The organism is Brevundimonas phoenicis, assembly GCF_047237745.1.
Taxonomy (GTDB): Bacteria; Pseudomonadota; Alphaproteobacteria; order Caulobacterales; family Caulobacteraceae; genus Brevundimonas.
Genome location: NZ_JBDFLN010000001.1, coordinates 3152474 through 3208578 on the forward strand (window position 1 = coordinate 3152474; position 56105 = coordinate 3208578).

General features: G+C 63.1%; 54 protein-coding genes and 1 tRNA gene (2 of these 55 running past the window's edge). 31 read left to right on the plus strand and 24 right to left on the minus strand.

The features are described from left to right. Positions 1-25, plus strand: partial view of an alpha/beta fold hydrolase gene (locus tag ABC419_RS15805; RefSeq protein WP_412876827.1) — the end only. Its footprint begins 749 nt before the window's first position; the window shows 25 of its 774 coding nt (coding positions 750-774); its start codon lies off the left edge, out of view; it ends in the stop codon at positions 23-25. A 192-nt stretch (positions 26-217) separates the two neighbouring features. Here ABC419_RS15805 and ABC419_RS15810 read toward each other — a convergent pair whose 3' ends face one another. The 4 genes from ABC419_RS15810 to ABC419_RS15825 form a co-directional block, all read right to left on the minus strand. After that, the gene (locus tag ABC419_RS15810) at positions 218-427 is read right to left on the minus strand and encodes a DUF2093 domain-containing protein (protein ID WP_269299865.1); all 210 of its coding nucleotides are present in this window, start codon (positions 425-427) and stop codon (positions 218-220) included. Then, the gene (locus tag ABC419_RS15815; RefSeq protein WP_412876826.1) at positions 424-1509 is read right to left on the minus strand and encodes a CobW family GTP-binding protein; all 1086 of its coding nucleotides are present in this window, start codon (positions 1507-1509) and stop codon (positions 424-426) included. Before ABC419_RS15815 ends, ABC419_RS15810 begins: the two co-directional genes overlap by 4 nt. 49 nt (positions 1510-1558) lie before the next feature. Next, positions 1559-2545 (minus strand): cation diffusion facilitator family transporter, encoded by a 987-nt coding sequence (locus tag ABC419_RS15820; protein ID WP_412876825.1) that lies wholly within the window; start codon positions 2543-2545, stop codon positions 1559-1561. An 86-nt stretch (positions 2546-2631) separates the two neighbouring features. Continuing rightward, complete coding sequence (locus ABC419_RS15825) at positions 2632-3291, minus strand: hypothetical protein (RefSeq protein ID WP_200167954.1); 660 nt, start codon at positions 3289-3291, stop codon at positions 2632-2634. Positions 3292-3589: 298 nt separating this feature from the next. Between ABC419_RS15825 and rplU the strand changes: the two genes are divergently transcribed. From rplU to ptsN, 11 genes are all read left to right on the plus strand, one after another. Beyond that, positions 3590-4078 carry a 50S ribosomal protein L21 gene (rplU, locus tag ABC419_RS15830; protein ID WP_087140381.1) on the plus strand — a complete coding sequence of 163 codons (489 nt, stop codon included), beginning with the start codon at positions 3590-3592 and terminating at the stop codon, positions 4076-4078. A gap of 96 nt (positions 4079-4174) precedes the next feature. Then, positions 4175-4459 (plus strand): 50S ribosomal protein L27, encoded by a 285-nt coding sequence (rpmA, locus tag ABC419_RS15835; RefSeq protein ID WP_125901019.1) that lies wholly within the window; start codon positions 4175-4177, stop codon positions 4457-4459. A 177-nt stretch (positions 4460-4636) separates the two neighbouring features. Continuing rightward, positions 4637-5170, plus strand: coding sequence for a GNAT family N-acetyltransferase (locus tag ABC419_RS15840; RefSeq protein ID WP_003163930.1), 534 nt, complete (start codon positions 4637-4639; stop codon positions 5168-5170). A gap of 124 nt (positions 5171-5294) precedes the next feature. Continuing rightward, a tRNA-Leu gene (locus tag ABC419_RS15845) sits at positions 5295-5381 on the plus strand. 162 nt (positions 5382-5543) lie between these two features. Further along, positions 5544-6158 (plus strand): ribonuclease D, encoded by a 615-nt coding sequence (locus ABC419_RS15850; RefSeq protein WP_412876824.1) that lies wholly within the window; start codon positions 5544-5546, stop codon positions 6156-6158. A gap of 19 nt (positions 6159-6177) precedes the next feature. Further along, positions 6178-6840, plus strand: coding sequence for an LPS export ABC transporter periplasmic protein LptC (gene lptC / locus ABC419_RS15855; protein ID WP_200167956.1), 663 nt, complete (start codon positions 6178-6180; stop codon positions 6838-6840). Next, complete coding sequence (locus ABC419_RS15860; RefSeq protein WP_200167957.1) at positions 6837-7331, plus strand: LptA/OstA family protein; 495 nt, start codon at positions 6837-6839, stop codon at positions 7329-7331. Before lptC ends, ABC419_RS15860 begins: the two co-directional genes overlap by 4 nt. A gap of 6 nt (positions 7332-7337) precedes the next feature. Continuing rightward, on the plus strand, positions 7338-8138 hold the full coding sequence (gene lptB / locus ABC419_RS15865; protein ID WP_200167958.1) for an LPS export ABC transporter ATP-binding protein: 801 nt from the start codon (positions 7338-7340) through the stop codon (positions 8136-8138). Between the two features lie 108 nt (positions 8139-8246). Beyond that, positions 8247-9755 carry an RNA polymerase factor sigma-54 gene (gene rpoN, locus ABC419_RS15870; RefSeq protein ID WP_412876823.1) on the plus strand — a complete coding sequence of 503 codons (1509 nt, stop codon included), beginning with the start codon at positions 8247-8249 and terminating at the stop codon, positions 9753-9755. Positions 9756-9831: 76 nt separating this feature from the next. Next, complete coding sequence (hpf, locus tag ABC419_RS15875; RefSeq protein ID WP_125901009.1) at positions 9832-10479, plus strand: ribosome hibernation-promoting factor, HPF/YfiA family; 648 nt, start codon at positions 9832-9834, stop codon at positions 10477-10479. Positions 10480-10558: 79 nt separating this feature from the next. Next, the gene (ptsN, locus tag ABC419_RS15880) at positions 10559-11023 is read left to right on the plus strand and encodes a PTS IIA-like nitrogen regulatory protein PtsN (protein WP_200167961.1); all 465 of its coding nucleotides are present in this window, start codon (positions 10559-10561) and stop codon (positions 11021-11023) included. Positions 11024-11061: 38 nt separating this feature from the next. Here the strand turns inward: ptsN and ABC419_RS15885 are convergent, their stop codons facing one another. Together ABC419_RS15885 and ABC419_RS15890 are read right to left on the minus strand one after the other, a co-directional pair. Further along, a complete protein-coding gene (locus ABC419_RS15885) occupies positions 11062-11316 on the minus strand; it encodes a DUF1150 family protein (RefSeq protein ID WP_125901007.1) in 255 nt (84 codons plus the stop codon). A 58-nt stretch (positions 11317-11374) separates the two neighbouring features. Continuing rightward, on the minus strand, positions 11375-11794 hold the full coding sequence (locus tag ABC419_RS15890; RefSeq protein ID WP_125901005.1) for an Hsp20 family protein: 420 nt from the start codon (positions 11792-11794) through the stop codon (positions 11375-11377). A gap of 203 nt (positions 11795-11997) precedes the next feature. Here ABC419_RS15890 and ABC419_RS15895 point away from each other — a divergent pair, with 203 nt between their 5' ends. Beyond that, positions 11998-12672: a YiaD family glycine zipper/OmpA-like lipoprotein gene (locus ABC419_RS15895; RefSeq protein ID WP_200167963.1), complete on the plus strand. Its 675-nt coding sequence runs from the start codon at positions 11998-12000 to the stop codon at positions 12670-12672. Between the two features lie 267 nt (positions 12673-12939). Here the strand turns inward: ABC419_RS15895 and ABC419_RS15900 are convergent, their stop codons facing one another. From ABC419_RS15900 to ABC419_RS15910, 3 genes are all read right to left on the minus strand, one after another. Beyond that, the gene (locus ABC419_RS15900) at positions 12940-14256 is read right to left on the minus strand and encodes a UDP-glucose dehydrogenase family protein (protein WP_412877996.1); all 1317 of its coding nucleotides are present in this window, start codon (positions 14254-14256) and stop codon (positions 12940-12942) included. A gap of 175 nt (positions 14257-14431) precedes the next feature. Then, the gene (locus ABC419_RS15905) at positions 14432-15595 is read right to left on the minus strand and encodes an OmpA family protein (RefSeq protein WP_412876822.1); all 1164 of its coding nucleotides are present in this window, start codon (positions 15593-15595) and stop codon (positions 14432-14434) included. A 150-nt stretch (positions 15596-15745) separates the two neighbouring features. After that, positions 15746-17869, minus strand: coding sequence for a sugar phosphate nucleotidyltransferase (locus ABC419_RS15910; RefSeq protein WP_412878266.1), 2124 nt, complete (start codon positions 17867-17869; stop codon positions 15746-15748). A 126-nt stretch (positions 17870-17995) separates the two neighbouring features. Between ABC419_RS15910 and argB the strand changes: the two genes are divergently transcribed. From argB to ABC419_RS15930, 4 genes are all read left to right on the plus strand, one after another. Then, complete coding sequence (gene argB / locus ABC419_RS15915; RefSeq protein ID WP_128720705.1) at positions 17996-18925, plus strand: acetylglutamate kinase; 930 nt, start codon at positions 17996-17998, stop codon at positions 18923-18925. Next, positions 18922-19635 (plus strand): pyrimidine 5'-nucleotidase, encoded by a 714-nt coding sequence (locus ABC419_RS15920; RefSeq protein WP_412876821.1) that lies wholly within the window; start codon positions 18922-18924, stop codon positions 19633-19635. The genes argB and ABC419_RS15920 overlap by 4 nt, the downstream gene beginning before the upstream one ends. Continuing rightward, complete coding sequence (gene dapD, locus ABC419_RS15925; protein WP_412876820.1) at positions 19632-20501, plus strand: 2,3,4,5-tetrahydropyridine-2,6-dicarboxylate N-succinyltransferase; 870 nt, start codon at positions 19632-19634, stop codon at positions 20499-20501. Before ABC419_RS15920 ends, dapD begins: the two co-directional genes overlap by 4 nt. Positions 20502-20837: 336 nt before the next feature. Next, positions 20838-22907, plus strand: a complete 2070-nt coding sequence (locus tag ABC419_RS15930) for a S8 family peptidase (RefSeq protein ID WP_412876819.1) — start codon at positions 20838-20840, stop codon at positions 22905-22907. 218 nt (positions 22908-23125) lie between these two features. On the opposite strand, the gene ABC419_RS15935 is transcribed toward ABC419_RS15930, so the two are convergent. Then, positions 23126-24298 carry an acetyl-CoA C-acetyltransferase gene (locus tag ABC419_RS15935; RefSeq protein WP_200168553.1) on the minus strand — a complete coding sequence of 391 codons (1173 nt, stop codon included), beginning with the start codon at positions 24296-24298 and terminating at the stop codon, positions 23126-23128. 159 nt (positions 24299-24457) lie between these two features. Here ABC419_RS15935 and trhA point away from each other — a divergent pair, with 159 nt between their 5' ends. From trhA to ABC419_RS15950, 3 genes are all read left to right on the plus strand, one after another. Beyond that, positions 24458-25159, plus strand: a complete 702-nt coding sequence (gene trhA / locus ABC419_RS15940; RefSeq protein WP_412878267.1) for a PAQR family membrane homeostasis protein TrhA — start codon at positions 24458-24460, stop codon at positions 25157-25159. A 121-nt stretch (positions 25160-25280) separates the two neighbouring features. Next, positions 25281-25862: a polyhydroxyalkanoate synthesis repressor PhaR gene (phaR, locus tag ABC419_RS15945; protein ID WP_200168587.1), complete on the plus strand. Its 582-nt coding sequence runs from the start codon at positions 25281-25283 to the stop codon at positions 25860-25862. A 7-nt stretch (positions 25863-25869) separates the two neighbouring features. Further along, positions 25870-26235 (plus strand): hypothetical protein, encoded by a 366-nt coding sequence (locus ABC419_RS15950; RefSeq protein ID WP_412876817.1) that lies wholly within the window; start codon positions 25870-25872, stop codon positions 26233-26235. 290 nt (positions 26236-26525) lie between these two features. Here ABC419_RS15950 and ABC419_RS15955 read toward each other — a convergent pair whose 3' ends face one another. After that, entirely contained in the window at positions 26526-27263 is a 738-nt protein-coding gene (locus ABC419_RS15955; RefSeq protein ID WP_087141108.1) for a glycosyltransferase family 2 protein, read from the minus strand. 104 nt (positions 27264-27367) lie between these two features. Here ABC419_RS15955 and ABC419_RS15960 point away from each other — a divergent pair, with 104 nt between their 5' ends. Genes ABC419_RS15960 through ABC419_RS15970 form a run of 3 tightly spaced genes read left to right on the plus strand, consistent with a single transcriptional unit; the run spans position 27368 to position 31364 of the window. Then, positions 27368-29074: a phospholipid carrier-dependent glycosyltransferase gene (locus tag ABC419_RS15960; protein ID WP_412876816.1), complete on the plus strand. Its 1707-nt coding sequence runs from the start codon at positions 27368-27370 to the stop codon at positions 29072-29074. Then, positions 29071-29994 (plus strand): hydroxymethylglutaryl-CoA lyase, encoded by a 924-nt coding sequence (locus ABC419_RS15965; RefSeq protein ID WP_412876815.1) that lies wholly within the window; start codon positions 29071-29073, stop codon positions 29992-29994. The genes ABC419_RS15960 and ABC419_RS15965 overlap by 4 nt, the downstream gene beginning before the upstream one ends. A gap of 53 nt (positions 29995-30047) precedes the next feature. Next, the gene (locus tag ABC419_RS15970; RefSeq protein ID WP_412876814.1) at positions 30048-31364 is read left to right on the plus strand and encodes a glycosyltransferase family 4 protein; all 1317 of its coding nucleotides are present in this window, start codon (positions 30048-30050) and stop codon (positions 31362-31364) included. On the opposite strand, the gene ABC419_RS15975 is transcribed toward ABC419_RS15970, so the two are convergent. Then, positions 31354-33099 carry a tetratricopeptide repeat protein gene (locus tag ABC419_RS15975; protein WP_412876813.1) on the minus strand — a complete coding sequence of 582 codons (1746 nt, stop codon included), beginning with the start codon at positions 33097-33099 and terminating at the stop codon, positions 31354-31356. The two genes, ABC419_RS15970 and ABC419_RS15975, sit on opposite strands and share 11 nt — an antisense overlap. Before the next feature lie 95 nt (positions 33100-33194). Between ABC419_RS15975 and rfbC (ABC419_RS15980) the strand changes: the two genes are divergently transcribed. Genes rfbC (ABC419_RS15980) through rfbA form a run of 4 tightly spaced genes read left to right on the plus strand, consistent with a single transcriptional unit; the run spans position 33195 to position 36610 of the window. Continuing rightward, positions 33195-33779, plus strand: a complete 585-nt coding sequence (gene rfbC / locus ABC419_RS15980) for a dTDP-4-dehydrorhamnose 3,5-epimerase (protein WP_412876812.1) — start codon at positions 33195-33197, stop codon at positions 33777-33779. An 11-nt stretch (positions 33780-33790) separates the two neighbouring features. Further along, entirely contained in the window at positions 33791-34849 is a 1059-nt protein-coding gene (gene rfbB / locus ABC419_RS15985) for a dTDP-glucose 4,6-dehydratase (RefSeq protein WP_412876811.1), read from the plus strand. Then, a complete protein-coding gene (gene rfbD, locus ABC419_RS15990; protein WP_412876810.1) occupies positions 34842-35744 on the plus strand; it encodes a dTDP-4-dehydrorhamnose reductase in 903 nt (300 codons plus the stop codon). The genes rfbB and rfbD overlap by 8 nt, the downstream gene beginning before the upstream one ends. After that, a complete protein-coding gene (gene rfbA, locus ABC419_RS15995; protein WP_412876809.1) occupies positions 35741-36610 on the plus strand; it encodes a glucose-1-phosphate thymidylyltransferase RfbA in 870 nt (289 codons plus the stop codon). The genes rfbD and rfbA overlap by 4 nt, the downstream gene beginning before the upstream one ends. Before the next feature lie 9 nt (positions 36611-36619). Here rfbA and ABC419_RS16000 read toward each other — a convergent pair whose 3' ends face one another. From ABC419_RS16000 to rfbF, 11 genes are all read right to left on the minus strand, one after another. Next, positions 36620-37252 carry a D-sedoheptulose-7-phosphate isomerase gene (locus ABC419_RS16000; protein WP_412876808.1) on the minus strand — a complete coding sequence of 211 codons (633 nt, stop codon included), beginning with the start codon at positions 37250-37252 and terminating at the stop codon, positions 36620-36622. Between the two features lie 85 nt (positions 37253-37337). Then, positions 37338-38153, minus strand: a complete 816-nt coding sequence (locus ABC419_RS16005) for a GHMP family kinase ATP-binding protein (RefSeq protein ID WP_412878268.1) — start codon at positions 38151-38153, stop codon at positions 37338-37340. 83 nt (positions 38154-38236) lie between these two features. Continuing rightward, the gene (locus tag ABC419_RS16010) at positions 38237-39580 is read right to left on the minus strand and encodes an HAD-IIIA family hydrolase (protein ID WP_412876806.1); all 1344 of its coding nucleotides are present in this window, start codon (positions 39578-39580) and stop codon (positions 38237-38239) included. After that, positions 39577-40542, minus strand: a complete 966-nt coding sequence (locus tag ABC419_RS16015; protein ID WP_412876805.1) for an NAD-dependent epimerase/dehydratase family protein — start codon at positions 40540-40542, stop codon at positions 39577-39579. The genes ABC419_RS16010 and ABC419_RS16015 overlap by 4 nt, the downstream gene beginning before the upstream one ends. A gap of 53 nt (positions 40543-40595) precedes the next feature. Beyond that, a complete protein-coding gene (locus tag ABC419_RS16020) occupies positions 40596-43334 on the minus strand; it encodes a rhamnan synthesis F family protein (protein WP_412876804.1) in 2739 nt (912 codons plus the stop codon). Positions 43335-43342: 8 nt separating this feature from the next. Continuing rightward, positions 43343-44404, minus strand: coding sequence for an NAD-dependent epimerase/dehydratase family protein (locus ABC419_RS16025; protein WP_412876803.1), 1062 nt, complete (start codon positions 44402-44404; stop codon positions 43343-43345). 126 nt (positions 44405-44530) lie between these two features. Continuing rightward, complete coding sequence (locus tag ABC419_RS16030; RefSeq protein WP_412876802.1) at positions 44531-45640, minus strand: NAD(P)/FAD-dependent oxidoreductase; 1110 nt, start codon at positions 45638-45640, stop codon at positions 44531-44533. 18 nt (positions 45641-45658) lie between these two features. Beyond that, positions 45659-46591: an NAD-dependent epimerase/dehydratase family protein gene (locus ABC419_RS16035; protein ID WP_412876801.1), complete on the minus strand. Its 933-nt coding sequence runs from the start codon at positions 46589-46591 to the stop codon at positions 45659-45661. Beyond that, positions 46588-47154 carry a dTDP-4-dehydrorhamnose 3,5-epimerase gene (gene rfbC, locus ABC419_RS16040; RefSeq protein WP_412876800.1) on the minus strand — a complete coding sequence of 189 codons (567 nt, stop codon included), beginning with the start codon at positions 47152-47154 and terminating at the stop codon, positions 46588-46590. Before rfbC (ABC419_RS16040) ends, ABC419_RS16035 begins: the two co-directional genes overlap by 4 nt. Before the next feature lie 9 nt (positions 47155-47163). Next, positions 47164-48216 (minus strand): NAD-dependent epimerase/dehydratase family protein, encoded by a 1053-nt coding sequence (locus ABC419_RS16045; protein WP_412876799.1) that lies wholly within the window; start codon positions 48214-48216, stop codon positions 47164-47166. Between the two features lie 34 nt (positions 48217-48250). Beyond that, positions 48251-49021, minus strand: coding sequence for a glucose-1-phosphate cytidylyltransferase (rfbF, locus tag ABC419_RS16050; protein WP_412876798.1), 771 nt, complete (start codon positions 49019-49021; stop codon positions 48251-48253). 225 nt (positions 49022-49246) lie between these two features. On the opposite strand from rfbF, the gene ABC419_RS16055 reads away from it, so the two are divergent. The 4 genes from ABC419_RS16055 to ABC419_RS16070 are packed head-to-tail and all read left to right on the plus strand — an operon-like array spanning position 49247 to position 55349. Next, on the plus strand, positions 49247-50032 hold the full coding sequence (locus ABC419_RS16055) for a hypothetical protein (RefSeq protein WP_412876797.1): 786 nt from the start codon (positions 49247-49249) through the stop codon (positions 50030-50032). A 22-nt stretch (positions 50033-50054) separates the two neighbouring features. Continuing rightward, the gene (locus ABC419_RS16060) at positions 50055-51140 is read left to right on the plus strand and encodes a GSCFA domain-containing protein (RefSeq protein ID WP_412876796.1); all 1086 of its coding nucleotides are present in this window, start codon (positions 50055-50057) and stop codon (positions 51138-51140) included. Positions 51141-51180: 40 nt separating this feature from the next. Continuing rightward, entirely contained in the window at positions 51181-54477 is a 3297-nt protein-coding gene (locus ABC419_RS16065; RefSeq protein WP_412876795.1) for a glycosyltransferase, read from the plus strand. Next, the gene (locus ABC419_RS16070) at positions 54474-55349 is read left to right on the plus strand and encodes a class I SAM-dependent methyltransferase (protein ID WP_412876794.1); all 876 of its coding nucleotides are present in this window, start codon (positions 54474-54476) and stop codon (positions 55347-55349) included. Before ABC419_RS16065 ends, ABC419_RS16070 begins: the two co-directional genes overlap by 4 nt. A 7-nt stretch (positions 55350-55356) precedes the next feature. Here ABC419_RS16070 and ABC419_RS16075 read toward each other — a convergent pair whose 3' ends face one another. Further along, on the minus strand, positions 55357-56105 hold the 3' portion of the coding sequence (locus ABC419_RS16075) for a hypothetical protein (protein ID WP_412876793.1). 115 nt of this gene lie beyond the right edge of the window; the window shows 749 of its 864 coding nt (coding positions 116-864); its start codon lies beyond the right edge, outside the window; it ends in the stop codon at positions 55357-55359.

Consider the following 56105-nt stretch of genomic DNA (forward strand, 5'->3'; position numbering starts at 1 on the left):
CGAGTGGCTGAAGACCCTCTCCTGATGGGAGAGGGCTTGAGCGCACGAGAGCGTCAGCGATTGGTATAGGCGAAAGGGTGAGGGTTCGGGGGCGAAGTCGGCCAAGGGCCGCCGCGCAACGGCTTACGCCGACTGACAGGACAAGCCCCTCACCCTTTCGGCTTGCGGATCGCCTCCGGCTCCCCGAGCCTCAAGCCCTCTCCCGCCGGGAGAGGGTTTACTTATGCGTTTCGACCCAGCGCTTCGTCATCAGCTCGCCGGACGCATAGGCTTCCTGAAGTTCGACGCTCCAGTAGTTGAGGGCCTCCAGCGGGATCGGCGCGCCCGAGACGGCGCAGCGGACGTGGTCGCCGTGCTGCACGATCTCGAACTCGGGCGTGCCGTAGATCAGCTTGGCTTCGGTGCGCGGGCGGGGCGGCGGGTTCATGCCGCGCAGGCCTCGAACCCGGCCTTCAGCGCGGCTTCGTCCAGATCCCGGCCGATGAAGACAGCGCGGCTCCAGCGGCGCTCCTTGTCGCCCCACGGCTTCTGAAGGTCGCCTTCGAGGATCATGTGGACGGCCTGGAAGACCAGGCGGCGGTCCTCGCCCTGAACGTCGATGATGCCCTTGGCGCGCAGGATGTTCTGGCCCTGCTCGCCCAGCAGCTTGTCCAGCCAGGCGGTGAATTTGGCGCCGTTCAGCGGGCGATCCAGCGTCAGGGAAATACCCTTGATATCGTCCTCGTGGGCGTGGCCGCGCGGGCCGTGGGCATGATCGTGATGCTCATGGCCGCAGTGCTCGTCATGAACGTGGTCATGCCCGTGATCGTGACCGCAATGCTCGTCGTGGACGTGGCCTTCGGCGCCGTGGGGCGGGTTCACGAAATCCGGCTTGACCTCGAGGATGCGGTCCAGGTCGAAGGCGTGCAGGCCCAGCACCTGATCCAGCGGCACGTTCGAACGCTCGGCGCGGACGACGGGGGCCAGGGGGTTCAGCGCGCGCAGGCGGGCCTCGACGTCAGCCAGAGCGGCCTCGTCCACCAGGTCGATCTTGTTCAGGATGATGCGGTCGGCGAAGGCGACCTGCTCGCGCGCCTCTTTGGAGTCGTCCAGACGCGCCATGACGTGTTTGGCGTCGACCAGGGCCGTGACGCTGTCCAGCTGGGTCTTGGCCTTGACCTCGTCGTCGACGAAGAAGGTCTGTGCCACCGGGCCGGGGTCGGCCAGGCCGGTCGTCTCGACGATGATGGCGTCGAAGGCGGGCTTGCCGGGGCGTTGGCGCTTCATCAGGCCGTTGACCACGCGGATCAGGTCGCCGCGCACCGTGCAGCAGACGCAGCCGTTGTTCATCTCGAACACGTCCTCGTCGGCGCCGACCACCAGGTCGTTGTCGATGCCGATCTCGCCGAACTCATTGACGATGACGGCGTAGCGCTTGCCGTGATCCTCGGTGAGGATGCGGTTCAGCAGGGTGGTCTTGCCGGCGCCGAGGTAGCCGGTGAGAACGGTCACGGGTGTCTTCTGGGTCATGGCTCGCTAGATGGCGGCTGAGGGCCGCCTTGGGAAGAGGCGAAACCGCTCAGCAGGTCGGACAATCCGGCAGGACGCCCGTTTCCAGCTGCAGCGTCGTGTGGCTGATGTCGAATCGGCCGCGCGCCAGGCTCTGCGCCTCGGCCAGCAGGGCGTCGCCGTCGGGGCGCTGGTGGACGATGTGGGCGGTCAGCGCCGCATCGGTCGTCGACAGACCCCAGACGTGCAGGTCGTGCACCGCCGTCACCCCCGGCAGGGCCAGGAAGGCGGCGCGAATCTCGCCCACGTCCAGCCCGTTGGGCGCGGCGTCCAGAGCCAGGTTCACCGAATCCTTCAGTAGGCCCCAGGTGCCGATCATGATGACGGCGACGATGATCAGGCTGACGATCCCGTCGATCAGCGACCAGCCGGTGAACAGGATGACGACGCCCGCGATCACCACGCCCAGCGACACGGCGGCGTCGGCCATCATGTGCAGATAGGCCCCGCGCACGTTCAGATCCTTGTGCTGATCCTTCATGAACAGCAGGGCCGTGCCCAGGTTGATGAAGAAGCCGATCCCGGCCACGACGATGATGACGCCCGAGGCCACCGGCGCGGGCTCGGCCAGACGACGCACCGCCTCGAAGGCGATGGCTCCGCAGGCGAAGATCAGCAGCAGGGCGTTGCCCAGGGCCGCCAGCACCGTCGCCTTGCCATAGCCGTAAGTGCGCTTGGGCCCCGCCGCGCGCCGCGCCAGCCAGGCCGCCCCGCCCGCCATGGCCAGACCCAGCACGTCCGACAGATTGTGGCCCGCATCGGCCATCAGGGCGGTGGAGTCGGCGATGAAGCCCGCCGTGAACTCGGCGACCACGAAGGCCAGGTTGACGATCAGGCCGACGGCGTAACGCCAGTCGCCCGTGTCGGTCGGGCCATGATGATGGTGCCCGCCGAAGCCATGGGAATGGCCATGGCCGTGCGAATGACCGTGGTCATGAGCGTGGGAGTGATCGTGATGATCGTGGCCGTCATGGCCGTGTGCGTGATCGTGCGCCATGTCCGCTCAGCTAGGTCTTCCCGCGCGGGAAGGTCAAGCCCCGCAGAAGATAAGTCTTTGAATGTAAATATATAACCTATCGAAACTCAGTGCTGGTGCGTCAGCACCAGGAAGCCGATCAGGATCAGCGCCCCGCCCAGGATGGCGCCTTCATAGCGCGCCCACCGCTCCAGCCTGAGGATAGAGTAGCCCGCCGTCGCCAGGGCGGCCAGCAAGGTCATGCCCAGCACGGTCCCCGCCGCGAAGGTCAGGGTCAGCAGGGCCAGGGCGCCCACGCCCTCGGTCGCCGAGGACAGATAGATGGGCAGCAGCACCTCGCCCGGCGTCACCGCCATCATCAGCACCAGACCCCAGAAAGCCGCCTTGTCCGAAACCGCGGGCTCGGTCAGTTCAGCCGCCGGTCCGCCCGCCGTGACGGGACGCTTCAGCGAGGCCCTGGCCAGGTAGAAGGCGCCGAACAGGAACAGCAGCGCCGCCGACAGGTGCGGCAGCAACCCCTCGACCCAACGGTTCAGCGCCAGCCCCGCCGCCACGATCAGCGAGCCCACGAGGGCCGTCGACACGATATGCGCCAGCCCAGCCGTCACCACGGCGGTCATCACCCGCGCCACGCTCCAGCGCTGGGCGCGGCCGACCAGGACGAAAGGCAGCCAGTGGGTCGGCAGGGCCGCGTGCAGGAAGGCCGCGACGAAGCCGCCGCCCAGAAGCGACAGCAGCACCGGCTCGGCGAGATCGGGAGAGGACATGGCCGCTCCCTTAGAGTGTTACCTTATAACAGTCGAGAAGAATCGACGAAGAATCTTCATGCGCGGCGTCACGCCGCGCCATGCATATATATAGCGCTCTCGCGTGCGTGCGCCCGCTTGCGCCATCCGTGCAATCGGGCCACAGAGTCCGCCAGGAACAGGTTCTGTGCGGGTTTTCGCCCCAGACGCCGCCCTTTCACGTTGACTCTTCCGTGACCATCCGTATATGTCGCCGCTCTTCGCCCGCAGGGTCTCCTGGCGGGCGCATCCATTTTTGCGTTCACGCTGAGGCTTCCAAATGTACGCGGTGATCAAGACCGGCGGAAAGCAGTACCGGGTTCAACCGGGCGATGTGATTGTTGTCGAGAAGATCGACGGCGACGCTGGCGCTGCCGTCAATTTCGGTGAAGTCCTCATGCTGGGCGGCGACAAGGGTGTTACGGTCGGCGCTCCGCTGATCGACGGCGCCGCTGTCGCAGCCACGCTGATCGAGACCCGCAAGGGCGAGAAGATCAAGATCTTCAAAAAGATCCGTCGTCAGGGCTATCGCCGCACGAACGGCCATCGCCAGATGGAATCGGTCCTGCGCATCACCGGCATCGAAGGCGCCGGCGAGAAGGCCAAGTGGGACGGCACGGTCGACCTGATGACCAAGGCCGAGATCAACGCCCGCGCTCGCGGCCTGGCCCCGCGCGTCGAGGCTGTCGAAGCCGAAGCCCCCAAGGCCAAGAAGGCTCCGGCCAAGAAGGCCGCCAAGGCTGACGCCGCCGAAGGCGCCGAAGCCTAAGATTTTCACCGGCGCTGGACCAGCGCCAGTTACGATTAAGCAGTGCGCTCAAGCAGGCCGAACGGCCGGTAGCGCGCTAAGAAGAGGAGCAGCAAGATGGCTCACAAGAAATCTGGCGGTTCGTCGCGTAACGGTCGCGACTCAGAGTCGAAGCGCCTTGGCGTGAAGAAGTTCGGCGGCGAGCGCGTGCTGGCCGGCAACATCCTCGTGCGTCAGCGCGGCACCAAGTTCCACCCGGGCGCCAACGTGGGCCTGGGCCGCGACCACACCCTGTTCGCCACTGTGACCGGCGCGGTGCAGTTCACCACCAAACGTGGCGGCCGTTGTTACGTGTCGATTCTCCCGGCCAACGACGACGCCCAGGCGATGGCCGCCGAGTAACGCGAAGCCAGGACAGTATTTCCCCGGATCGCGTTGCTCTCGACAGCAGCCGATCCGGACCAAGGGAAAATTTTCCGCGGGGAGTCTGGATCACCAGGCTCCCCGTTTGCGTTTCCCCGCCTCGAATGCCGCCCGAGCCCTCCAAGGAGGCGGCGCCGAAGACATCGAGGCCGAACCATGTGCGTGATCGAAACCTCTCCCGTCGTCGAGACGCGGCGTCTGCTGCTGCGCGCGCCCGGCGCCCAGGACGTGACGCGGATCGCGGCCCTGGCCAACGACCACGACATCGCCCGCATGACCCAGCGGATGCCCCACCCCTTCCGCGTCGACGACGCCGAGGACTTCGTCCTGCAGGTGGCGTCCCAGGATCCGAAGCGGGCCAACACCTTCCTGATCGAGCACGAGGACCACGGCCCCGTGGGCGTCATCGGCATGTTCCAGAACACCGACGCCGTGCCCGAGGCCGGCTACTGGATCGGGCGGGAGTTCTGGGGCCGGGGCTACGCCACCGAGGCGCTGGAAGGCGCCCTGGTCTGGGCCTCGACGCGCTGGAAGCGCCGCGCCCTGATGGCCGGCCACTTCGCCGACAATCCCGCCTCGGGCCGGGTGCTGGAGAAGGCGGGCTTCCTCTACACCGGCGAGACCCGTCCGGCCTTCAGCCGCGCGCGGGGCGAAAGCGCCGATACGCGGATGATGGTCTGGCTGGCCTGATAGAGCGCGGATTTCTCGGAGCTTTTGGTCAACGGTGCAGTTTTTTCAGGAATCGGAAAAAAGCCTGTTGACCGCCCCGAGGCTCCCCCCTATTAGTCCGGCCCTCGGCGGGGCGACCCACCGGGCCCAGGTGGCGGAATTGGTAGACGCGCTGGCTTCAGGTGCCAGTGGCTTAACGGCCGTGGAGGTTCGAGTCCTCTCCTGGGCACCATTTCTCAAGCGGCGCTGTATCCGATCGGATGCGGCGCCGTTTGTCATTCCGGCCCTTGCTTCCCCTTCCCGACGGCCGCGACAGCAAAGGTCGAGCCTGCGTCCTAGCGATAGCGCGCGGTTCGTCTATGTTACGGCCTGAACGACGAACGAGTTTCTGCGCATGACAGTTTATTTCCACGAAGGCGACCTGCCGGACGGCCTCGACCTGGGCCCTGAGGTGGCGATCGATTCCGAGACGATGGGCCTGCGCTTCCGTCGCGATCCGCTGTGCGTGGTGCAGTTGTCGTCGGGCGACGGGAACGCCCACGTCGTGCGCCTGAACCGTCCGGCCTATGACTGCCCCAACCTGAAGCGGCTGCTGACCGATCCGAAGGTGCTGAAGATCTTCCACTTCGGCCGCTTCGACATCGGCATGTTCGACCTGCACCTGGGCGTCGAGACGCGGCCGGTCTATTGCACCAAGATCGCCTCCAAGCTGGCGCGCACCTATACCGACCGCCACGGCCTGAAAGACGTGGCGCGCGAACTGGCCGGGGTCGACATGTCCAAGGCGCAGCAGAGCTCGGACTGGGGCGCCGCGGAACTGAGCCAGGCGCAGATGGATTACGCCGCCTCTGACGTGCTGTATCTGCACGCCATCAAGAACCGGCTGAACGAAATGTTGGTCCGCGAGGGCCGCATGGAGCTGGCCCAGGCCTGCTTCGACTTCCTCCCCGTGCGTTCGCGCCTCGACCTGGCCGGTTGGGACGAGATCGACATCTTCGCCCACGCCTGAGGACGGACCCGAAACGCGGATGAGCGATCAGCACGCCCAGGACGAGCAGAAGCGCGCCGACGAGGCCCGCATCGCCCGCGCCGGCGAACGTTGGCGCACGCGCTCGCGTCAGGTGAAGCTGTACCGCCGCATCCTGCCCATCGTCATCCTGATGCTGGCGGGGGGCGCCCTGACCTGGACCGTGTTCCGCACCGTCATGTCCGGCGTGGAACGCAAGGCCAGCGAAAGCCGCGAGATCCGCCTGGACAACCCCATGTTCCACGGCCAGGACGCCCAAGGCCGCTCCTTCGTCATCGGCGCCCAGGGCGCGGTGCGCGATCCGGCCACGGGTCATTTCCGCCTGGTCGGCCCCCTGCTGCGGCTGAATCTGGGCGCGCGCAAGACGACCGAGCTGACCGCCGACGGCGGCACCTATGTCGAGACCCAGCGCAAGGTGGTCATCGGCCCCAATGTGAAAATTTCCGACGGCGGTTCGGGCTGGACTCTGGTCACGCCCGAAGCCGTGGTGGACACCGAAACCGGCGTGGTGACCGGCGACAAGGGCGTGCAGGGTCGCGGCCCCCTTGGAAGCATCGATGCTTCGTCTTATGCGATCTATGATCAGGGCCAGCGGGTCGTCTTCAACGGCCAGGGCGAAAACAAGGTGCGCGGGACCATCAATCCCGCCGGAGCCGACAGATGAACATGTCCAAGTCCAAATTGACGATCGCAGGCGCCGTCCTGCTGACGGCCCTGGCCCTGCCCGCCGTTTCGGGCGCCCAGAACACGTCCGCCAACCGCGCCGACGCCAGCCGCCAGCCGGTCCAGTACGGCGCCGACAGCGGCGAATACACGCCTGACGGCTTCTCGCTGCGCGGACGGGCCGAGGTGACGCAGGGCGGAAACCGCTTGCGGGCCGACGCCATTCGCGGCTTCACCGCCAACGGCGACCTGAACCGGATCGAGGCGACGGGAAGCGTCTATTTCGTCACTCCCGATCAGAGCATGAAGGGCGACCGGGCGGTCTATACGCTGAACGACGGCAACGTCGTGGTGACCGGCGACGTCATCCTGACCCAGGGCAAGAGCGTTCTGACCGGCAACCGCCTCGTCTATAACGTCCGCACCGAGACCGCGCGCATCGAGGGCGGCAACGGCCGCGTCCAGGGCGTCTTCTATCCGCAAGGGAACTGACCCCGCGTGGCGCGCAAGGAACTTTCCGCACTGAACCGGGACGAACCGGCCGCCGAAACGGCGACGCCGGCGGTCGAGGACGCACGGCCCACGGGTCTGCGCGTCGAACACATCGCCCGCAGCTTCGGCCAGCGGCAGGTGGTGCGCGACGTCTCCCTGAACGTCCAGCGCGGCGAGGTCTGCGGCCTGCTGGGCCCCAACGGAGCGGGCAAGACGACCTGCTTCTACATGATCACCGGACTGATCCCCGCCGACAGCGGCTCGATCTGGCTGGACAATGAGGACATCACCCAGCAGCCCATGTATCAGCGCGCGCGCATGGGTCTGGGCTATCTGGCGCAGGAAGCCTCCATCTTCCGCGGCATGACGGTCGAGCAGAACGTCAAGGCCGTGGTCGAACTGCGCGAGAAGACCGCCGCCGGCGTGCGGGACGAGACCTCCCGCCTGCTGGAAGAGCTGCGCATCGACCACCTGCGGCACGCCCCCGCCACCGGCCTGTCGGGCGGCGAGCGGCGCCGCGTCGAGATCGCCCGCGCCCTGGCCGCGCGGCCCAGCTTCATGCTGTTGGACGAGCCGTTCGCGGGCATCGACCCCCTGGCCATCGCCGATATCCGCCAGGTGATCCGCTATCTGTCCAGCCAGGGCATCGGCGTGCTGATCACCGACCACAATGTGCGCGAGACGCTGGACATCATCGACCGCGTCTCGATCATTTCGTCCGGCTCGCTGCTGTTCGAGGGCACGGCCGACGAGGCCGTCGCCGACGCCGAGGTGCGCCGCGTCTATCTGGGCGAAATGTACGCCTGACGCCCAGACAGCCTGACACGGCGGCTGTTCGCCTCGCGTTAACGGCTTCCGATCCATGATCCCAGCAAGAAGCGGGCCAACAGCGCCTGCGTGCGGGGTGGAAACGACGTGATCGGTCAGAGGCTGGAGGTCAGGCAGGGGCAGGGGCTGGTCATCACGCCCCAGTTGCAGCAGGCGATCAAGCTGCTGCAACTGTCGAACCTTGAGCTTGAGGCTTTCGTCGAGGGCGAGCTGGAGCGCAATCCGCTGTTGCAACGGGACGAAGGCGAGACCGCGCCTGAAGCCGCCAATGACGCCGCCCCCGCCGACCGCGACGACGGCGAGATGCGCTTTGACGAAGGCTCGGACGCCCACGCCCAGAGCCTGGACGCCGGCGCCGACGATCTGTACGGCGACGCCGCCCCCGGCGAGCGCGTCAGCGACCGCCAGGGCGATCAGGCGACCGACCAGCCCGGCCTGACCGACTGGTCCCGCGCCGGCTCGGGCGGCGGTCTGGCAGACGGCGAGGAGCGCGAGCGCCCAGACCAGCGCGACGAGACCCTGTGGGAGCATCTGCAGACCCAGGCCTCGGCGGCCGGCTTCAGCCCCGCCGACCACGCCATCGCCCTGACCCTCATCGACGCCACGGACGAGGGCGGCTATCTGCGCGCCGACCTGGGCGAGATCGCCGAACGGCTGAGCGTGGACGAGGCCCGCATCGAGGCCGTGCTGGCCGTCTGTCACGGCTTCGAGCCGACCGGCGTCATGGCCCGCTCCATTCCCGAATGCCTGAAGCTGCAGCTGATCGAGCGCAACCGCTTCGACCCGGCCATGGGCGCCCTGCTGGACCATCTGGAGCTGCTGGCGCGGCGCGACCTGGCGGCCCTGCGCAAGGTGTGCGGCGTCGACGCCGAGGATCTGGTCGAGATGATCGCCGAGCTGAAGGCCCTGACGCCGCGCCCCGGCGCCGGCTTCGGCGGCGAACCGGCCCAGACGGTCGTGCCCGACGTTCATGTGCGTCCCGACCCGGCGGGCGGCTGGCGGATCGAGCTGAATACCGACACCCTGCCCCGCCTGCTGGTCGACAAGCGCTATCACGCCGTGGTGGCGGCGGGCGCGCGCTCGGACACGGAGAAGACCTTCGTCGCCGACTGCGCCGCCCAGGCCAGCTGGCTGGTCAAGTCGCTGGACCAGCGCGCCCGCACCATCATGAAGGTGGCGTCCGAGATCGTGCGTCAGCAGGACGCCTTCCTGGCCTTCGGCGTCGAGTTCTTGCGCCCCCTGACCCTCAAAACGGTGGCCGAGGCCATCGAGATGCACGAATCGACGGTCAGCCGTGTGACCTCGAACAAATACGTCTCCACCCCGCGCGGGGTGTTCGAGCTGAAGTTCTTCTTCACCGCCGCCATCCAGTCCAGCGACGGCGGCGCGGCCCATTCGGCCGAAGCCGTGCGCCAGAGAATCAAGACCATGATCGACGACGAGGATTGCGGGAACGAAGTGCTGAGCGACGACCGCATCGTCGAGATCCTGAACGAGGCCGGTATCGACATCGCGCGACGCACGGTCGCCAAGTACCGGGAAGCCTTGAAAATTCCCTCGTCGATCCAGCGACGTCGTCGGCTCAAGAGCGCCTGATCACGCCACCGCCAAGCGTCACCACAAATCGGTGATCGGCGTTGACACCAAACACGGTCCGTCGCGTTCTATGCCTATGCAGATTCAAGTCAGCGGCAAGCAAGTGGATGTCGGCGAAGCGCTAGGCTCGCGCATCTCCCAGGAACTCGAAGAGGGCATCGGCAAATATTTCGCCCGCGGCGCCCAGGATGCCGAGGTCGTGGTGTCCAAGGATCGCCACGGCTTCCGCGTCGATTGCTGGGTGCGTCTGGCGTCGGGCCAGTCGCTGGTGACGACCGGCTTCGGCGGCGACGCCCAGGCCGCCTTCGCCGACAGTCTGGACAAGCTTGAGAAGCGCGTGCGCCGCTACAAGCGCCGCCTGAAGGATCACCACGCCGGTCCCAAGGGCCTGTCCCCCGAGAAGACCGAAAACGCTGCGCGCGAAGTCGCCGCCCTGACCATTTTCCGCGACCCTGACACGGTCGAGGATGAGGAATTCGGCGACGCGGGCCGCCCCGACGAGCCTCCGCCCGTCGGCATGGTGATCGCCGAGACTCAGGCCGAGATCCGCACCCTGACGGTCGGTCGCGCCGTGGCCGAACTGGACATGACCGGCTATCCGCTGGTGATGTTCCGCAACGCCGCGCATGGCGGCCTAGCCGTGGTCTATCGCCGGCCCGACGGCAACGTCGGCTGGATCGACCCCGAGCGTACGGTGAACGGCGCCGCCAAACGAGTCGGCTGAAAGACTTCCTCTGGAGGGGCGAAGGCGCTAGAAGGCCCTCGCCCTTCCGCACATGTCGGGTACCGTTTTCGGGGTAGTCATGGACATCGCTGATTTGCTGTCGCCGGACGGGATTGTCCTGCGAGGCGGCGCGTCATCCAAGCGCCAGGCTCTGCACGCCGTGGCGGAAGCCTTTGCCGGCGCGACCGGCATGGACGCAGACCGCACGTTGGAAGCCTTGCTGGAACGCGAAGCCCTGGGCTCGACCGGCCTGGGCTCGGGCGTCGCCGTACCGCACGCCCGCATCAAGGGTCTGGATCAGGTCTGTGCGGTCTTCGTCCGCCTGGACGCGCCGATAGCCTATGAATCGCTGGACGATCGTCCCGTCGATCTGCTGTTCGCCCTGTTCGCCCCCCTGGACGCCGGAGCCGAACATCTGCGGGCGCTGGCTGCCGTGTCGCGCGCCCTGCGCTCGCCGGAACTGCGCGAACAACTGCGCCAGGCGCGGACCGTGGACGCTATCCGCGCCCTGTTCGTCAAGGATATGTCGAAGACCGCCGCCTGAGCGGTCTTCCTTACGTCTTCATTCGGCTTTCAAGACGCCTAATGGACCGACATCGGCTCCAGGTCATGCGCCACGGCGGCCGCGAAGGCGGTCTCGCGATCCAGCATGACGGCCAGACGCTCGCCGTCGGCGCCGTGCACGGCGTAGAGGATCTGATCGGGGTCGATCTCGACATCGGCGGCCGTCTCGACCCGAGCGTCCTCCAGCACGTCGGAGGCGCGGATCGCGCGGACATAGACCAGGTCCGGGGCGCCGAAATCGGCGAAGTCCTTCGTATTCATGTTGGGCGTCATAAGACCGCCTCCTTACGCTTGACTAAACGCCTGGAAAGCCAGGCGGTTCGACGGGCGTTCAGCCCGTCGTGATGGGAATGCGCCGCACGCTGCGTTCCTGTTCCGGACGGACCAGTTCGACGTGCAGCAGGCCGTGCTCCAGCCGGGCGCCCGCGATCTCCAGCCCGTCGGCCAGGACGAAGTTGCGGACGAAGCCGCGCGCCGCGATGCCGCGATGCAGGAAGGCCTGGGGGTCGCGCCCGGCGTCCTCGCGCTTGCCGGTGATGGTGAGCTGGCGCCCTTCGACCGTGACCGACAGCTCTTCGGGCGTGAAGCCCGCCACGGCCAGGGTGATGCGCACCGCCGCATCGCCGAGTTGCTCGACGTTATAGGGCGGGTAGGACTCGGCCGCCGCCTTGGCCGCCCGGTCGATCAGGGCGCGCGTATGGTCGAAGCCCAACAGGAAGGGGCTGTCGAACAGCAGGGTGCGTGCAGTCATGGGGCCCTCGCAGTGAAGCGACCTCGGCCGTCCGGCGCCCCCCGTGATCGGCGAAGCGCCCGGCCGCTGTTACAGATGGGGGGACAGGCTCTGGAGGTCAACGGCAGGCGACGCCCGCCGACGTTCATGGTCCATACACATTGAAACCTTAACTGTGAGGCAAGCGTTCACGCGACCAGAGGTCGCTATCGAAAGGATTTTCCATGCGCGCCAAGATCGCCGTCGCCGGCCTGAGCATCGCCGCCCTTCTGGGCGCCGCCGCCTGCACCACGACCGACCCCTACAGCTCCACGCCGCGCCGCAACAACACCGGCACCGGCGCCGTCGCCGGCGCCCTGGGCGGCGCCCTGCTGGGTTATCTGACCAACACCTCCAGCGGCGAGCAGGGCCGCAAGAACGCCCTGATCGGCGCGGGCATCGGCGCCCTGGCCGGCGCCGGCGTCGGCCAGTACATGGACGGCCAGCAGCGCGCCCTGGAAGCCGAACTGTCGGGCACCGGCGTCGGCGTGGCCCGTCAGGGCGACAACCTGGTCCTACGGATGCCGTCGGACGTGACCTTCGCCACCAACCAATCGGACCTGGACCCGCGCTTCCTGCCGGTGCTGGACGACGTGGCCCGCGTGATCAGCCAGTACGACCGCTCCATGGTGGACGTGATCGGCCACACCGATTCCTCGGGCGGCGACGCCATCAACCAGCCGCTGTCGGAGCGCCGCGCCGCCTCGGTCGCCTCGCACCTGATCAACCGCGGCGTGATGCGCGAGCGCATCTATGTCGCCGGCATGAGCGCCCGCGCGCCGATCGGCTCCAACGCCACCCCGGAAGGCAAGGCCCAGAACCGTCGCGTCGAAATCCTGATCCGCCCCTTCACGGGCTGATCGGCGAAACCAGAACACGAAGAAGGGGCGGCCCGTTCGGCGCCGCCCCTTTTTTAATGCCCGGCGACTGCGGGCGAGAAACAGCACAGCTTTACGCCCCACCCCTCTTGCCTTGCGGGGCGGACTGTCGGCCTCCTGTCCGCGCAGGAGATTCGGATGGAAGACGACGGCCTGGGCCGAGCGATGAAACTGGTCGGGATCGCAGCGGCGTCGGCCGTCGTGGTCGCCGCCGTGGTCATCACCGCCGGCCGTCTGCTGCTGCTCTAGTTACGCCGCATCCACGGGGCGACCGATGGAGAAGTAGCGGAACCCCCGCGCCCTCATGTCATCCGGACGATAGACGTTTCGCAGATCGACCAGGATCGGCTGCTTGAGCAGCAGCTTCACGCGGTCCAGGTCCAGTGCGCGGAACTGGTTCCACTCGGTCAAGATCACAGCCGCATCGGCGCCCTCGACCGCGTCATAGGGGCCGTCCTTGAAGCTGACTCCGTCCAGAAGCCTGGCGGCTTCCTCCATGCCCTCGGGATCAAACGCCTGAACTGTCGCGCCGCGTGCGATCAAGGCCGGCGCCACGTCCAGCGACGGGGCGTCGCGCATGTCGTCCGTGTTCGGCTTGAACGTCAGCCCCAGCAGGGCCACCGTCTTGCCCTTCAGATCGCCCCCCAGCGCCTCGGCCACGCGATCGGCCATGGCCTTCTTGCGCGCGTCGTTGATCGCCACCGTGGTTTCGATCAGCCGCACGGGCGAGCCGGCGTCCGTCGCCGTACGCACCAGCGCCAGGGTGTCTTTCGGGAAGCACGACCCGCCATAGCCCGGCCCCGCATGCAGGAATTTCGAACCGATGCGGTTGTCCAGACCGATGCCGCGCGCGACCTGCTGCACGTCGGCGCCGACGGCCTCGCACAGATCGGCGATCTCGTTGATGAAGGTGATCTTCATCGCCAGGAAGGCGTTGGCCGCATACTTGATCAGTTCGGACGTGCGACGACCGGTGAACATGATCGGCGTTTCGTTCAGGTTCAACGGTCGATACAACTCGGCCATGACGGCGCGGGCGCGTTCGTCCGTCGTGCCCACGACGACACGGTCCGGGCGCTTGAAGTCGCCGATGGCGGCGCCTTCGCGCAGGAATTCGGGGTTGGAAACGACGGCGAAATCAGCGTCGGGGCGGCGCTCGCGAATGATACGCTCAATCTCGTCGCCGGTGCCGACAGGGACGGTGGACTTGGTCACCACGACGGTGAAGCCGTCCATCAGATCCGCGATCTCCTCGGCCGCCGCATAGACGTAGGACAGATCCGCATGGCCGTCGCCGCGACGCGAAGGGGTGCCTACGGCGATGAAGACGGCGTCGGCTGCACGAATGGCTTCGGCGCCGTCGGTGGCGAAGGACAGGCGCCCGCCCTTGACATTCGTCGCCACCAACTCGTCCAGGCCCGGCTCATAGATGGGCATGATATTCTGGTGCAGACGATCGATCTTGGAGACGTCCTTGTCGACGCAGACCACCGTATGGCCGAAGTCGGCGAAACAGGCCCCAGACACCAGGCCGACATAGCCCGTTCCGATCATGGCGACGCGCATCATGCACTCCTCTTGGAATCGTCCTGCAGGAAATAGCCGTCGATGCGGACCGGCGCCAGCAACGGCGACTTGCGGGCAAAGAAAAAGGACGGCCGGCCCGAATGGGCTGACCGTCCTTGATCGTATCGACGCTTCTCAGGTCGCGGGGGCTGGAATGAACCAGCCCCGTTGAGCCTTAGAAGTTGATGTCGACGGTGGCGCGGCGGTTCAGCGGCTCACGCACGCCGTCGCCGGTGGCCTTGGCCGGCTGGGTCTCGCCCTTGCCGTCCAGGGAGATCACGCCGCCGTTGACGCCTTGAGCGACCAGGGCGTCAGCCACGGTGCGCGCACGGCGGTTCGACAGGCCCTGGTTGTAGGCCGCGTTGCCCGAGGTGTCGGTGTGGCCGACGACCAGCACGCGGGTCGGAGCGCCCGACTTGGCGTAGTTGGCGGCTTGCGTCACCACCGAGCGGGCTTCCGCCGTCAGGTCCGAACGGTCGAAGTCGAAGTAGACCACGAACTGACGCGCAGCCGGCTTGGCCGGAGGCGGCGGAGGCGGCGGCGGGGGCGGCGGGGGAGGCGGCGGCGGGGGCGGCGGCGGCGGGGGCGGCGGCGGCGGAGCGGCCGGCTCGGCGCCGAACGCATAGCGCAGGCCCAGCGTCACGGTGTGCGACTGGTCGTAGTCGCCCGACATCGAACCGAACGGAATGGCGCCCGTACCCGAGGTGCGGGTTTCGAACTCAGCGTCGCCCGTCAGGTAACGATAGGTCAGGTCGACGTTGGCGCGGTCCGAAATCGACCAGGCCAGGCCGGCCAGAGCCTGAGCGGCGAACTTGGTCGAGGTGTCGTCAGCCGCGAAGGCCACGCCCGGCGTCTGGCGCAGGCGGCCGACAGTGTCGACGTTGACGCGGTTCACACCGACGCCCAGGCCGACGAACGGACGGATGGTCCATTCCGGCGAACCGAAGTCGTACAGCACGTTGGCCATCAGCGTCGTCGACGTGATGTCGCCTTCCGGCGAGTGGCACGGGCCGGTGGCCGGCGTCAGGTTGCACAGGCCTTGCGGGCCCGAGACGGCGCGCACCTTGCCGATGTCGCCCGAGCGGTAGCCGCCCTCGAGTTCAACACGCCAGTTCGGGTTGAAGCGGTAGCCCAGACGAGCAAAAGCCGCCCAGCCGTCGTTCACTTCCCAGTTCCAGTTGTGACCGGTCGCCGAGGCTTCCGTGTTGATGTCGTCGATGATGTGGTAGCCGGCGTCAATCGCGCCGTACCAGCCGTCCGGCTCAGCCGAAGCAGCGCCGGCCGACAGGGCCAGGGCGGCCGCCGCGCTCGACGCCAGGATCAAACTCTTGACACGCATAGGATGCGGCCCTCCGAGGTTTATTGATAGGTGGGCGATATTCAGTCACCGCCTGAGGCGACCCTTACCAGCGTCACCTTAGCGGGTCGAGCACGAAACGCGCATAAATCGCCTTCCGCAACACAGGCGTGCTCAGAAAGCTACAGGACGTTAATGAAGACCTAACTGCAACTTCCCGACTGTTCTCGAAGATAAAATGCGAACTGCCTGTTCGAAAGCCGAATGTAAAAGACGTAGAGACCGCGCGGAAACCGCCTCACCAATAAAACGCCCATCCTCCAAGCGCACGTCACGCCAAAGCCCGTGGTCAGTAAGATACTGGAAAACGGCGTGAAGAGCCTGCCTAGCATCATCCCCACGCTCTTCTCCGTCCTCGGAGCCAGGCGAGTTCCCCATGACAAGCGCGGCTTTCAGCCACAGTAGTTGAGAGTCGCGATACGCGCGCCGCGCGCCGGCGCCGTTCTGCTGGCTCTTGGCGTCAAGCACGAATCCAGAGCGGAGATCGACGCTTTCTCGTGCGTGAGTATAGAGCAGCCCCGCCGCCGCCCTGGACGCTACCGAGCCGCCACCGCCATGAACCGCCAACAGCGACGCCCACTCGAAGCCCACGCCTGGGCTAAGCCCTCTCCCCTCATCAGACAACCGCAGGGCCTCTCCGGGTTCCAGCAGCCTTTCTATCGCCGTCGCAGCTAGCGTATCAGCCGTGTCGCGCCATGACGGATCCGAGCCGACGTCCGCCCAAGCAAGAGCCGCCTCAAAAATTCCTGCAATCCGGTCGAACGCCCCCTCGGCCGCCCCGTCGCGAAGCAAGCGTTCCATGAGATCAATCGACCGCGACTCATAGTCATCCTCTACGCCGTCCAGGTGCTGAACAGCAGCCCAGGCGAGCAAAAGCGCGGCTCCTTCGATGACAGGGTCATCCGAGCTCGCGCATTCGTCTCCCTCTTCACGAGAACAAAGCATGGTCGCGTCAAGATAGGCCAAACCAGCTTCGACATTCCTGCGCCACGGCCCCCGCCAACCCAGCCGGCCAGCCTGAACGAATACCGTCACTTGTCGCGCCTGCGTAACAAGGCTGGTCGCAACGGCGAGAGGTCGAGCCTCAAGGCTCACCAACTCTGCAAACGCACCGTTCTCAGACTGCCCGATGGCCGACCACACCGGAAGGGCGCGCAACCGCAACCAATCCCGGAGCCGCTCCATGCCTTCCAGCAGGCTGTCCTGCCGCGCTTGCGGGAAATCAACATGGTGTGGAGAGGACAGGCGAATGCGCTCGACGACCTTCTTTACATCCTGAGCTCTGGACAGGTCGCAAACGAGAACAGCATCACGCTCCGCTACGATGGCAAGATTGCGCACCCCCAGAGCCGCCACGATCATGCCGTCCGACGCACGCGCCATGCAGCCTTCGGCATCCTCAAAGATATGCCCGCCGATTTCCCCTTCCCCTGTCGCAGAGACAGCGTCCCAGGATCCCAGATCAGACCAGGCGAAATCGACCGGAAGAACCCAGGCGTTACGGGTCTTCTCCATGAGAGCGTAGTCGATCGAGACACGAGGCGCTTCGCGGAACGAGGGCCCCAGCAACGTCACGGCGTTAGGCGGCGCTTCGCTGACCGCGGCGCGGGCCGCCGCCTCGGCGCCGGGAGAGTGCTTTGACAACTCAGCGAGAAACGTTTCCGCCGAGGCGATGAAATTACCGCTATTCCAGAGATATCCGCGCTCAATATAGGTTTCGGCCGTCCGACGGTCGGGCTTTTCGACAAACGCTTCAACCGGACCGAGGGCCGCCCCTTTTGCGCGAATATAGCCATAGGCTTCCGACGGTTCGGACGGCTCCACGCCCAGCGTGACGATGTGGCCTTCCTGTGCGAGGATCGCCGCCTGACGCACCGCCGAACGAAAAGCTTCGGCGTCCGGGATATGGTGGTCGGAGGCGACAAAGACATTGATCCCCAGGGGGTCATGCGCGTGGGTCCAGGCCGCAGCCGCAGCCATCGCCGGAGCGGAATCCCGCGCCTCCGGCTCCAGCAGGATCTGGGCCTCGACGCCGACCTCATGGAGCTGATCAAGAATGGCGCCGCGATGCGCCGCGCCGCCGACGACGAGAATGCGCCCACCGCCCTGGATCAAAGTGACGACGCGCAATGCGGTCTCTTGGAACAGCGAGCGGTTGCCGGCCAAGGGAATGAACTGCTTGGGCCGCGACGGTCGCGACGCCGGCCACAAGCGGGTTCCGGCGCCGCCGCACATGATAACGGGATAAAACGTCATGCACGCAGGGTACGCCGTAAACCTGAACAATGGAGCAATGAAAAAGGCGGGGGAGCAGTCCTCTGAATCCAACACCCCACCTTCGCCCGTGACTCCCGCCGCCCTTGGGGCTATCGAGCGCGCACGATGATAGAGACTGATCGGCAATCCGAGGAACGCGGCTGGGAAACGGCGAAGACGCTCGCCGAGGCCCTGCCCTATATCCAGGTTTATGACCGCGAGACCGTGGTCATCAAATACGGCGGCCACGCCATGGGCGAGAGCGCTGTGGCGAAGCAGTTCGCTGCGGACGTGGTGCTGCTGAAGCTGATGGGCGTGAACCCCGTGGTGGTCCACGGCGGCGGCCCGCAGATCAGCGCCATGCTGGACAAGGCGGGCGTGAAGTCGGCCTTCGTCGACGGCCTGCGCGTGACGGACAAGGACACCATGTCGGTGGCCGAGATGGTCCTGTCCGGCGCGGTCAACAAAGAGATCGCCCACTGGATCACCGTCGCCGGCAAGGAAGCCGACGTGCGCGGCGTCGGCCTGTCAGGCAAAGACGCCGGCCTGCTGACGGTTGAAAAGACCAAGCGCACCAAGCGCGACCCCGACAGCATGATCGAGCACGAGGTCGACCTGGGCTTCGTCGGCGAACCGACCAAGGTCGATCCCAAGCTGATCAAGGGCCTGATCGCCTCGGAGACCGAGGACTGGGTGCCGGTCATCGCCCCCATCGGCGTGGCCGAGGACGGCCAGACCTATAACGTCAACGCCGACACCGTCGCCGGGGCCGTCGCAGGAGCCCTGCACGCCAAGCGGATGCTGCTGCTGACCGACGTGCCGGGAGTCAAGGGCGCCGACGGCGAGATCATCCGCCAGATGACGCTGGACGAGGCGCAGGGCCTGATCGACGACGGCGTCGCCACCGGCGGCATGATCCCCAAGCTGGAGACGGCCATGGCCGCCATCCGCGCGGGCGTCGAGGCCGTGGTCATCCTGGACGGGCGCCGCCCGCACGCCATGCTGGTCGAGCTGTTCACCGAGCACGGCGCCGGCACCCTGGTCAGGCGGAAGTGACGGGTTCGGCGTCGAACACGGCGCCTGAAACCGCGCCTACCGAGATCGGCGCGGACCTGCGCCATGTGCGGTCCTGGGTCTTCGATCTGGACAACACCCTGTACCCGCCGGAGACGCAGTTCCTGCGTCAGGTGGAGCAGCGCATCAACCAGTACGTCGTGCGGACATCCGGCCTAGAATCGGCCGAGGCCCTGTCGGTGCAGCGCGGCTATCTGCACGACTACGGCACCTCCCTGGCCGGGCTGATGATGCACTATGAGATCGACCCGCATCACTTCCTGGCCGAGGTGCATGACGTGCCGCTGGACGTGCTGGCGCCCGATCCGGGCCTGCACGCGGCGCTGGAGCGGCTGCAGGGTCCGCGCTTGATCTTCACCAACGGCTCGGCCGGCCACGCCCAGCGGGTGATGGAGAAGCTGGAGCTGACGCCCTTCTTCGACGGGGTGTTCGCGCTGGAAGACGCCGACCTGATCCCCAAGCCGAACCCGCGCACCTTCCACAAGATGCTGGCGCGCTTCGGCGTCGACCCGGCCACGGCCTGCTTCTTCGAGGACACGCCCAAGAACCTGGAACCGGCGCGCGACCTGGGCATGACCACCGTCCTGGTCGGAACCAAGGCCTTCACCGCCGAGGGCGACCACATCCAACACCGGGCCGCCTCCCTGGGCCCCTTCCTGACCACCGCCATGCTGGACGGAGATCCGCAATGACCGACCTGACCCACCTGGAATCCGTCATCGAGGCCGCCTGGGAAGCCCGCGCCGAGATCTCGGCCGCCACGCGCGGCGAGGTGCGCGACGCCGTCGACACCGCCCTGGCCCTGCTGGACTCCGGCCAGGCGCGCGTCGCCTCGCGCGGCGCCGACGGCGTGTGGAGCACGCACCAGTGGCTGAAGAAGGCGGTGCTGCTGTCCTTCCGTCTGAACGACAACGTCATCATGCGCGCCGGCCACGCCCCCACCCTGCCGCTGTCGGCCGATCAGCCGGTCGCCGTCGGCCCCTTCTGGGACAAAGTGCCCAACAAGTTCGGCGATTGGAACGCCGCCGACTATCAGGCGGCGGGCTTCCGTTCGGTGCCGGGCGCGATCGTTCGTCGCGGCGCCTATGTCGGCAAGAACGTCGTGCTGATGCCGTCCTTCGTGAACATCGGCGCCTATGTCGATGAAGGCTCGATGGTCGACGCCTGGGCCACGGTCGGCTCGTGCGCCCAGATCGGCAAGAACGTCCACCTGTCGGGCGGCGCAGGCATCGGCGGCGTGCTGGAGCCGCTGCAGGCCAACCCGACCATCATCGAGGACGGCTGCTTCATCGGCGCCCGCGCCGAGGTGGCCGAGGGCGTCATCGTCCGCGAAGGCGCGGTCCTGGCCATGGGCGTCTATCTGTCGGCCTCGACCAAGATCGTCGACCGGGCGACGGGCGAGATCTTCCGCGGCGAGGTGCCGGCCTATTCCGTCGTGGTGCCGGGCGCCTTGCCCGATCCGAACGGCGGTCCCAGCCTGTACTGCGCCGTCATCGTCAAGCGCGTCGACGCCCAGACCCGCGCCAAGACCGGCGTCAACGAACTGCTGCGCGACTGACGACACGGCCCTCCGGACGCAGGGTTCAAAGAAAACAGGCTCGTCAATCTCTCCGAAACCGGCCTAATGGCTGAATAGGTTTCGGGAGAGGGAACCATGTCTGTTCAACGCCTGCGCGGATTTGCGATTTCGATCAGCGTTCTGGGCCTGTTGGCCCTGCCCTTGGCGGCTTGCGGCGGAGGAGGAGGAGGAGGAGGAGGAGGCGGCATCGTCACGCCCACACCACCCCCGCCTCCTCCGCCACCGCCGCCGCCCCCTCCTCCACCACCACCGCCGCCGCCGCCCCCTCCGGCGATCCCCGAAGCGACGTCGTCCGAATACCTGCGCAACTGGGGCGTGGGAGACACGGGCGCCTTCCGCGCCTGGCAGCGCGGCGCCACCGGGCGCGGCGTGACCGTCGCCGTGGTCGACAGCGGCATCAAGCTGAACCACCAGGATCTCGGCGCGAACATCTCGCCCCTGTCCACCGACGTGGTTCCGGGCCGCAACCAGCCGCAGGGCACGGACGACCACGGAACCAATGTCTCCAGCATCATCGCCGCGCCGTTCAACAACTACGGCACCGTCGGCGTGGCCTTCAACTCGACCATCATGTCGATCCGCGCCGACGTCAGCGAATGCACGGATCCCGAAGACAAGATCTGCTTCCGGTCGTCCGACCTAGTGCGGTCCCTGGACTACGCCGTGCAGAACGGGGCTAAGATCATCAACCTGTCCCTCGGCGGCGAGACGCCGCTGGGCGTCCAGTTCGAGGCCGCCCTGCAACGCGCCGTCAACGCCGGCGTCATCCTTGCCATCGCCGCCGGGAACGAAGCCGGCGCCAATCCCGAATGGCCCGGCCGCTACGCCAGCGATCCCCGCTTCGCCGGGTCGATCATCGTCGTGGGCGCTCATGACCGCGCACGCCAGCTGGGCAGCTTCTCGAACAAGGCCGGCGTGTCTCAGGGCGCCTATCTGACCGCGCCGGGGGTCGACGTCATCGTCGGCTGCGAAGGCGACAGCTGCTGGCGGGTCAACGGCACCTCCTTCGCCTCTCCCGCCGTGGCGGGCGCCATGGCCCTGTTGCTGGAAGCCTTTCCCAATCTTACCGGGCGCGACGCGGTGGACATCCTGCTTCGGACCGGGGCGGACCTGGGCGACACAGGGACGGACATCACCTTCGGGCGCGGCGCGCTGGACATCGCCCGCGCCTTCCAGCCGGTGGGGACGACCTCGTCTCCGATGGCGAACGGCCAGCCGATGAACATCGCCGTAGAGCCGGGCGCCTATGTCGGCGGACCGTTCGGCGACGCCCTGGGCCGCACCGGCGCCCTGGCGACCATCGCTCACGACGAATACGAGCGGCTGTTCCGCGTGAACCTGGGCGCCGCCTACGGGCCCGCGCCGCGCCGCAGCTACCAACCCAGCAACCCGACGCCGATGCAGCAGTCTCAGGTGACGCTGGATGCGCCGGGCGGAGCGCGGCTGTCGCTGGCCGCGGCCACGCCGGTGGCCATGCCCGAGCCAGTGGTCGCCCGCTACACCCCCTTCGACGCGCCGTGGCTGGGCGATGAGGCGCGCAGCGAGGCCCTGTTCGACGTTCAGGCCGGGCGGCTGTCCTTCTCGGCCTGGCAGGGTCAGGGCGGGGCGCGCTCGCCGTTCCGCAGCGGTTCCGGCGACGGCTTCGTGGCCCTGAGCCAGGCCGACCACGCCCTGCGCGGCGCGATGTCGTTCGGCGCCCTGACCTTCAGCGCCGAGAGCGGGTCCGGCGACCGGCGCGCCCCCCTGCGTCCGGTCGAGCGCGACGCCTCGACCTACGCCCGCGCCGGGATGGACTGGCGCGCCGAGAACGGCGGCCTTTCGTTCAGTCTGGGCGCGCTGGATGAGCGGATGGGACCGCTGGGGGCCTATCTGCCGACGCAGTCGGACTTCGCCCTGCCGTCGCGCACCCGCTTTGCGGCGGTCGGGGCGCACGTCGACCTGGGACGCGGCCTCACCCTGTCGGGCGAGGCGGGGTTCGGCCGCACCGAACTGGAGGGGCGGTTCCTGCAGCTGTCGGCCCCCGCGATCAGCTCGACGTGGCGGGCGTCGTTGCAGTCGACCTGTCCGACGTGGTCCTTCGCCAAGGCCCTGGGCTGCCGCAGTCTGACGTGGGAGATTTCCCAGCCGCTGCGGATCGAGGATGGGACGTTCAGCGCCTATCTGGCCGACGCGCCGCTGGACTATTTCGACCCGGTGACCTTCTCGGAGCGGCGCTTCTCGGCCGCGCCGTCGGGGCGGCAAATCGACTTCAGCGTGCGCAGCCTGCACGCCCTGCCCGGCGGCTCCTGGCTGCAGCTTGAGGCCGTGGCGAGCCGCGAGGAGCAGCACCGCGCGGGCGCCCCGACCGGCTACGCCCTGCTGGGCAGCTGGCGGCGGGGGTTTTGAACACTCACCTCCCGCTCGTCCCGGCGTCCGCTGGGATCCAGTGAGAGCGACATGTGCCCATCTTTAGTGTTCTTGAAGCCGCCAAGCCTTGAACGAAGAGCCTGAAGCCAAAGCACTGGATCCCGGCGTCCGCCGGGATGAGCGGATTTTGGGGCGGAGGAAAAAAGGCCGGCGATCGATCGCCGGCCTTTGTTGTTTCAGCTTGGCCCTTGGAGCGCTTAGCGCTCGACGCACAGGGCCACGCCCATGCCGCCGCCGATGCACAGGGTGGCCAGACCCTTCTTGGCGCCCGAACGCTTCATCTCGTGCAGCAGCGTCGTCAGGACGCGCGCGCCCGAGGCGCCGACCGGGTGGCCGATGGCGATGGCGCCGCCGTTGACGTTGACCTTGGCCGGGTCGAGACCCAGCTCCTTGACCACGCACAGCGACTGGGCCGCAAAGGCTTCGTTGGATTCGATCAGGTCCAGATCGGCGACGGTCCAGCCCGCCTTCTCCAGCGCCTTCTTCGAAGCCGGGATCGGGCCCGTGCCCATGATGGCCGGGTCGACGCCCGCCGTGGCCCACGAGGCGATGCGGGCCAGCGGCTCAAGCCCGCGCGCCTTGGCCTCATCGGCGCTCATCAACACCAGGGCGGCGGCGCCGTCGTTGATGCCCGAGGCGTTGGCCGCCGTCACCGTGCCGTCCTTGACGAAGGCGGGCTTCAGCTTCTCCATCGCCTCGAGGGTGGCGCCGTGGCGGATGTATTCGTCCTGATCCACGACCACGTCGCCCTTTCGGGTCGAGATGACGACCGGGACGATTTCGTCGGCGAACTTACCGGCCTTCTGGGCGGCCTCGGCCTTGTTCTGCGAGGCGACGGCGAAGGCGTCCTGAGACGCGCGGTCGATCGACCATTTGTTCGCGATGTTCTCGGCCGTCTGGCCCATGTGATAGCCGTGGAAGGCGTCGATCAGGCCGTCCTGAAGCATGCTGTCCTTGAAGGCCAGTTCGCCCATCTTCTGGCCGTTGCGCAGCTGGGCCGTGTGCGGCGACTGGCTCATGCTCTCCTGACCGCCGGCGACGACGATCTTGGCGTCGCCCTGCACGATCTGCTGATAGGCCAGGGCCACGGCGCGCAGGCCCGAGCCGCACAGCTGGTTCAGGCTCCAGGCCGGGGTTTCATTGGCCAGGCCCGCGCCGATGGCGGCCTGACGCGCCGGACCCTGGCCCGCGCCCGCCTGCAGCACCTGGCCCAGGATCACCTCGTCCACATCGGCGGGCGCGACGCCCGCGCGTTCCAGCGCCGCCTTGATGGCGACCTCGCCCAGCTTGGAGGCCGGAAGGGTCGACAGGGCGCCGAGGAAGGAGCCGACCGGCGTGCGGGCGGCGGAGACGATGACGACGTCGGTCATTTTATTCACTCCCTGGAGAAATTCTTTGCGCGAGGTTGTGCCGCATTCGCAGACGCCCGTCACCTGTTGCGATGCAGCAATCAGCAAAACGTCATCGCCGCGCCGCAGCATCCGCCGGGAACGATGCCCCACGCCGTGCTTTCAGAAGGGGAAGGAGACGTGATCTTGCTGAAAGCTATCGCCCGCCGGATCTGCACCCCCGACGATCTGGACATGATCGAACACTATCAGACGCGGGCCGAGCGGCTGGCCGATCTGTGGGTGCATGTCGTGGGTCTGGCGCTGGCGGCGGCGGGCGGGGTGGTGCTGGCGGTGCTGGCCAGCGTCTATGCGGGCGTCGGCGCGGCGGTTTCGACCGCCATCTACGCCCTGTGCCTGGTGGCCATGCTGGCGGCCTCGACCGTCTACAACCTGACCCATCCGTGCGCGGCGCGGCCCGTGCTGCGTCGGCTGGACGAGGCGGCCATCTTCCTGATGATCGCGGGCAGCTACACCCCCTTCACCGCCGTGCGGTTCGAGGGGGCCTGGTCCGTGGGCTTCACCCTGGCGGTGTGGACCATGGCCATCGTGGGCGCGGGGGTGAAGATGCTGGCGCCGCGCCTGTCCGACGCCTTCTGGAGCGTGATCTACGTCCTGTTCGGCTGGGTGGCGGTGTTTGCGCTGAAGCCGATGATCGAGACGGTGCACCCGCTGGCGCTGGGCCTGCTGGTCGCAGGCGGGCTGATCTATACGGCCGGGGTCTTCGTCTTCATCAGCCAGAAGGTGAAGTTCCGCCGCGCCATCTGGCACGGCTTCGTCGTCACCGGCGCGGGCGTGCACTGGGCCGCCGTGCTGATCGGCGTGGTGCTGGTCCAGGCCTGAAACGCCGCAGTAAAGACGGGACTCGCCTTCGCGCGCGCAATGCGGGATGCTTGGGCGTTGCAACATCGCGAGAACAAGCGTGACCGACAAGAAATCCGAGGGCGGAAAAACCCGTGACGGCATGGTCGTCATCAAGAAGTATGCGAATCGGCGGCTCTACAACACCGCCACCAGCGCCTATGTAACGCTGGACGATCTGGCCCGCATGGTGCGCGAGGGCGTGGAATTCGTCGTCTATGACGCCAAGACCAACGACGATCTGACGCGCCAGATCCTGACCCAGATCATCTTCGAGGAAGAAAGCCGGGGCGAGGCCCTGCTGCCGGTGCAGTTCCTGCGTCAGCTGATCGGCTTTTACGGCAACTCCATGCAGGGGGTTCTGCCGTCCTATCTGGAGATGTCGCTGGATACGTTCACGCGCCAGCAGGAGCAGCTGCGCGGCCAGTTCACGCGCGCCTTCGCCGCCGCGCCCGGCGGCAATCTGATGGAAGAGGCCGTGCGCCAGAACATGGCCATGTTCGAGCGCGCCATGCGGATGTTCCCCGGCTTCGCCCATGCCCGCCCGGAAGGCGAAGCGGCCGAAGCGCCCGCCGCCGAACCCAAGGCTGAACCGGCCAAGGAAGGCGCGGCGCTGGACGAGATGCGCCGCCAGATGGACGAGATGCGGGCTCAGATCGACCGCCTCGCCCAGTCCAAGGGCTGAGGCCGAGGTGACGGATGAAATCCGTCCCATCGGCGCGTCGGGGCCGCTGAACGACCCTGTCGTGGGCGACCGCCGCGAAGGCGACCGCCGCCATCGCGAGCGGCGGCGCGCGCGCGCCCTGGTCCCGACCGAAGCCGAGGCGTCGCAAGAGGCGGCCGATCCTGCCGCCTCCCCGGCAAAGCCTGCCGTCACCCCGCCCCCGCCGCCCGCCGCCTTCGCCGCCCAGGTGCTGGGTCAGTCGGGGCAGAAGCGCGGGCTGAAGGGCGGCGTTCCGGTGCTGGACGCCGCGCGCACCACCTATCTGGGCCGGGAATATTCGGGGCGGCACGACCGACGCCCGTCGCCGGGACGATCGCGCAAGACCGAGATCTGACGCCGACTGGCGCCCGACTTGCGTAGGCCAAGGCTCCACCGCCTTCGGATCGCGCCATGCCCGCCGTTTTCAGCCTCGCCGCTCGCCTGCTCGACGTCACCGTGGTGGCGGTGATCTTTCTGGCGTTCAGCTAGGCGTGCCGGGGCCCCTGCTCTTCTGCCGTCATCCTCGAGCTTGACCCGAGGATAGCGCAGCAGCGCCCTCATCCCCGACCGTCGTGCAGGCGGACAACTGGATCCTCGGGTCAAGCCCGAGGATGACGGCGGTGGGGAAAGGAGGGTGAATGAACCTCAGAACTCGCTGACGTCCCCCGGACGGCGCGAGCGGGACTTCAGCCACATCACGCCCAGCAGGTCCGAGAAGGACGCCCGCAGCCGCCCCCAGTTGGTGTATTTCGACCGGCCCGTCTCGCGGTGGCGGTGATCGACGTCGAGGTAGCGGTTCTCATACCCCTCGCGGATCATCAGGGCGGGCAGGTAGCGGTGGATGTGATCGAAGTAGGGCAGCCGCAGGAAAACGTCGCGACGGAACGCCTTCAGTCCGCAGCCCGTGTCGTCGGCGTCGTCGCCCAGCAGCTTCTTGCGGATGCGGTTGGCCCACAGGGAGGCCTGGCGCTTGGCGTTGGTGTCCTGACGCTTGGCGCGCACCCCGCCGACCAGGGCGACGCTGGGCGGCGCGGCCAGCAGGGCGTCGGCCAGACGCGGCGCATCGGCGGGCGGGTTCTGGCCGTCGCCGTCCAGCGTCACCACGATCGGCGCCCGCGCGGCCAGGACGCCGGTGCGCACCGCCCGGCTCTGCCCCGCATTGGTTCCGTGCGACAGCACCCGCAGGGCGGGCAGTTCGGCCATCGCCGCCTGCAGCTCGGCCAGGGTCGTGTCCCGGCTGGCGTCGTTGACGAAGATCATCTCATAGGACCGCCCGGCGAAGGCCTCGGCGATTTCGCGCGCCAAGGGCACGGCGGCGCCGGATTCATCATGCACGGGCACGACGACGGAAATGTCGGGCGAAGAAGCGGAGCGGTCGATCATCGACGCTCTTTAGCGCACGCCGCGCCTCGGCGAAACGGCGCGTCCACAGCCGGTGAAGAAGCTGAAGCTTCCGGGGGCCGCACCCGGCGTGATACGACAGCGGCATGAACCGCCCGAACCTCGATCATTACATCGCCGGCTGGCGCGGCCCTGTTCTTGCGGCCCTGCTGGCCCTGATCGCGGGCCTGCCCAGCCTGATGCTGTTGCCGCCGCTGGATCGGGACGAGAGCCGTTTCGCCCAGGCGACGGCCCAGATGCTGGAAGGCGGCGATTACGTCGACATCCGCTTCCAGGACGATCCGCGCTGGAAGAAGCCCATCGGCATCTACTGGATGCAGGCGGCGACCGTGGCCGCGACCTCGGACGTCGAGGACCGCAGCATCCAGCCCTATCGCCTGCCGTCGCTGATGGGGGCCATGCTGGCGGCCTGGGCCGTGGCCTGGGCGGGCGCGGCCCTGTTCGGCCAGAGGGCGGGCTTCCTGGCGGGCGCCATGCTGGGCGCGACCTTCCTGCTGTCGACCGAGGCGGGCATCGCCAAGACCGACGCCATGCTGGCGGGCCTGACCACCCTGTCAATGGCGGCGCTGGCGCGCATCTACATGTCCACGCGGGCGGGCGAAAAGGCGAACCGGCTGCACAAGCTGCTGTTCTGGGCGGGGATCGGCCTATCCATCCTGATCAAGGGACCGATCGGCCTGCTGGTCGTCGCCCTGTCCGTCATCGCCCTGTCGATCTGGGATCGGAACATCCGGTGGCTGGGCCAGCTGGGCTGGGGCTGGGGCCTGCCGCTGGTGGCCCTGCTGGTCGGGCCGTGGGCCATCGCCATCACCATCGCCACCGACGGCGGCTTCTGGCGCGAGGCCATCGGCGGCGACCTGGCGCCCAAGATCGCGGGCGCGCACGAAAGCCACGGCGGCTTCCCCGGCATGTATGTGCTGCTGTCGCCGCTGCTGCTGTTCCCCGTCACCCTGATGCTGCCCGCCGCCCTGTCGACCGGCTGGCATCGCCGGGCCGAGCCCGCGATCCGTTTCGCCGTCTGCGGGCTAGTCCCGGCCTGGCTGATGTTCGAGCTGGCCCCGACCAAGCTGTGGCACTACACCCTGCCGACCTTCGGGGCGATCGCCCTGCTGGCCGCCGCCGCCCTGACCCAGCCGATCGGCAAGGTCTCGCGCGTGACCGGCGCCTTGCTAGGCCTGTTCGCCGCCGTGGCCATCTGCCTGATCACCGTCTACGGCCTGACCGAGTTCGGCCGTTCGACCGCCCAGACCTGGGCCACGGTCACCATCGTCTTCGCCGTCATGGCGGCCGCCGTGGGCGGCTTCCTGCTGGTCAACCGCGCGGCGATCACCGGGGTGCTGATCGCCGTCGTCTTCGGCATTCTGGCGCACGCGGGCCTGGCCGGAACCATCCGCCAGCTGCGCCCGCTGTCGATCGCGCCGCGCCTGGTGCAGACGTTGGACTCGGCCGAGCTGAACCCCGCCCAGGGCCGCTATCCGGGGCCAGTGGCCATCACCACCTTCCATGAGCCCAGCTTCGTCTTCCTGACCGGCAAGGACACCCAGTTGACCGACGGCGCCGGCGCCGCGCGCGCCCTGGCCGAGGGCCGCCCCGCCATCGTCGAGGCCCGCGACGACGAGGCCTTCCGCCGCGCCCTGGCCGATCTGGGCGCCGCAGGACGCGCCGTCGGCGTAGTCAGCGGCCACAACTATTCCTCGGGCGACGACGTGCGCCTGACCGTCTATGCGCCCGCCGGATCGGGCCAGAGAAGCCTGAGCCAGAGAAGCCCGAACCAAGTGAGCACCCGCCGATGAACCGCTTCATCCAGATCGTCGAGGTCGGCCCGCGCGACGGCCTTCAGAACGAGAAGACGGTGCTGGAGCCGGCCGTGCGCGCCGACTTCGTGCAACGCCTTGAAGCGGCCGGGGCCAGGCGCATCGAAGCCGTCAGCTTCGTCCACCCCAAATACGTGCCTCAGATGGCGGGGGCCGAAGAGGTCATGGCCGCCCTGCCCCGCACTGAAGGGCGCAGCCGCATCGGCCTCGTCCTGAACGGCAAGGGCTACGACCGCGCCCTGGGCACGGCCGTCGACGAGGTCAACGTCGCCATGTCCGCCACCGACGGCTTCGGCCTGAAGAACCAGGGCCTCAGCGTCGATCAGCAGGTGCAGATGCTGTCCGAGATCGTGACGGGTCGCGCCAACGCAGAAGGCGCGCCCGGCGCGACGCCCAGGCTGTCGGCCACCCTGTCCTGCGTCTGGGGCTGCCCCTTCGACGGCGAGGTCTCGGTGCAGCAGGTCAGCGACCTGGTCGCCCGCATCGCCGCCCTGGGCGTCGAGGAGATCGCCCTGGCCGACACCATCGGCGTCGGCGATCCCTGGAGCGTGACGAAGAAGGTCGAGGCCGCCCGCCAGGCCGCGCCGAACGCGACGCTGCGCCTGCATTTCCACGACACCCGCAACACGGGCCTCGCCAACGCCTATGCGGGCGTGGAAGCCGGCGTCGACGTGCTGGACGCCTCGGTCGGCGGCATCGGCGGCTGCCCCTTCGCGCCCGGCGCGACCGGCAACATCGCCACCGAGGATCTGGTCTATATGCTGGAGCGTGCGGGCTATTCGACCGGCTACGACCTGGACGCCCTGATCGCTACGGCCCGCTGGATCGGCGCCCAGATCGGCAAGGCCAACCCCAGCGCGCTCAGCCGCGCGGGCGGCTGGCCCACGCGGTCGGCCTGACCTTCTACGCGCCGTCGCGGCCCTCGCCACGTCCTTTACCCGAAAGCTTGATCATGACGAGCGCCATCTGCATCGACGGCTTCAATCTGGTCCGCCCCCAGGGTACGGGCATCGCCACCTATAGCCGGAATCTGCTGACCACCGCCCGTTCGATCGGCTACCGGACCAGCGCTCTGTTCGGGCCCAGCCTCTCGACGACTGCGCTCAGAGGATTTGAAACCGTCGCTGTCCTGAATCCGCCTCCCCAAGGCTCGTCCATGCGGATAAAGGACCGTGTGGCACGCACGATGCACACGCGCCTCAGCCCCGTGGGTCGTAAGGCGCATCTCAGCCCTTTATCGCCAGACGTCATCTGGCCGGGAGGAAAAGCAGGGGAGCCGGCCATCGACGCCTGCTGGACGGCGACCGACCTATTCCAGCGCGCTCACCGGGCATTCAAACACTATAAACAAGGTACACCCGTCACCTTCGACACCGCAGCAGCGCATGTCCCAGCGGTCATGCACTGGACGACCCTGCTGCCTCTACATGCGCGCAACGTCCCAAATATCTACACGATCCATGACCTTATCCCTCTCCGCCTTCCACACACGACCCTAACCAACAAAGCCCTGTTTCTCGACATATGCCGCGAAGTCGCCAAACGGGCCGACCATATTGCCGTGGTCTCAGAAGCGACGCGCTACGATGTGATCCGCATGTTGGGGGTGCCGGAAGAGCGCGTCACGAACACCTATCAGGCCGTCGACCTCCCTCCCATCCTTGTAAATCGCCCCCAGGTCGAGGTGGAAATGGAATTGGAGGCCGCCTTCGGGCTTGAGTGGGACAGCTACTTCCTGCATTTCGGCGCCATTGAACCGAAGAAGAACCTGGGACGCCTGGTTGAGGCCTATTTAGCGTCGGGGGTCAGGCGACCTTTGGTTGTTGTAGGCGGTCCAGGGTGGTTATCGGACCCCGAAACTATCCTACTAAGGCAAGAGCAGATGATTCACGGCGCGAACAGCCGCATCAGACTGCTCGACTACGCAAGCTACACGCTGCTTATCAGCCTAATTCGCGGAGCTCGCGGCGTCCTATTTCCGTCGCTTTACGAAGGCTTCGGCCTGCCGCTTCTCGAAGCCATGAGCCTAGGCACAAGCGTCCTGATCTCCGATCAAGGCTCCCTACCCGAAGTGGCGGGCGAAGCGGCTCTCCAAGTTGATCCTTACGACACCTCGGCGATCGCGCGAGGTGTCCAACAGATCGACGCTGACGGCGACTGGCGCGCATGGGCCTCTGAACAAGGACGCATTCAGGCCGCAAAATTCAGCGCGGAAGCCTATCAAGTTCGCCTCCGAGAACTCTACGCCAAGGTCGGCGTCACTCCCTAACCGGGTGGTCGCTAGCGCAGTACTGCGTTGTCAGCGCCCACTCCACGACCTCCTCTGCAGTCAGCGCACGACGCCCCGCGTACAACCTCACGCCTCGTGTCTCCCATTGAGGATTGCGCATCGGGTCATAGGCCGCACGCTTCCCCCAACGGTCGAGCAAGGTGTGCATTTCCTTGACAGCAAGCTTCTTCTCCTCGCTGGTATGAGCGTGCCCGCGAGTCAGTGACTCATGATGGAATAATTCAATCTCCGCCGCATACAGGACCGTCTGACCTAGTGCGCCCGCCTTCAAACAATAGTCTACATCACTGCACGAGACGGGTAGATTCACCTCGTCAAACCCTCTGACGTCATCGAAAAGTGAGCGTTTTGTCGCTAGGAAACCACCCGTGACCGCCGTCGCCGGGCGAGATCTCACCCATCGATGCATTGGCCCCACATCCTGGGCGCACACACGCCAACCATCGTGAAGCGGCTCTCCATGTCGCCCCCCCATCACGATCCCGCCATGCTGCAGCAAGCCGTTCGAGTACAAGAGCCGCGCGCCGACCACCCCCACCCGCTCGTCGTCCAACAGACCCCGGAGCCGATCGTCCCAATGCAGGCTCAACATCTCCATGTCATTGTTGGCGAAAACGACGATGGGCTGATCACGACCGACGCAGGCCAGATTGTTTAACCGCGACCAGTTGAACGGCTCATCGACCCGGAGCACATCAATCGCCAGCTTGTGCTCGCCGCGCAGCGCGTCCTGCCTCAGCGGCGTCTGGCTACCGTTGTCCACGACAACGATATCCAGCAATTCAGGTCGCGCGGCCCAAGCTCCAAGGCTGTTCACCATCACCGCCAATTCGCTGGTGGAATCCCGCGTCGGAATGACCACTAATAGACGGACAGGCTTTTTCGTCGGCATTGCCGCTGGCATCGACGTCGGCAGTTCACGTTCGTCGCCCTGGCGTGACAGGATCAACGGCAAGTGAACAACTGTCTCCCCCTGCGCCAGGGCGCGCATCAGCCCCGTCCTCACCCCTTCACCCTCGCGAAGAAAATCCGGTGCGAAGGCAGCCGCTGAAGGAGGGAACGGATTTGTCGCCAGGTCGAGCGGGTGCGGCGCCGCTTGCAGCCGGATTTCCCGGTTGGGCCCCTCATGATCTGCGTAAGCTGCCGTCGCTCCCTGCCGGATGGCCCAAGCGAACCATCCAGTTGCTTCGTCGCGCAATACCGTCCCCGGCGTGGTAATCACTAATGGATCGCCACTGCCCTCGATCGATCCTTGACCAAGAGCGCTGTCAGGAGGTGGCGGAGGGAGCGCCGCCGTAGAAGCGCTCAAGGCCTGGCGTATCTGAGCAGTTGCCCGAGCCGCGGTATGGTTTGATGGATCCTTGTGCAGGATGGCGGCGTAGATGCGCTCCGCAGCTTCTTGATCCCCTGCCTCATCAAAAATTTCCGCGCGGATAGCCTGAAGATTCAGCTCATGCGGTCGGCGAGCGATGAGCTTCTCCAGCAGCGCCGCTGCTTCAGCCAAGCGCCCAACCTCCCGCAGCACTCCCACCAACCTCAGTCGAATCCCAAAATCGCGCGGTCGTCGCTTCAAGTGAGCCTGATAATGCTCGATTGCTTCGTCCAGCCGGTTGAAGCGCCTCGCCTCATCGCCCGCAGCCGCTCCGAAACGCTCTCGAGCAGCTTCTCGACGTTGCGTTAACCAACGGTTCTTTCGTGCAAGAAGGTTTTTCACTGCAATTGCGCTTTACTTGCTTTCCATTCTCGTAGCGCCAAGCCTAGCCTGCTAAGCACGTACCTCCATACGAACCGAGACACGATCAATCCAGTATGCACAACTCTCTGCCTATTCTCCTTCGTGCACCGCGTTTCGGCGACACCCGTGGCTGGTTTTCGGAAACCTATTCCGAAGGTCGAGCGGCTGCTGCCGGTTTCGATGTGCGGTTCGTGCAAGACAACCAGTCGTTTTCCGCCCAAGCGGGCACGATACGGGGGCTCCATTTCCAGACGCCCCCGCACGCTCAAGCCAAGCTAGTGCGTTGCATCCGTGGATCAATCATGGATTACGCCGTTGATTTACGCCGCGGCTCGCCCACCTATGGCCAATGGGTTTCGGCAAAACTGACGGCCGAAGGCGGCGAGCAGTTGTTCGTACCAGTCGGGTTCGCCCACGGCTTCGTCACGCTCGAGCCTGATGTCGAAATCGCCTACAAGGTGTCCGATGTTTATGCGCCGGATTGTGACGGCGGCGTGCTGTGGAGTGATCCGACTATCGGTATTGACTGGCAACTCCCCGCGTCAGGCCCTGTCCTTTCCGACAAGGACAACCAACTGCCAACCCTGTTGGAATTTGATAGCCCGTTCGATTTCAACGGCGAACCGCTCCAGCCTCTCCAGCCTCTCCAGCCTCTCTAACGGAGCCCCCCATGCGAATCCTTGTCACCGGCGGAGCCGGTTTCATTGGCTCAGCCTTAGTCCGGCGTCTTATCGAACAAACAACGCACGAAGTGCTGGTCTTCGACAAGCTGACTTATGCGGGAGTGCTCACTTCGCTCGACCCTGTCGCATCCTCCGACCGCTATTCCTTCGTCCACGCCGACATTTGCGATACGAATGCCGTCGCCAAGGCTCTACGTGAATTCCAACCACAGATTGTCGCCCACCTCGCCGCAGAGAGCCACGTTGATCGTTCAATCGACGGTCCTGGCGCCTTCGTGCATACGAATCTGGTCGGCACCTTCGTCATGCTGAATCAATCGCTTAACTACTGGCGTGATCTTCCAGATACGGAAAAAGCGGCCTTCCGCTTCCATCATATCTCGACCGATGAAGTATTCGGCTCTCTGGGTGATGAGGGTTTCTTCACTGAAACGACCGCCTATGATCCTCGTTCGCCGTATTCAGCATCGAAGGCCGGATCCGACCATCTAGTACGCGCATGGGGACACACTTACGGCCTGCCTATCTTGGTGACCAACTGCTCCAACAACTACGGCCCCTATCATTTTCCTGAAAAGCTGATCCCTCTCATCATAATCAGGGCATTGAATAACGAATCCCTGCCAGTCTACGGGGACGGCAGCAACGTCCGAGACTGGCTATTCGTGGACGATCATGCGCGGGCTCTTCAGGCCGTGTTTGAGCGCGGCACTCCGGGCGAGACATACAATGTCGGTGGCAACGCTGAACAAAAGAACATTGATGTGGTGCGCGTCATCTGCGCCATCCTGGATGAGGCGCGACCTCGCGCCGACGGAAAATCCTACTTGGACCAGATCACCTATGTGGCCGACCGCCCCGGTCATGATCACCGCTACGCTATTGATGCATCCAAGATCCGGGACGAATTGGGCTGGATGCCTTCTGTGACCTTTGAAGAAGGAATGCAGCGAACCGTGCGCTGGTACCTAGAGCACCCAGATTGGTGGCAAGATATTCTCGACGCGCGGTACTCAACCCAGCGGCTGGGCGTCGCAAATGGCTGAGCCGGTGCACGTTCTCGTCACCGGAGGCTCAGGCCAGGTCGGCCTTGAACTGGCCGCCGCCGACTGGCCCGATCACGTCGTGCTGCATACGCCAACGCGGGCCGAGCTGGATCTTGAAGATATCGCCTCGGTCCGGACCGCTTTCGCTCGCATACCGTTTGCCGCCGTCATAAACTCGGGCGCCTATACGGCCGTGGACAAGGCGGAAACCGATATCGCCGCCGCCTATGCAGCGAACGCCGCAGCCCCCGCCGTCCTGGCGGAAGTGACGCGTCAAGCGAATGTGCCCCTGGTACAGGTCTCAACCGACTATGTCTTCGACGGCCAGAGCGACGGCTTCTACAGCGAAACGACTGCGGTGGCGCCCCAAGGCGTCTACGGCGCCTCCAAGCTAGCAGGCGAACTCGCCGTTCGTGCCGGAAATCCGCGCTCCGTTGTGCTCCGTACGGCTTGGGTGCTTAGCGTGCACCGCGCCAATTTCTTGAAAACTATGCTGCGCCTAGCCAAAGATCGGCCCATATTGCACGTGGTCAGTGATCAACTGGGCTGCCCAACTGCGGCACGGGACATCGCCAGTGCATTGAAAACAATTACGCTACGCCTGATCGCCGACTCCGATGCGCCCACCGGCGTCTATCACTTTGTCAACGCGGGCGAGGCCAGTTGGGCTGATCTGGCACGAGAGATCCTTTCTCTGAGCGCAAAGACCGGCGGCCCAACCGCAGATGTTCAGCCCATAGCAACGGCCGACTATCCCACGCCGGCGCGCCGCCCGGCCAACTCTCGCCTATCGACAGATAAGCTAGCACGCGACTACCAGATCGTCGCTCGTCCGTGGCAAGACGCGGTCGCTGAAATCGTCGCAGAGTTACACGCAAACGGAGCTACGTCATGAAAGGCATCATCCTAGCCGGTGGGTCGGGCACCCGCCTGCACCCCATGACCTTGGTGACGTCGAAACAGCTCATGCCGATCTACGACAAGCCAATGATCTACTACCCCCTGTCGACCCTGATGCTCGCCGGCGTGCGGGAAGTACTGGTCATTTCCACGCCGCGCGACACACCCAATTTTCAAACTCTGCTCGGCGACGGCTCCCAATGGGGCATCGACATTCAGTACGCGGTGCAAGCGAGCCCGGACGGCTTGGCTCAAGCCTACATCATCGGTGCCGACTTTGTCGGGAACAAACCTTCCGCACTGATTTTAGGCGACAACATCTACTATGGTCATGGGATTACCGAGCTTTTCACAAGCGCCCTTCGCCGTCCCGATGGGGCTTCAGTCTTTGCCTATCACGTCAACGATCCCGAACGTTACGGCGTAGTCGAGTTCGACAGCGATATGCGCGCCCTATCGATCGAAGAAAAGCCTACCGTGCCGAAGTCGAACTGGGCGGTCACGGGTCTTTACTTCTATGACAACGATGTCGTTGATATCGCCAAGAACTTGAAGCCCTCGGCGCGTGGCGAGTTGGAAATCACCGATGTGAATCGTGTCTACCTCGAACATGGCAAACTGTCTGTCGAGATCATGGGGCGCGGTTACGCTTGGCTGGACACAGGAACGCCGGACAGTCTGCTGGAAGCCGGAGAATTCGTTCGCGTTCTGGAAAAGCGGCAGGGCTTCAAGATCGCCTGCCCGGAAGAAGTCGCCTTCCAGAAGGGCTTTATTGATAGTGGCAAGCTTGAAGAACTCGCTGATCGCATGGGCAAGGGCGAGTACGCCGCCTACTTGCGGCGCGTCCTCGCACAGGCCTGAACAACACTCTTAGAAGCGGGTGTCTTCTAGCTTCGCCTGATCAACGAAGTGGGCTTGCCTTAGATACTGGGCGAGGATGTGCATCAGGCTCTGGTGTACATCCTCGACAATCCCATAGTTGCCGGAAGTCACGTGCAGCGATACGTCGGCCGTCTGCGAAGCGGCACCGCCGCTGAAACCGGTCATAGCGATGACCTTCAGCCCATGCTCCCGGGCCACCTTGATGGCGCGGACAATGTTTGTCGATTGCCCCGAGGAACTGGTGGCAAACAACACGTCACCCGTGCGCCCGAGCGCAGCCACCTGGTAGGCAAAGATGTCATCGAACGAGATATCGTTGGCGATGGCTGTAATCAGTTCCGGTGACGAAGACAACGATGTGACACGAGCACCGATCATCGTTCCGGTGCGAATACCCTTCAGATAGTCACACAACAAGTGGTTGGAGATCGCCGCCGAACCACCGTTGCCGCAAGCCAGGATCGCCCCCCCCTTCTCCATGACATCCAGAAGCAATCCGGCAGCGGCATCGATGGCGCCGGGCGCAACGCTCGCCTGCGCCTTGTGCAACTCAGCAAAATAAGCTGCGCCGTACGCATTGGCGCTATCGAAGGTGCGGGTAGGGAAATACTCGATGCTCATCGGTCAGCGCGCGGATCGGAATAGATAATGCGTGTGCCCAGTCGATCGAACTGGAAAGGCACATGCTTGAGGCCGACGGCCTGCTTTACATGCACATGGCGGTCAAGTGGCGCATGCACAAGAAGAAAACCTCCGGCTCCAGCGCCGAGAAGCTTCCCCCGGTTGCCCCCGCCGACAGAGCCGCCGCATACCAAGCATCGATCTGGCTGCTGCTGATCCCGCTCGCCAGTTCGCGCTTGAGCAGCCAGTTCTCATGCAGGGTGGCGCCAAAATCCTCTATCCGCCCGGCTTCCAGATCAGTCCGCATGCGATAGACCAAGTCGACCATTCTCAGTAGGCGCCTTTCTACGGCGAGATCATTGGCCAAGGCTTGATTCTGGGCGACGAGTAGTTGGGAAGCGCTACGTGTCGTACCCGTATAAAACATTAGAAGTTCGGCCTGCAGGCGAGCCAGATCGGCCGGACTGATCTGCACTGGTTGCACTTGGACAGTTTCGTCGGTCTGAAATTCGATGACGTTCATGCCCCCGAAAGCGGACGCGTATTGATCTTGCTTGCCGATCGGCTCCCCGCACCGCTCGATCTCGACCTCGCAAGCCTTGGCCGCCAAATGCTCGACCGTAGCGCACTCGCCAAGATAGGCCTTCATGACATTGAGAAGCCCGACGGTAAAAGCGCTTGAGGATCCCAGACCGGTCCCCCGCGATGGGATGTCAGCTGTCGTGGTCACCTCTACGCCGCCCTGCACCTGTAACATCTCAAGAGTGTGGCGGAAGAGGCGGTGCTGAATCTCAGCCAGGCTCGAGACTTCCTCGGTCTGGGAATAGGCTAGGCGAATGCCGCCATCGAATTTCGGGTTCGCGCTTATGTAAACATACTTATCAATAGCGCAGCTCAGCACGGCTCCGCCGTGGCGACGGTAGAAGGCCGGTAGATCGCTCCCCCCTCCCACAAAACTCATTCTGAGAGGAGTTCGACTAATAATCACGACGCTGCGTCCCCACTAAAGGCGACGTCCGCCTCCAGCTTCTTGCCAATGATCAGCGAAACCGCCTCAGCGAGGTCAGCAACCACATAGTCGGAGTGGCAGGGGTACTTGCCGTCCCTCCCTCCTTCTCCGGTCCGAACCAGGATCGACCTCAGCCCGGCACGCCGCGCAGCCTCCATGTCAGACGTACTATCACCAACAAACCAGGATTTTGTCCGGTCGATGTTAAGAGTGTCGATTGCCTGTTTGATCAGAGCAATTCCAGGCTTGCGGCAATCACAAGGCCCCTTGAGCTCTGGCACCTCGCCCACGAAACCCGCATCCGGATGATGCGGGCAGAATTGGATCAGGTCCACAAAGGCACCCTCGTGGCCGAGAAGAGTTTGCAGACGCCGATGGATCTGCGCCATACCCGCCATATCGCACTCCCCCCGGGCTATCACGGGCTGGTTTGTCGTCACGACGACTCGAAACTCGTGTGCGTTGAGTCTAGCGACCGCAGCGCCCGCTCCAGCGATCAGAAGCAGATGATCGGGTTTCCTGACATAGCCAACCAACTCATTGATGGTGCCGTCGCGATCCAGAAAGACAGCAGGTTGCGGCACGTGACGTCGGGCCCGCCCCACCATGCCACTTCTCAAGTGGCCTTCCGCGCGAGCTAGGCGCGACGGCGTCCCGATGTCCTTGATGTATTCGAAGCTGCGGTAGCCAAAGAGACGCGCGTCTGTCGCCAGCAAGGACGGGAAGTGATGTTTGGCCAAATCCTGCGGTTCGGTGGAGTCGATCAGCTGTCCCAGCCCCTCACGACGGCAGATGTAGAAGGCGGCGTTAACAAGGTTGTCGTAATCGGCGCCGTCGGCGTGGGGGTAGCCATGCATTGCGACTATACGGTCCTCGTTATCCAGTTCGATGAGGTCCGAGTCGGCAGGATGATCGTTCGGGTGAACCAGCAGCGTCAAATCGGCTCGGTTGGCCCGATGGTGCTCCAGCATCGCCTGCACGTCGATATCGAAGAGCGTATCACCGTATACGACCAAGAACTCGTCATCCAGATCGTCGATCGCTGCGAAAAGCGCTCCAGCTGTACCGAGCGGAGTATCGCCATCGTCGCGAAGGGTCACCCGCAGCGGAAAATTCCCTTTTTCGACATAGTCAGCGATATCCGATGCTCGGTGGTTGACCAGCAACAGAACATTTTCAATGCCCTGACCGGCGAGCGCAAACAACTGTCGACCAAGCAAAGGTTCGCCGTCGATCTCGACCAAAGGTTTGGGACGCCCGTTCAAGCGACTGGCCAGTCGCGTCCCCTTCCCGCCCGCCAAGATGACCGCCTGCTTCAACGCCGCGCCTCCTGAGCGGCGATATCAACCACCGCCTGCCGCACAGCTTCAAGCGACGTCCGGGAAGCGGACCAACCGGTCGAGGCGAGACGGTCTGTGTCGTAGCAGACGTGGCCGACATCCCCGACCCACCCCTTGCTGCCCGCCCCGTAGCGGATTTCAGCCGCCGGCGCGACGTGGTCACGTACGGCCTCCGCGATCTGGCGCACCGTTGCTCCCGGATCCGTGGGTCCAATGTTGAACACCTGATAACGGCCGGTTTGAGCGGCGATGTGCAGCATCGCCGCGATGAGGTCATCAACATAGAGATATGGCTTGCACTGCGTCCCGTCGCCCAGGACATCCAGCACGTTAGGCGTCTGGCCCAACTTGCGCACTAAATCCAAGATAACCCCATGAGTGGCCGGCACGCCCACCACATTGGGAAACCGGAAGATATCGGCTCGCGGAAGCCAGGCTTCGACTGCTGCGCGTATCTGCGCTTCGGAAGCCAGCTTCATCGCCCCATAGTTGGATACGGGCTCCCATGGGCCGGTGGTCTCGGTCAACTTCCCCCCTGCATGGTCGCCGTAGATGGCAGAACTGGAAGCGAACCGCAGGGTTGGAACACCAAAGCGACGCATGAACTTCAGTACGCCGTAGGTTGTCAGAAAAGTCCGCTGCAGATCCACGGCCGGGTCATTAACGCCCGCCGGAATGTCCGAGTTGGCGGCAAGATGCCACACCTCGTCCACGACCACTCCGGCATCCGCGACTGCCCGACCAAGGGCATCAGCGTCGGCGCAGTCAAGCTGGCGAAACAGCAAACGTCCGTCATTCTGCGCAAGGGGCAGCGCATCGCGCAGTCCCAGAGAAAGATCGTCGATCAGCAGCAGCCTGCGTCCCTGCTCGAGAAGAACGCGCGCCAAATTGGAACCGATGAATCCGGCGCCGCCGGTGATCATTGAAACAGACATAGCCATGCACAACCCGCACGACGCGAGCTTCCCTCTTTTAGTGGCGCAAAAACTGAAGCCTAGTTCTGGTTGCGCATAGCATGTTCAAGGGGAGAGAGGGGGTCATCGTACCTCAATCCCACGTTGCGACGATACGCTCTGGAATCGAAGCCTTCATTGGGATTGCGATCCTCGCGGTGGCCATACTCCAGATAGTGTTTCAAAGGCTCAATCTCAGCCTTGGCCACATCCCCATAGACAGTGAGATAGAAGGCTGGATCGAAATGAGGATGGGGTCTGATTCCCATTCTCCAGCCACATGACATGTAATGGATCAATGGGGACGCCGTTGCTTCCAGCCAAGAGGCCTGGGCGCGATAGAACTCCGGATCAAACAAGAGATGGGGGCGAGCGTCCCGCGCACCACGCGTTATGAAATCCTTCAAAGCATCCCCTGTGACCCCGGACTCGAACTGGCTTCGGTAGAAAGCATCGTCAAAAATGGGGTGGCTGCGGCGTTCCAGATCCTCTCCACGCTGCAGATAGGTCGCCATAGGCGTACTTCCCGCCAACACCTCCGGGTTGCACCGACCGATGTACTCGAGATCAATCAAGGGATGAGGATCACGACGTTCAGACCAGCCGTATTCCACAAAATGAGCGAGAGGATTCTTACCCGACTCTGCAATGTCCGAGTTCCGAGTCAGATAGTATGAGCTATCGAATGACCAAATTAATTCCGTTCCTCCAAGGAAACCCCCTGAAACATACTCAGCCAGTGCTTTTTCATCCGGCGCTTCATTAGCTGAAATAGCGCCCATGTTGCGCAAGGACTCAAAATAGTCACCTAGGATGCGAAGGTCAGCCCGCGCGGCTCCACCGCGGGACTTCTTGTCACCACTCCACCTCGACGACACACGCCCTTGCAGGCCCCTCAGCATTTCGCTGTTTCGGGAGGCTTGGCGCGCGGCCATCGCTTTTTGCTGCTCAAGTTCAGCCTGCAGATCTGCGATCGTCTGATGCAGTTCTGCGCCTAGAGCCCGGCCAGTATGGCGAGCTTCACCGACATAATACTTCTGCAACGCAGGCTGAACACGCTCCAGAAGATTAACTTGATGGCGCAAGTCCCCGGTCGGCAGATAGCCCGCAATCCGGTCAAGCTTGTATTCCAATAGCGTGTGGCTAACCGAAGCGCTTTGCGAGTCCAATACGCAGTAACTAACGTAGCCTGCGTCCGCCGCGACGTATACCCAAAGACGCTCAAGAGCATGCGCCAAGGCGCCGTCTGTCGGGTGCGGTTCCTTTTCGAAGTCATCATACGCCCAGCCAGCCTCGAACATCTTCTTCATGGCCGCCGGACGGAACCAGAACATGCCGCCGTAGACGGCAATCGGCGAAAACTGATCCAGGCGAAGCGCGATACCCATTCGCATCGCAGTTTCGATCGCGCGCTGCCGATTGACAAACCAAGCATGACCTGGCGTCGGATATCCAAAATGATACATCGCTGGCGCGACGATGCCTAACCGGGGATTACTTTCAAATAGATCAAGCAGGTTGGCGACGAACCCTTCGCTGCCGACTGTGTTGTGCAACATATGCCGCTTGAAGCGCGCACCTTTCTGCGGATCGACTTGCGGCGATTTCTTCGTATGCAGACGGCAGATCAGATCATATTCGCCACTATTGAGCAGGTCAGCGCAAGTAACCAGCAACGCAGCCATATCGCGTCCACACAGCACCTCCACGACACGCACAATAGCCTTGCCGATCTTAGGATGGCCAGCGACGGCGGCCTCGATGCGCACCTTTCGCGCTTCGCTCGTTGTCGTGCAAATAAAATCAAATTTGCCAGGAATGTTGGATGCATAGTCCAAAAGTTCCGGGACCAAATCGTCATAGTGGGCATGAGCAAACACCGCGATACGCCCGACATTAGGGCTCTTGCGCGTTTTCTTAAGCCTCACGTCGGGCAAGACCCGAAGCAGGGATGCATTAGTATAGAGTGTGCGCGCAGTAGTTGCCCGCGTAATGTTCTGCCAGATCAAGCCGACATCATAGTCTGAATTTTGCTCGACAAGATCCAATGCGCGCGGCACATCCACTGCCTGTTCTTCAACGAAGGTCGGGTCGTGAAACAGTGCGCGTCGCTTGAGAATGGGTGATCGCCCCTCAATCGTGCGGTCAATCTCCATAAAGGCCGCATAAGGAGCACCATAGTCCTCACTCTTGACGTACGAAGAAACCGAAAACCCTCGATCCTGAAAATACCCAGTCACCTTCAATTCATGAAGCCTGATCGAGTCTTCATAGCTACGGATAACCGGAACATTATCCCAATAATCCTTAAATTCTTTAGAATTAAGGACGCTCTTCCTAAAGCTAATGAAATGCGAGTTCAGGTGGAAGGGAACAAAGTCTTGTCCGACGAGGGGATTCTCCTCCACCTCCTTGTGCGCCGTGATCCCCCACAGATCGCAACGACTCTTCTCCATAACTCCGAACATTTCAGAGAATGGAAAGATGGGACCGTAGAAGGTGTGGTTGAAGAGGATGACCTCGTCATAAGTCTTCAACTCTTCTAGCCCAACGTGATCCAAACCGGCCTTGTAAGCGCCGACGTCGAAGCCTTCGTTGCCTCGAATCAGGATTTCATCAACTAGAGGCGTGACCTTGGCGCGTGAGTCATTGGTCAACTGCCCGTTCACGACAAAGATGATGCGCTCACAGTGCTCCCTCATCGAGCGCAATAGAACGACCATATAGTCGTCCAGAATGCCTTCACCGTCATAGAAGAACGAAATCGCCAGTCGTTTCATTGGTCAGGTCACTCGGTAGGAAGCTGAGAATCGACCCAGGCACACAGCGATCGCAAGCCGGCATCCAGGGACCACTGCGGCGACCAATCGAGCGCCGCTTCAGTGCTAGAGATCACGCAGGTTACGTTACGAACGTCACCGTTACGATACTGCCCCGAGACATGAGGCTCTGGGGCACCGTAAATGCGGGCGATGGTAGTCGCGAGATCGCGGATCGTAGTCACCCGACCGGTTCCGACATCGTAGACCAACCGTGGAGGAAGGGCCAAGGTTGCAGCACGCACCAGCGCATCGGCCACATCTGCAATGTAGACAAAATCACGCCCAATCTCCCCGTCCTCATATAGAGGAATACTCTTTCCCTCCTTCGCCCAGCGAATGAAAAGAGGGACGATTCCAGTATAGGCATTGGTCAGCGACTGGCCAGGACCATAGACATTCTGAAGGCGCAGAAACACCAATTCAACGCCAAAGGAGTAGGCCCAAGACGACAAAATCTGCTCTTGCGTCAACTTCGTCGCGCCATAAACGCTCGTCGGACTGGGCATGGTCGTGGCGGCATCGGATGGCAGGGGGCGAGCGCCGAGAAAATCCCATTGACCCGCTGAAAGTTGAGCATCAGATCTCTGCCCTGGATACAAAACCTCTCCATCGCCAGCGGCCCACGCTCCCTCGCCGTATACGGCGCGACTAGAGCTCAACACGATCCGTCGCGGCGTAATGCCCGCGCTGGCGAACGCATCGAGCATGCGGGCGGTACCGACGACATTGACCTCGGCATGCCGGCTGGCCTCGGTAAGAGATTGTCCCGTTCCCGTTTCAGCCGCCAGATGGATCACGGTGTCGATCTCGATTCTCTGATCGAGGAGCGCACGCCACGCCTCAGGATCGCACACGTCGCCTTGGATCAGTTCAACGCGCTCATCCAGAGCCGCAGGTCGGACGCGATTGGCGTGAACCTGAGGGTGCAGGTTGTCAAAGGCGATAACTCGCTCGAAGTTGGAAGCTAGCGCCTTTGACATGGCGCAGCCTATGAACCCCGCACCACCGGTGACCAGGCAAGTCTTCATCGTCCAATCCTCAGTATCCCAGCAACAGCCTACAAGAGGCCGACTACCCAATTTTGACCAAACGTTGGCCTCTTGGGCGAATTCAAAAACACTTCTATTGCGTAAAACGGGGCCAGAAGATGAAAATCACCACCCTGATCGACCCGCCACATACTCAGCGATAGCGAGCGAAGAGGTCAAACCAGGTGACTCAATCCCCTGCAACAATACCAACCCCTCAACACCGAGATCTTCCGCTGTTTCGACGGAGAAGTCCGCGTCCGCGGCGCCGGGGCCAACCAGTTTCGGCCTAATACCCGTGTAATCCGGCGCAAGATCCTCGACTGTGATGTCAGGATACCAACGACTAATGGATCGATAAAAAGACTTTTGTCGCCCCGGGCTGAACGAGTAGTCGATGTTCTCGACCCATTCCACGTCCGGACCGAAACGCGCTTGCCCACCGAGATCAATTGTGGCGTGCGTGCCTAGCCCCCCTGGAACGGGCACGGGGTATATTAGGTGGCTAAACGGTGATCGCTTCTGCAAACGAAAATAATGGCCCTTGGCGTACTGCAGCGTGCGAACAGCGCCAGGAGGAACACCTTCAAGCCCGCGCACGACTCTGTCGCCGTGCAGGCCGGCCGCGACGACGAGTTCATCAACCACCACAGAGGCAGGCTGTTCGCCGCCGACAAACAACTCAAACCCGCCGTTGGGCAGAACCCTGCCGCGTTCGACATCCGCTCCAAAGGCAAAGACGCCGCCATTTGCTTCCACGTCCCCTTGAAGCGACAACATGAAGGCGTGGCTATCCACTATGCCCGTGGAGGGAGAGAACAAGCCCGCCGCGGCCTTAACGGCCGGTTCCATGCGGTGAACCTCCGCCCCTTCCAGCATCCTAAGATCCGTGACGCCGTTTCCTTCCCCTTTCGCCTGGAGCGCCTCAAGGGTGGCCACTTCAGCGGTCTCCACCGCGATTATCACCTTGCCGCAACGCTGGTGCGGCAGATGACGAGCGGACAGGTATTCGTACAACAGATGACGGCCGCGCACGCAGAAGCGCGCCTTAAAGCTGTCCTGAGGATAGTAGATGCCAGCGTGGATGACTTCACTGTTCCGCGAGCTGGTTTCCTGACCTATGCCCCAGTTTCGCTCCAGAACGAGCACTGAGCGACCAGCTTCGGCGGCCGCACGCGCAACCGCCAGGCCAGCGACCCCCGCTCCGATGACCGCGACATCAAAGTCAGCCGACATTTCACACCCGCTTCGCAGTCAGCTCGCGAGAGATTCGCGGTAGTAATCCGCCAACCGGTCCCAAGCCGCCTCATCCGACCAACCAGGCGGTGGTGCGAGACAATCTGTGTTCAGACGAATCATCGGTTCGTCAAAATTGGTCTGCTCGCCCAACTCCAGTTTGCACTCCAGACCCAGTCTGTTTCGCATGGCGTCAGCGAAACGCTGAGCGAAAGCGCCCTGGCTTTCCGCGAAGCCGATAGGACCGATCGATTGATCCGCTGGAGCGGTCACGATTTCTGCGACAAAGTTCGCATAGTGTGCAGCCAGACGGTCAACAAAAATATTGTCCCGCAGATAAAGCGGCGTGTTGACGCGAGCAGTTTCGCCCTTGGCCCAAGTGCGGATGAGGAAGCTGCAAAAGCGCGGCTCTTCCAGCATGCCAAACGGATTGGCGATATTGAACTTGCCGAGACGCAGGCCAATGCGACGCGTCCAGAAGCGTAGAATCTGGTAAGATAGGCCTTTCGAAAGACCGTAGGGTGAAAAGGCCTCCACCGGCCCGTCACCGACGCCGTTGTCATTCTCAAAGACACTGCCGGTGGCCACGACGGCACGCAAACCGTTCGCTTTCATGACCTCCAGAACCGACGCCACGTTGCGGGTGTTGGCGGCGACAGCGCCTGTCACGTCAAAATCGAGACTCTTGTAATTGCTGACTTCGGCTGCGTGGTGGCAGAGGACATCAAATGACTCGGCGCGAACCATAGCCATAAAGGCCTCGTCTCCAAAGCTCATCGATTCGCGTATATCGGTGAGCGCTGCAAGCTCTCGCATTCGCGCTCCGCGAACACCATCGCACTCCCGCCAGGCGCCGCGGGTCGTGGCAACGACCTCATGTCCCGCCTCGACCAGCGCCTTAGCGAACCATACGCCCGTGAACGACGTGCCCCCGGTCAGCAGGATTCTCATCCCAGGCTCCGGAACGACTCGACCCCATGAAATTCCGGATCAAAATCGGGCCAAGCCGCATCCTTTTCGGAAATCTCGACCGGTTCGATTGGCCACTCCACGCCGATCCTCGGATCGTTCCAGCGGATTCCGCGCTCTGCTTCGGGTGCGTAGGCGTCGCTGACCATGTAAATCGCTTCAACGTCGTCCGTGAGTGTCAGAATAGCGTGCCCAAAGCCACGAGGAACGTACATCGCGAGACGATTCTCGGCGGAGAGCTCAGCGCCGAACCACTTGAGATAGGTGGGCGACTGAGGACGCAGGTCTACGATCGCGTCCCAGAGCGCCCCCCGGACACAGCGCACAACCTTGACCTCCCCGTGGGGCGCCATTTGGTAATGCATCCCGCGCAGCGTACCTTTCTTGCTCGAAAGCGAATTGTTCATCTGCACAAAGCGAGACACCAGCCCCTCTTGAGCAAACTCCGCCTCACAGAAAGCTCGCGCGAAAAAGCCGCGATCATCGCCGCGCTTCTCCAATTCGATCAGGCGGGCACCCTCAAGCGGCGTCTTGTGGAAAATCATCGTTAAATCCTACTTCACGCTCGTCCAGTCCAGGCTCTGAGACAATCGCCCAGCCTGAATGTGCCCCTCCAGCATCTTGAGACGCATGAACGGCGAGTTCCTGAAATCAGGATCATCGAAGCCCATCCGCTCCAACCCGGCGACGAGACGATCAATCGAGCTCGAAAGCGTAACTTGAGGTTGGTGGTCTGGCGCCAATTCACGGAAGAGAGAAAAATCGACCTGATAGGATCGCTTGTCCGGCTGGGCGTCGAGGTTGATGCTCAGTTTCGTGCCTTCGACCTTGCTCTGCACGGCCTCCGCCAAATCCTTGACCTGATAGTTCCATTCATCGGAACCGATATTGACGCACAGATACCCGCCGCCGTTGCCCGCAGACCGGGTGACAGCCCAGTCGATCGCGCGCGCCATGTCCATGACATCAATCAGCGGGCGCCACGGACTACCGTCCGAAAGCACCGTGATCTCGCGCTTGGCGATCGCGCAGGCGACGAAGTCGTTCAACACTAGGTCCAGACGCAGACGATCTGACATGCCGCACGCCGTAGCGAACCGCAGGCAAGTCACCGTCATGTCGCCCAAATCCATTGCAGCCAGGGCCTGCTCGGTCCCTACCTTTGAACGGGCATAGGCCGTTTGAGGCGCAAGCTCATCGGTCTCGCTGCGGGCCCCGCCAGGGGCGAAACCGTAGACGCTGCAGCTGGATGCGAAAACGAAATTCTTGACGCCAGCAGCCTTGGCCTTCTGGGCGCAAGCAACGCTGGCATCCTGGTTCACCTCATAGGTGACGGCTTCATACTGATTGCCCATCGGATCGTTCGAGATGGCCGCCAGATGCACAACCGCATCAACGCCTTCAAAACAATGGTCCGGGATATTCCGTACATCGCCGAAATACTGACCCGTGAGCACGCGCTCCGGCACGTCCAGCGCACCAGAAAAAGCATGAGCGAAATAGCCGGAATCATAACCCCAGATTTCTGCCCCAGGATGGGCCTCACGCAGATATCGCCCCACACCAGGACCGACATAACCCTGATTACCAGTTACTAGGATTTTCAACGTACCGATCCTTCAGCCCAACTTGAGTATGGGACTACCAAATTTTCCAGGGAGCCTTGCCAGCGTTCCAGAGCTCTTCGAGGTAACGCTTGTCCCTCAGCGTATCCATGGGCTGCCAGAACCCGTTATGGAAATGAACACTCAGCTGACCATCAGCCGCCAACTGCTCCAAAGGTTCACGTTCCCAAACGGTCGTGTCGCCTTCAATATACTCTTCGATGGCAGGATTCAGAACGAAGAAGCCGCCGTTGATCCAACCGCCGTCGCCTGTAGGCTTCTCCATAAACCCAGTGACGCGCGAGCCTTCGTGCGTCATCGCCCCAAAACGCCCCGGAGGTTGGGTTGCAGTCACCGTCGCTAGACGCCCCTCTCTCCTGTGAAGCGCAATCCCCGCCGCGATGTCCACATCACCGACTCCGTCGCCGTAAGTCAGACAGAAAGCTTCTTCGTCCCGAACAAACGGCATGATGCGCTTGATTCTTCCGCCGATCATTGTCTCATCGCCGGTATCGACCAACGTGATCTTCCACGGCTCAGCCTTGGGATTATGGATCGTCGTTTGGTTGGTGGCGAGATCGACCGTCACGTCACTACGATGCATGTAGTAATTCGTGAAGTATTCCTTGATTACATATCCCTTGTAACCAAGGCAGACAATAAATTCAGTAACTCCATGCGCGCTGTACATCTTCATGATGTGCCACAGGATCGGCATCCCGCCGATTTCAACCATGGGCTTTGGACGAGTGCTCGTCTCCTCAGACAAGCGAGTACCCAAGCCGCCCGCTAAAAGAACCGCTTTCATATAGTGCCCTCTGGTAGAATCCCCCCCTCGTAGTCGGTGGGTCAGGACGGCGTCAAGTTGAAAAGCTCAGACTGAACGGCGTCTCTTGTTGCAGGCGCGCGCTCGAAGCCCATCGCATGTCGACAACGAAGCCTCACATGATTTAAGCTATTGGACATAGGATAAAAAATACCAAGACAGCGCTGAAACTGCCTGAACCGATCATTGTAGGGATTCAAAAGCCGAATGACCAAGATCGTCGCCCTAGGGCACAGCCACCTCAATCGCGTCCGGTCCGCTCTTGACCACCGACAGCTGCCCCTTGCCGGCACCGGCCCTTCGGATCTGGCGGCGGTCTGGCTACATGATGTCTGGGTCCACAACACCGACTACGCGGCTATCGGCGACCACGGCGAGATCGAGTTTAATTCCTACGTAATCGCGCAGGCCGAATCACAGATCGTGGACATGTCGGATGCTATTTATTGCGTCCAGTTCGGCGGTTCCGGCCATGTGATACTCGGTCTGCAACGCCTCTCTCCGGCCTTTGATTTCGTCTATGCTGGCGCGCCAAATCTTCCGATCGAACCGAACGCCATGATCCTGCCTATGGACCTAGTGTCTGCCGCTTTGGACGCGCACATGGCTCCGTACATGCTTCAATTGAAGGCCCTGCGTCGCATGATCAAGCAACCGATCATTTGCCTGGAAACGCCGCCTCCCTATGAAGATGACGCCTATGTCGCGTCTCATCTCGGCAGCTATATAGCGAGTCCAGAGAATGTGGTTGGAGCTCCGCTTCGACGCAAACTCTTTCTTCTTCATTCTCAAAAAGTGCGAAATTTTTGCGAAGAGAACGAGATCGAATACATGTCATGCCCGCCTCAAACCTTAACTGACGACGGCTACCTTGTCCGTGAAGGTTACGGAGAGGACGCCACACATGCCAATCTGTGGTACGGAGAACAGGTTCTTCGACAGATTGAGGAGCGCATTTTGCAAAAAATCGGCGCCTTCACCGCTTTCGCCTGACAACCATTCGATGGGTAGCACGATGACATCTCACCCGTACAAAAGCCTTCCGTCGCACACGCGTTGGTACCGGGCGGTCAGCACCATCGCCCCCAACGCCTTCGATCCTGTGATCGATTTTCCCTTCGTGATTGGAAAGGACGACAAGGTCGCAACGGCTGGCAGTTGCTTTGCTCAACATATCGCCCGCCACATGAGAATGCGGGGTTTCAGCTATTTTGTAGTGGAACAGGGACACTTTCTTGCGAGCGACGCTATCCTAAGTGAATTCCAATATTCCACCTATTCCGCTCGATATGGCAACGTTTACACATCGCGCCAACTAAAGCAGCTATTCGAACGCGCCTATGGATCGACGGCCTATGACCTCGAAGCTTGGCCACTTGGCGAGGGTCGGTATGCCGATCCATTCCGTCCAACGATTCAACCCAAAGGCTTCGCATCGTTGGCGGAGCTCAATGCAGATCGCGCACAGCACCTCTCCCAGGTCCGGCGCATGTTCGAAGAGCTGGATTATTTCGTCTTCACCCTGGGACTGACGGAATGCTGGTTCGACCGCAAAACGGGTGCGGCGTTGCCCATCTGCCCAGGCGTCAGCGGAGGCGAATACTCCGATGACACCACGGGCTTCATCAACCTGTCTGTGGCTGAAGTCGTGGCTGACATGAAAGAATTCCTGCATAATCTTGCTCAGGTGAATCCACGGGCGCGCGTCATCCTCACCGTTTCGCCCGTGCCTCTCGCCGCCACAGCTCTCAATCGCCACGTCGTCACATCGACAGTTTATTCAAAGTCCGTTCTCCGGGTTGCGGCCGAGGAAATCACCACTGCGTTTCCACATGTCGCCTATTTCCCATCCTTCGAGGTCATCACGGCCGGACCATCCGCCGGTCGTTACTTCGCTGAAGATAAACGGTCCGTGTTGGAAGACGGCGTGAAGCACGTCATGGGCCTGTTCTTCAAACACGCTACCGATTCAAATGCGACCAATACCGCCTCCGATACGAGCCCTCAAAGGACCAGTGCGGACGAAGGGCGCGCCTCAATTGAAGCGATGAAAGGGGTCGTGCAAGTCTTGTGCGACGAAGAACTTACAGCGAGGGGCTAAATAGCAAGCACCAGCTTGTACCAACGCCTCGTCAGAACCCATGCCCACATCTGCCTATCCAAACAACGCTGCGTCCCAGGACTTCAATCCTCGCTTCAGTGACTCATCTCGTCCCGACCGAGCCGACACCCAGGACGAGCTTGCCCGACTCGATGATCGACTGACGCGTCTTGCCCATCGTCTAGCGATGCGTGACGCCGATTTTACCTCCATTTTGCAGCGGCAAGCGGAACTTGAGGGCCAAATTAACCTGCTACTGGAGTCTAAGGCTGAGCCACGACTGCCGCGCCCTTTCCGAGTGCTCAAAAAGCGATTGCGGAAAATGGGCCTTCTGCCCCCTCTCACGAAAAAAGTCCCGGCCACAACAGTCGCTGAAGCTCAAGCGCTGCAACTCGCGCGCCGCCACGCTCCCGCGGAACTCCTCCCCTATCTCCAAGAGATGGATCGGTACCAATCTTGGTGCGTAGTCAATAAGTTCACCGATGCAGCGCGCCGCGAACTGGAGCAAGATCTATCTACGGCGCAAGAATTACCACGGATCTCGATTGTCACGCCTGTGTACAATACCTCGCCACGACACTTGGACGAGCTCCTAACGTCCGTGCTTGGCCAAGTCTATTCAGACTGGGAACTTCGCTTGGTCGACGATGGCAGCAACGCTCCCGAAACCCTCAAAGCTCTGTCGCGTCTTGAGGGTCTTGATTCGCGTATCCACATCCTACGGGCAGGGACGAACCTCGGAATAAGCGGGGCCACCAATTTAGGCGTCGCTTCGGCCGAAGGCGACGTGATCGTCTTCGTCGATCATGACGACCTCCTGACACCCGACTGCCTAGGTGAGATTGCGCTCTATTATGCCAAGCACCCAGAAGCGGACATCGTTTACAGCGATGATGACAAGATTGACGACCAAGGTCGAAGGTTCGCTCCTCAGTTCAAGCCAGAATGGTCACCTAGCCTCCTGCTGTCCTTCATGTACATCAGCCACACTTTCACAGTGCGACGCTCATTGTACATAAATTTGGGAGGGTTCGACAGCCAGTTCGACGGCGCCCAGGATTTCGATTTCGCCTTGCGCGCCAGTGAACATGCCCGTCACGTCGGACACATTCCCAAGGTGCTCTATCACTGGCGAACAACGCCAGGGTCCACAGCCATCTCCGGCGACGCCAAGCCGGAGAGTTTTGAACGCGGCCGACAAGCCGTCGAGAACGCACTACTTCGTCGAGGGATCGAGGGCCGCGTCCTGCACCCCGACTGGGCCAAGGCCGCCAAGGTCGGCATGTTCGAGATCGAATTCCCGGACGAAGGCCCCTTAGTTACCATCATCATACCCACCTTCAACAAGGCCGAACTTCTACGCGACTGCCTAGCCTCTCTCACGAGGGTGACTTATCGAAACCATGATATCCTCGTCATCGACAATGGCAGCGACGAACCCGAAACACTTTCCTACCTTCAGTCGATTGCTGAAGAGGGTATCCGTGTCGTACGCATCCCACAACGGGCGGAAGGCTTCAGCTACGCCGCGTTGATGAATCAGGCCGCAGCTGAAGTTTCATCTGAATTTATCCTGTTCCTGAACAACGACACCGTGGTTCGTTCGGACAATTTCTTGAGCCAGATGGTAGGCTACGCCCAAATGCCTGGAGTGGGCGCAGTCGGCGCTCGTCTTTACTTCAAAGATGGTTCTATTCAGCACGCAGGGATTGTACACGGCTATAACGACGGTTTGGTAGGACATGCCTTTAGAAACCTGCCCCCGCACGATTGGGGCTATCTGGGCTTCGTCCGAACAGCGCGTGAGTACTCCGCCGTGACCGCTGCCTGCATGTTGACCCCCCGAGCGCTGTTCCTCGCGCATGCCGGCTTTGACGATAAGAACTTCGCCGTAGCTTACAACGATGTTGACTATTGCTATCGACTAGTTAACCAAGGATATCGTTGCATCTATGTTGCAAGCGCTGAACTATTCCATCTTGAGGGCAAGACTCGCTCGAGGCACGACGCACCAGAAGAAGTAATTAACCTGAGGCGCATTTACGGAGACTGGAAGGATCGTTGGTATAACCCGAACTTGTCTCTGGCGAACGAGAAATTCGAAGTGGCTCCACGTCACGTGCCAAGCCGTAGCGCCGCGCCATTGCGGGTCGCCGCTGTCTCCCACAACCTGGAACGGGAAGGCGCGCCCAACACTCTTTTCGACCTCATAGTTGGCCTCAAGCGGGCGGGGATCGTCGATCCAGTCATACTCTCGCCGCGCGATGGCCCTCTAGCCTCCCAGTATGCCGACAGTGGCATCATCGTCGAATTTTTCACGCCGCCCCCGGTCGGATGCCCCGACGCCGATTTTGTGAAGTTGACGGAGCGCTTAGCGCAGCAACTTCGCCGCCTCGCCGTTGATGTCGTGGTCGTGAATACCGTGCCAATGTTCGCTGCAGTTTCAGCTGCCGCGCTTGCCGAGATTCCGGTGATCTGGAGCCAGCATGAGAGCGAAGCTTGGCATTCATACTTCGATGCAGAAGTTCCCCGGGTTCGCGCACGCGCCTTCGCTGCTTTCTCCCAAGCATATTGCGTCACCTATGTAGCGGACGCCACGCGCAACGGCTGGGCCCCCCTTCATCTGCGGCATAACAGCCGCACCATTCGCCACGGCATCCCACCTGAAAGACAAGCCATCGAACTGGCCCAGTGGGATCGTAAGGCTGCTCGAGAGCGTTTAAAAATCGCCGATCATGAGATCGGGATTATACTGATGGGGACTGTCTGCGAGCGAAAAGGTCAGATCGATCTCATTGAAGCGGCTCAGCATCTTCCGTTTGATGTACGGAGAAATGTCCGCATTTTCCTTGTGGGTGCGCATGCTGAACCGCCCTATCGAGACCGCTTGCTCAAGATGCTTAGTGAAATAGATCCTGACATTTCGGCGCGCATTCAACTCACTGGGGCGGTGAAGGATATGTCGCTCTACTATGCCGCCGCTGACATCTCGGTCTCCACATCACGGATCGAAAGCGCGCCTCGCACACTGGTCGAGTCTATGGTCTTCGGCCTGCCCATCGTCTCGACCCCCGTCTTTGGCATACCCGAACTTCTCGATTTCGGTGTCAACGCCCTCTCTTACCCCCCAGGCGCATCCAAAGTGCTGGCCGAAACTCTAGTTCAGCTTGTTCGAGATACAGCCCTGCGACAAGCTATGGGGGCGAAAAGCCCACTCGTCCTTCAAAGCCGGCCAGGCTACGCTGAAATGCTAGATCAGTACACGACGCTCCTTCGCGAAGCGGTCATGCTTGGCGACGATCTCCCCTCCTCTTCCTCTGAGAGTAGTTTCGCGTGACTCAGTCCACCGCCGCCGCCCATTGGGACGCAATGTACGTCTCCGCGACTCGCTCCGCGTGGACCCAAAACCCCTTGGTCGCGCAAGAGGTCTACACCCGCATGACAGGGCAAACTGGCTTCTGGCTGGAATGGCTCTTCACGCAGAAGCTTGCGCCAGTGGGCCGTCTGCTTGCCGTCGGATGCGGCGATGGCGGACACGAGCTTGCGATTGCCCGGCGCGGCTTCGCAAGTGAGGTGGTCGCATTCGACGCATCTCCAGTCGCGATCCAACTCGCCCAGGCATCCGCTCAAGCCGAAGGCCTTTCGGTGGATTTCTCTGTCAGACTCTTCGAAGAATTCATTGCGCAACCGGGACACGCAAACACGTTCGACGCCGTACTATTTTCCGGGTCGCTGCACCACGTCACTGATCTTGAAGGCATGCTTTCCGCCGTTCGACAGGTTCTTCGCCCCGGAGGCACGGTGATCGTCAATGAGTACGTCGGCGCCTGCTATCAATTGTACCCCCGTTCGCAGGTGGACATCGTCAACAGGGTGCTCGGTCGGATCCCCGAAACCTTCCGAATGAGCAGCAATGAAAAACTCCAGCTTCCCACGATGGATATGATCATTGCGAACGACCCATCCGAAGGGGTCCGCGCGCCGCTCATCCCGGTCCTGTTGCCGATGTATTTTCAGTCAACCTACGAACGCTTCGTCGGCGGCGCCTTGCTGCATCCATTATTCGGGCACTTGAATGGCTCCAAGGTCAACGATGGCTCTCCCGAAAGCAACGCTCTAGTGTCCATGCTAATCGCGCTGGAAAATGAACTTACAGCTGCTGGAAACCTTCCGCATGACTTCATGTTCGGCCTCTATCAGAAGTCCTGATCCCGCCTCAGCCAACCCGCTCCACCACGACCTCGTCGAGCTCCAGCCAGCCGGCCAACGCCGACGTCATGACACTGATGCGGAAATCGGCAGGCTCCACCTTCGTCCAGTTTCTCGAAAGCGTCAGCTCGTACTGGCCAGCGCGTATGAACTCATACCGCAGAGAAACAGCGTCGGCGCCATGGCCCCACTCAATGAAAAGATCCGCCATATCTTGCGGTTCTATCTTGAGCCGCGCCTTGGCACGCCACAGTCCGGGGGGTAAGGCGATGTTGGGACCGTTAAACAACAACCGTCGTCTGCCTAGGAGCTCAACCCTGCGCGCCTCGCCGAACGTGTCCTTTTCGTAGCTGAACACATCCGCGCCCCATACGATACGCTTGCCAGGCAGCACCGGAAGTTGCTCATACAGGGCGAAAGCTGCTGCAGTTGAATCCGCCACAGCATGCAAGGCGTCGGCCGGCGCCTCCACATACCCCAATCCTGGGATATCCAGACCGGCGTCCGCCTGATAGGCGACTGTCGCACCGCGTTCAGCAACAGTCGATGCGATCCCCAACCGCAGCCCTGCGTGATGAATCGCCTCATCCCGACCAAGTCCGCCATCGACAAGTAGCGCAAATACATCTGCTGGCGCTGCGGAATGAACGATCCAGTCCGCCTGCGTGTCGTCCGTGTCGCTAAACCAGCCGACGACGACAGAGTTCTGGTCGAAGTTATCGAAAGTCTCACCCGACCAACTTTCGGCATATCCCC

What these genes read in the sequence shown, in the direction of transcription:
- ABC419_RS15970 (WP_412876814.1), top strand. Translation starts at nt 30,048, where the DNA reads ATGACGAGCGCCATCTGCATCGACGGCTTCAATCTGGTCCGCCCCCAG.
- dapD (WP_412876820.1), top strand. Translation starts at nt 19,632, where the DNA reads ATGACCGACCTGACCCACCTGGAATCCGTCATCGAGGCCGCCTGGGAA.
- ABC419_RS16060 (WP_412876796.1), top strand. Translation starts at nt 50,055, where the DNA reads ATGACATCTCACCCGTACAAAAGCCTTCCGTCGCACACGCGTTGGTAC.
- ABC419_RS15810 (WP_269299865.1), bottom strand. Translation starts at nt 427, where the DNA reads ATGAACCCGCCGCCCCGCCCGCGCACCGAAGCCAAGCTGATCTACGGC.
- ABC419_RS15905 (WP_412876822.1), bottom strand. Translation starts at nt 15,595, where the DNA reads ATGCGTGTCAAGAGTTTGATCCTGGCGTCGAGCGCGGCGGCCGCCCTG.
- phaR (WP_200168587.1), top strand. Translation starts at nt 25,281, where the DNA reads ATGGTCGTCATCAAGAAGTATGCGAATCGGCGGCTCTACAACACCGCC.
- ABC419_RS15840 (WP_003163930.1), top strand. Translation starts at nt 4,637, where the DNA reads ATGTGCGTGATCGAAACCTCTCCCGTCGTCGAGACGCGGCGTCTGCTG.
- ABC419_RS15885 (WP_125901007.1), bottom strand. Translation starts at nt 11,316, where the DNA reads ATGACGCCCAACATGAATACGAAGGACTTCGCCGATTTCGGCGCCCCG.
- ABC419_RS15850 (WP_412876824.1), top strand. Translation starts at nt 5,544, where the DNA reads ATGACAGTTTATTTCCACGAAGGCGACCTGCCGGACGGCCTCGACCTG.
- ABC419_RS16035 (WP_412876801.1), bottom strand. Translation starts at nt 46,591, where the DNA reads ATGAGAATCCTGCTGACCGGGGGCACGTCGTTCACGGGCGTATGGTTC.
- ABC419_RS15910 (WP_412878266.1), bottom strand. Translation starts at nt 17,869, where the DNA reads ATGACGTTTTATCCCGTTATCATGTGCGGCGGCGCCGGAACCCGCTTG.
- rfbC (WP_412876812.1), top strand. Translation starts at nt 33,195, where the DNA reads ATGCACAACTCTCTGCCTATTCTCCTTCGTGCACCGCGTTTCGGCGAC.
- argB (WP_128720705.1), top strand. Translation starts at nt 17,996, where the DNA reads ATGATAGAGACTGATCGGCAATCCGAGGAACGCGGCTGGGAAACGGCG.
- ABC419_RS16000 (WP_412876808.1), bottom strand. Translation starts at nt 37,252, where the DNA reads ATGAGCATCGAGTATTTCCCTACCCGCACCTTCGATAGCGCCAATGCG.
- ABC419_RS15935 (WP_200168553.1), bottom strand. Translation starts at nt 24,298, where the DNA reads ATGACCGACGTCGTCATCGTCTCCGCCGCCCGCACGCCGGTCGGCTCC.
- ABC419_RS15965 (WP_412876815.1), top strand. Translation starts at nt 29,071, where the DNA reads ATGAACCGCTTCATCCAGATCGTCGAGGTCGGCCCGCGCGACGGCCTT.
- ABC419_RS15820 (WP_412876825.1), bottom strand. Translation starts at nt 2,545, where the DNA reads ATGGCGCACGATCACGCACACGGCCATGACGGCCACGATCATCACGAT.
- rfbF (WP_412876798.1), bottom strand. Translation starts at nt 49,021, where the DNA reads ATGAAAGCGGTTCTTTTAGCGGGCGGCTTGGGTACTCGCTTGTCTGAG.
- ABC419_RS15815 (WP_412876826.1), bottom strand. Translation starts at nt 1,509, where the DNA reads ATGACCCAGAAGACACCCGTGACCGTTCTCACCGGCTACCTCGGCGCC.
- ABC419_RS16015 (WP_412876805.1), bottom strand. Translation starts at nt 40,542, where the DNA reads ATGGCTATGTCTGTTTCAATGATCACCGGCGGCGCCGGATTCATCGGT.
- ABC419_RS15860 (WP_200167957.1), top strand. Translation starts at nt 6,837, where the DNA reads ATGAACATGTCCAAGTCCAAATTGACGATCGCAGGCGCCGTCCTGCTG.
- ABC419_RS15895 (WP_200167963.1), top strand. Translation starts at nt 11,998, where the DNA reads ATGCGCGCCAAGATCGCCGTCGCCGGCCTGAGCATCGCCGCCCTTCTG.
- rfbD (WP_412876810.1), top strand. Translation starts at nt 34,842, where the DNA reads ATGGCTGAGCCGGTGCACGTTCTCGTCACCGGAGGCTCAGGCCAGGTC.
- ABC419_RS15955 (WP_087141108.1), bottom strand. Translation starts at nt 27,263, where the DNA reads ATGATCGACCGCTCCGCTTCTTCGCCCGACATTTCCGTCGTCGTGCCC.
- ABC419_RS15825 (WP_200167954.1), bottom strand. Translation starts at nt 3,291, where the DNA reads ATGTCCTCTCCCGATCTCGCCGAGCCGGTGCTGCTGTCGCTTCTGGGC.
- lptC (WP_200167956.1), top strand. Translation starts at nt 6,178, where the DNA reads ATGAGCGATCAGCACGCCCAGGACGAGCAGAAGCGCGCCGACGAGGCC.
- rfbA (WP_412876809.1), top strand. Translation starts at nt 35,741, where the DNA reads ATGAAAGGCATCATCCTAGCCGGTGGGTCGGGCACCCGCCTGCACCCC.
- rplU (WP_087140381.1), top strand. Translation starts at nt 3,590, where the DNA reads ATGTACGCGGTGATCAAGACCGGCGGAAAGCAGTACCGGGTTCAACCG.
- ABC419_RS16025 (WP_412876803.1), bottom strand. Translation starts at nt 44,404, where the DNA reads ATGAAGACTTGCCTGGTCACCGGTGGTGCGGGGTTCATAGGCTGCGCC.
- ABC419_RS16055 (WP_412876797.1), top strand. Translation starts at nt 49,247, where the DNA reads ATGACCAAGATCGTCGCCCTAGGGCACAGCCACCTCAATCGCGTCCGG.
- hpf (WP_125901009.1), top strand. Translation starts at nt 9,832, where the DNA reads ATGCAGATTCAAGTCAGCGGCAAGCAAGTGGATGTCGGCGAAGCGCTA.
- rfbC (WP_412876800.1), bottom strand. Translation starts at nt 47,154, where the DNA reads ATGATTTTCCACAAGACGCCGCTTGAGGGTGCCCGCCTGATCGAATTG.
- rpmA (WP_125901019.1), top strand. Translation starts at nt 4,175, where the DNA reads ATGGCTCACAAGAAATCTGGCGGTTCGTCGCGTAACGGTCGCGACTCA.
- ABC419_RS16020 (WP_412876804.1), bottom strand. Translation starts at nt 43,334, where the DNA reads ATGAAACGACTGGCGATTTCGTTCTTCTATGACGGTGAAGGCATTCTG.
- ABC419_RS16030 (WP_412876802.1), bottom strand. Translation starts at nt 45,640, where the DNA reads ATGTCGGCTGACTTTGATGTCGCGGTCATCGGAGCGGGGGTCGCTGGC.
- ABC419_RS15890 (WP_125901005.1), bottom strand. Translation starts at nt 11,794, where the DNA reads ATGACTGCACGCACCCTGCTGTTCGACAGCCCCTTCCTGTTGGGCTTC.
- rfbB (WP_412876811.1), top strand. Translation starts at nt 33,791, where the DNA reads ATGCGAATCCTTGTCACCGGCGGAGCCGGTTTCATTGGCTCAGCCTTA.
- ptsN (WP_200167961.1), top strand. Translation starts at nt 10,559, where the DNA reads ATGGACATCGCTGATTTGCTGTCGCCGGACGGGATTGTCCTGCGAGGC.
- ABC419_RS15960 (WP_412876816.1), top strand. Translation starts at nt 27,368, where the DNA reads ATGAACCGCCCGAACCTCGATCATTACATCGCCGGCTGGCGCGGCCCT.
- ABC419_RS16065 (WP_412876795.1), top strand. Translation starts at nt 51,181, where the DNA reads ATGCCCACATCTGCCTATCCAAACAACGCTGCGTCCCAGGACTTCAAT.
- ABC419_RS15900 (WP_412877996.1), bottom strand. Translation starts at nt 14,256, where the DNA reads ATGCGCGTCGCCATGATCGGAACGGGCTATGTCGGCCTGGTGTCTGGG.